The sequence below is a fragment of the Arthrobacter sp. 2762 genome, assembly GCF_040548745.1.
Classification (GTDB): Bacteria; Actinomycetota; Actinomycetes; order Actinomycetales; family Micrococcaceae; genus Arthrobacter.
In genome coordinates this window covers 1-52,529 of sequence record NZ_JBEPSI010000016.1, presented here as the reverse complement: position 1 = coordinate 52,529, position 52,529 = coordinate 1, and the positions used below count along the sequence as shown (strand labels likewise).

At 61.5% G+C, this 52,529-nt stretch carries 43 protein-coding genes and 2 pseudogenes; 29 read left to right on the top strand and 16 right to left on the bottom strand.

The window, feature by feature from the left end; genetic code table 11:
• Positions 1–293: 293 nt before the first annotated feature.
• Positions 294–1,142: an esterase/lipase family protein gene (locus tag ABIE18_RS21200; protein ID WP_499724483.1), complete on the bottom strand. Its 849-nt coding sequence runs from the start codon at positions 1,140–1,142 to the stop codon at positions 294–296.
• Positions 1,143–2,072: 930 nt separating this feature from the next.
• Positions 2,073–2,774, bottom strand: coding sequence for a type 1 glutamine amidotransferase domain-containing protein (locus ABIE18_RS21195; RefSeq protein WP_499724482.1), 702 nt, complete (start codon positions 2,772–2,774; stop codon positions 2,073–2,075).
• A 118-nt stretch (positions 2,775–2,892) separates the two neighbouring features.
• Here ABIE18_RS21195 and ABIE18_RS21190 point away from each other — a divergent pair, with 118 nt between their 5' ends.
• Complete coding sequence (locus ABIE18_RS21190; RefSeq protein WP_499724481.1) at positions 2,893–3,792, top strand: LysR family transcriptional regulator; 900 nt, start codon at positions 2,893–2,895, stop codon at positions 3,790–3,792.
• 104 nt (positions 3,793–3,896) lie between these two features.
• Positions 3,897–4,103 (top strand): DMT family transporter, encoded by a 207-nt coding sequence (locus ABIE18_RS21185; RefSeq protein ID WP_499724487.1) that lies wholly within the window; start codon positions 3,897–3,899, stop codon positions 4,101–4,103.
• 412 nt (positions 4,104–4,515) lie between these two features.
• Here ABIE18_RS21185 and ABIE18_RS21180 read toward each other — a convergent pair whose 3' ends face one another.
• Complete coding sequence (locus ABIE18_RS21180; protein WP_499724480.1) at positions 4,516–5,031, bottom strand: OsmC family protein; 516 nt, start codon at positions 5,029–5,031, stop codon at positions 4,516–4,518.
• A gap of 1,469 nt (positions 5,032–6,500) precedes the next feature.
• Positions 6,501–7,499 carry a helix-turn-helix transcriptional regulator gene (locus ABIE18_RS21175; RefSeq protein WP_499724479.1) on the bottom strand — a complete coding sequence of 333 codons (999 nt, stop codon included), beginning with the start codon at positions 7,497–7,499 and terminating at the stop codon, positions 6,501–6,503.
• A 355-nt stretch (positions 7,500–7,854) separates the two neighbouring features.
• Here ABIE18_RS21175 and ABIE18_RS21170 point away from each other — a divergent pair, with 355 nt between their 5' ends.
• The 6 genes from ABIE18_RS21170 (at position 7,855) to ABIE18_RS21145 (ending at position 14,490) form a co-directional block, all read left to right on the top strand.
• Positions 7,855–8,997, top strand: coding sequence for a hypothetical protein (locus ABIE18_RS21170; protein WP_499724478.1), 1,143 nt, complete (start codon positions 7,855–7,857; stop codon positions 8,995–8,997).
• A gap of 125 nt (positions 8,998–9,122) precedes the next feature.
• A complete protein-coding gene (locus ABIE18_RS21165) occupies positions 9,123–10,529 on the top strand; it encodes an APC family permease (RefSeq protein ID WP_499724477.1) in 1,407 nt (468 codons plus the stop codon).
• Positions 10,530–10,894: 365 nt separating this feature from the next.
• The gene (locus tag ABIE18_RS21160) at positions 10,895–11,242 is read left to right on the top strand and encodes a N,N-dimethylformamidase alpha subunit family protein (RefSeq protein ID WP_499724476.1); all 348 of its coding nucleotides are present in this window, start codon (positions 10,895–10,897) and stop codon (positions 11,240–11,242) included.
• 4 nt (positions 11,243–11,246) lie between these two features.
• Complete coding sequence (locus ABIE18_RS21155) at positions 11,247–13,607, top strand: N,N-dimethylformamidase beta subunit family domain-containing protein (protein WP_499724475.1); 2,361 nt, start codon at positions 11,247–11,249, stop codon at positions 13,605–13,607.
• Positions 13,608–13,812: 205 nt separating this feature from the next.
• A complete protein-coding gene (locus ABIE18_RS21150; protein WP_499724474.1) occupies positions 13,813–14,067 on the top strand; it encodes a hypothetical protein in 255 nt (84 codons plus the stop codon).
• A gap of 144 nt (positions 14,068–14,211) precedes the next feature.
• Positions 14,212–14,490, top strand: a complete 279-nt coding sequence (locus tag ABIE18_RS21145; RefSeq protein ID WP_499724473.1) for a hypothetical protein — start codon at positions 14,212–14,214, stop codon at positions 14,488–14,490.
• Between the two features lie 1,307 nt (positions 14,491–15,797).
• Here the strand turns inward: ABIE18_RS21145 and ABIE18_RS21140 are convergent.
• On the bottom strand, positions 15,798–16,070 hold the full coding sequence (locus ABIE18_RS21140) for a hypothetical protein (RefSeq protein WP_499724472.1): 273 nt from the start codon (positions 16,068–16,070) through the stop codon (positions 15,798–15,800).
• 427 nt (positions 16,071–16,497) lie between these two features.
• On the opposite strand from ABIE18_RS21140, the gene ABIE18_RS21135 reads away from it, so the two are divergent.
• The 3 genes from ABIE18_RS21135 (at position 16,498) to ABIE18_RS21125 (ending at position 18,032) form a co-directional block, all read left to right on the top strand.
• Positions 16,498–16,995 (top strand): hypothetical protein, encoded by a 498-nt coding sequence (locus tag ABIE18_RS21135; protein WP_499724471.1) that lies wholly within the window; start codon positions 16,498–16,500, stop codon positions 16,993–16,995.
• Between the two features lie 113 nt (positions 16,996–17,108).
• Complete coding sequence (locus tag ABIE18_RS21130; protein ID WP_499724470.1) at positions 17,109–17,582, top strand: recombinase family protein; 474 nt, start codon at positions 17,109–17,111, stop codon at positions 17,580–17,582.
• A gap of 180 nt (positions 17,583–17,762) precedes the next feature.
• Positions 17,763–18,032 (top strand): carboxymuconolactone decarboxylase family protein, encoded by a 270-nt coding sequence (locus ABIE18_RS21125; RefSeq protein WP_499724469.1) that lies wholly within the window; start codon positions 17,763–17,765, stop codon positions 18,030–18,032.
• Positions 18,033–18,106: 74 nt separating this feature from the next.
• On the opposite strand, the gene katG is transcribed toward ABIE18_RS21125, so the two are convergent.
• The gene (katG, locus tag ABIE18_RS21120; protein ID WP_499724468.1) at positions 18,107–20,401 is read right to left on the bottom strand and encodes a catalase/peroxidase HPI; all 2,295 of its coding nucleotides are present in this window, start codon (positions 20,399–20,401) and stop codon (positions 18,107–18,109) included.
• A 2,221-nt stretch (positions 20,402–22,622) separates the two neighbouring features.
• On the opposite strand from katG, the gene ABIE18_RS21115 reads away from it, so the two are divergent.
• The 5 genes from ABIE18_RS21115 (at position 22,623) to ABIE18_RS21095 (ending at position 26,655) form a co-directional block, all read left to right on the top strand.
• A complete protein-coding gene (locus tag ABIE18_RS21115) occupies positions 22,623–23,360 on the top strand; it encodes a GAF and ANTAR domain-containing protein (RefSeq protein WP_499724467.1) in 738 nt (245 codons plus the stop codon).
• A 623-nt stretch (positions 23,361–23,983) separates the two neighbouring features.
• Positions 23,984–24,403 (top strand): hypothetical protein, encoded by a 420-nt coding sequence (locus ABIE18_RS21110; RefSeq protein WP_499724466.1) that lies wholly within the window; start codon positions 23,984–23,986, stop codon positions 24,401–24,403.
• A 586-nt stretch (positions 24,404–24,989) separates the two neighbouring features.
• A complete protein-coding gene (locus ABIE18_RS21105; protein WP_499724465.1) occupies positions 24,990–25,583 on the top strand; it encodes a recombinase family protein in 594 nt (197 codons plus the stop codon).
• Positions 25,584–25,729: 146 nt separating this feature from the next.
• Positions 25,730–26,152, top strand: a complete 423-nt coding sequence (locus ABIE18_RS21100) for a DUF3592 domain-containing protein (RefSeq protein ID WP_499724486.1) — start codon at positions 25,730–25,732, stop codon at positions 26,150–26,152.
• A 44-nt stretch (positions 26,153–26,196) separates the two neighbouring features.
• On the top strand, positions 26,197–26,655 hold the full coding sequence (locus ABIE18_RS21095; RefSeq protein ID WP_499724464.1) for a hypothetical protein: 459 nt from the start codon (positions 26,197–26,199) through the stop codon (positions 26,653–26,655).
• Between the two features lie 165 nt (positions 26,656–26,820).
• On the opposite strand, the gene ABIE18_RS21090 is transcribed toward ABIE18_RS21095, so the two are convergent.
• Together ABIE18_RS21090 and ABIE18_RS21085 are read right to left on the bottom strand one after the other, a co-directional pair.
• Complete coding sequence (locus ABIE18_RS21090) at positions 26,821–28,014, bottom strand: MFS transporter (protein WP_499724463.1); 1,194 nt, start codon at positions 28,012–28,014, stop codon at positions 26,821–26,823.
• A 110-nt stretch (positions 28,015–28,124) separates the two neighbouring features.
• Positions 28,125–29,822 (bottom strand): amidohydrolase, encoded by a 1,698-nt coding sequence (locus tag ABIE18_RS21085; RefSeq protein WP_499724462.1) that lies wholly within the window; start codon positions 29,820–29,822, stop codon positions 28,125–28,127.
• A gap of 471 nt (positions 29,823–30,293) precedes the next feature.
• Here ABIE18_RS21085 and ABIE18_RS21080 point away from each other — a divergent pair, with 471 nt between their 5' ends.
• The gene (locus ABIE18_RS21080; RefSeq protein WP_499724461.1) at positions 30,294–31,478 is read left to right on the top strand and encodes a cation:proton antiporter; all 1,185 of its coding nucleotides are present in this window, start codon (positions 30,294–30,296) and stop codon (positions 31,476–31,478) included.
• Positions 31,479–31,622: 144 nt separating this feature from the next.
• Here ABIE18_RS21080 and ABIE18_RS21075 read toward each other — a convergent pair whose 3' ends face one another.
• The gene (locus ABIE18_RS21075) at positions 31,623–32,219 is read right to left on the bottom strand and encodes a dihydrofolate reductase family protein (RefSeq protein WP_499724460.1); all 597 of its coding nucleotides are present in this window, start codon (positions 32,217–32,219) and stop codon (positions 31,623–31,625) included.
• 501 nt (positions 32,220–32,720) lie between these two features.
• Complete coding sequence (locus ABIE18_RS21070; protein ID WP_499724488.1) at positions 32,721–32,948, bottom strand: hypothetical protein; 228 nt, start codon at positions 32,946–32,948, stop codon at positions 32,721–32,723.
• Between ABIE18_RS21070 and ABIE18_RS21065 the strand changes: the two genes are divergently transcribed.
• Positions 32,884–34,983 carry a beta-glucosidase gene (locus ABIE18_RS21065; RefSeq protein WP_499724485.1) on the top strand — a complete coding sequence of 700 codons (2,100 nt, stop codon included), beginning with the start codon at positions 32,884–32,886 and terminating at the stop codon, positions 34,981–34,983. The genes ABIE18_RS21070 and ABIE18_RS21065 overlap by 65 nt on opposite strands.
• Here the strand turns inward: ABIE18_RS21065 and ABIE18_RS21060 are convergent.
• Both ABIE18_RS21060 and ABIE18_RS21055 read right to left on the bottom strand, forming a co-directional pair.
• Complete coding sequence (locus tag ABIE18_RS21060) at positions 34,971–36,467, bottom strand: MGDG synthase family glycosyltransferase (RefSeq protein ID WP_499724459.1); 1,497 nt, start codon at positions 36,465–36,467, stop codon at positions 34,971–34,973. The genes ABIE18_RS21065 and ABIE18_RS21060 overlap by 13 nt on opposite strands.
• A 339-nt stretch (positions 36,468–36,806) precedes the next feature.
• Entirely contained in the window at positions 36,807–37,211 is a 405-nt protein-coding gene (locus tag ABIE18_RS21055) for a DUF1003 domain-containing protein (protein WP_499724458.1), read from the bottom strand.
• 327 nt (positions 37,212–37,538) lie between these two features.
• On the opposite strand from ABIE18_RS21055, the gene ABIE18_RS21050 reads away from it, so the two are divergent.
• The gene (locus ABIE18_RS21050; protein ID WP_499724457.1) at positions 37,539–37,868 is read left to right on the top strand and encodes a hypothetical protein; all 330 of its coding nucleotides are present in this window, start codon (positions 37,539–37,541) and stop codon (positions 37,866–37,868) included.
• Positions 37,869–37,910: 42 nt separating this feature from the next.
• Entirely contained in the window at positions 37,911–38,768 is an 858-nt protein-coding gene (locus ABIE18_RS21045; protein ID WP_499724456.1) for a diacylglycerol/lipid kinase family protein, read from the top strand.
• A 159-nt stretch (positions 38,769–38,927) separates the two neighbouring features.
• On the opposite strand, the gene ABIE18_RS21040 is transcribed toward ABIE18_RS21045, so the two are convergent.
• A complete protein-coding gene (locus ABIE18_RS21040) occupies positions 38,928–39,293 on the bottom strand; it encodes a LapA family protein (RefSeq protein WP_499724455.1) in 366 nt (121 codons plus the stop codon).
• Between the two features lie 683 nt (positions 39,294–39,976).
• Positions 39,977–41,205: pseudogene (locus tag ABIE18_RS21035) on the bottom strand (beta-ketoacyl-[acyl-carrier-protein] synthase family protein).
• A gap of 155 nt (positions 41,206–41,360) precedes the next feature.
• Here ABIE18_RS21035 and ABIE18_RS21030 point away from each other — a divergent pair.
• Positions 41,361–41,894 carry a TetR/AcrR family transcriptional regulator C-terminal domain-containing protein gene (locus ABIE18_RS21030; protein WP_499724454.1) on the top strand — a complete coding sequence of 178 codons (534 nt, stop codon included), beginning with the start codon at positions 41,361–41,363 and terminating at the stop codon, positions 41,892–41,894.
• Positions 41,895–42,027: 133 nt separating this feature from the next.
• Here the strand turns inward: ABIE18_RS21030 and ABIE18_RS21025 are convergent, their stop codons facing one another.
• Both ABIE18_RS21025 and ABIE18_RS21020 read right to left on the bottom strand, forming a co-directional pair.
• Positions 42,028–43,071: a helix-turn-helix domain-containing protein gene (locus tag ABIE18_RS21025; protein WP_499724453.1), complete on the bottom strand. Its 1,044-nt coding sequence runs from the start codon at positions 43,069–43,071 to the stop codon at positions 42,028–42,030.
• A 93-nt stretch (positions 43,072–43,164) separates the two neighbouring features.
• Positions 43,165–44,364, bottom strand: a complete 1,200-nt coding sequence (locus ABIE18_RS21020; protein WP_499724452.1) for an ROK family protein — start codon at positions 44,362–44,364, stop codon at positions 43,165–43,167.
• A gap of 252 nt (positions 44,365–44,616) precedes the next feature.
• Here ABIE18_RS21020 and ABIE18_RS21015 point away from each other — a divergent pair, with 252 nt between their 5' ends.
• From ABIE18_RS21015 to ABIE18_RS20980, 8 genes and pseudogenes are all read left to right on the top strand, one after another.
• Positions 44,617–45,750, top strand: coding sequence for a Gfo/Idh/MocA family protein (locus tag ABIE18_RS21015; protein WP_499724451.1), 1,134 nt, complete (start codon positions 44,617–44,619; stop codon positions 45,748–45,750).
• Positions 45,751–46,794 carry a Gfo/Idh/MocA family protein gene (locus tag ABIE18_RS21010; protein ID WP_499724450.1) on the top strand — a complete coding sequence of 348 codons (1,044 nt, stop codon included), beginning with the start codon at positions 45,751–45,753 and terminating at the stop codon, positions 46,792–46,794.
• Between the two features lie 44 nt (positions 46,795–46,838).
• Complete coding sequence (locus ABIE18_RS21005) at positions 46,839–47,978, top strand: ABC transporter permease (protein ID WP_499724449.1); 1,140 nt, start codon at positions 46,839–46,841, stop codon at positions 47,976–47,978.
• Between the two features lie 72 nt (positions 47,979–48,050).
• Positions 48,051–49,040, top strand: a complete 990-nt coding sequence (locus ABIE18_RS21000) for a sugar ABC transporter substrate-binding protein (RefSeq protein WP_499724448.1) — start codon at positions 48,051–48,053, stop codon at positions 49,038–49,040.
• Positions 49,041–49,118: 78 nt separating this feature from the next.
• Positions 49,119–49,970 (top strand): TIM barrel protein, encoded by an 852-nt coding sequence (locus ABIE18_RS20995; protein WP_477513437.1) that lies wholly within the window; start codon positions 49,119–49,121, stop codon positions 49,968–49,970.
• Complete coding sequence (locus tag ABIE18_RS20990; protein ID WP_499724447.1) at positions 49,963–50,817, top strand: sugar phosphate isomerase/epimerase family protein; 855 nt, start codon at positions 49,963–49,965, stop codon at positions 50,815–50,817. The genes ABIE18_RS20995 and ABIE18_RS20990 overlap by 8 nt, the downstream gene beginning before the upstream one ends.
• 5 nt (positions 50,818–50,822) lie before the next feature.
• The gene (locus ABIE18_RS20985) at positions 50,823–52,310 is read left to right on the top strand and encodes a sugar ABC transporter ATP-binding protein (RefSeq protein ID WP_499724484.1); all 1,488 of its coding nucleotides are present in this window, start codon (positions 50,823–50,825) and stop codon (positions 52,308–52,310) included.
• 25 nt (positions 52,311–52,335) lie between these two features.
• Positions 52,336–52,529, top strand: a pseudogene (locus tag ABIE18_RS20980) (sugar phosphate isomerase/epimerase); the annotation flags it as partial.

The following is a 52,529-nucleotide window of genomic DNA, read 5'->3' as shown; positions in this document are numbered from 1 at the left end:
AACCTGCAAGAGATCAGGCCTCAAATGAATCGAATATCCCGCCATGACAACACCCATCCGATAAGTGTTGCAATCACCGCAAGAACCCAAGGATCGCCTTGCGGAACGCCCGGTGCGATACCGAGCGTTCACGAAACTCAATAGGTGGGATCAAGTCAATACCTTGGGGAAGTGTCCCCAAGGTTGGACTGTCCTGGTTCGGGGGAATGGGACACCACCAACATCGGTTGTGGGTGCGGCAATCTGCGGACCGATCGCTGGGGACCGATACTGCGAAGGCGGGATACTGCCCGCTACACGCACTGCGGGCGATACGTTGGATCTGCGGGGCCGCTCTGGAGGAGCGCGTTGGAGACGAGGGACCACACGTTCGGATCGTTAGGAGATTGATCGTGTTCGAAAGTGTCGAGAGGGCAGTAGTCCTGGAGCACAAGGTTGGAGACTTGCTTCCCCGGCCCAAGGAGAGCTTGGCTCGTGTAAGGGGTGACGACCTCGTCGTAACGGGTCGAGATGACGGTGTAGGACGGGCCGGGTACGGTGTCGCCGATCGAGTTGAGCTCGGCCATGAACGCCGACCCGGCATGCTGGTCCGCGCAGGCCTGGCACAGGGTGCTCGTTGCGGTCGTGTCGAGGATCATCCCCGCGGGCGACGGCGCGATGAGGCCTTGAGTGCCATGGCTCGACGGCGCAATGCCGACGAGGTGGTGCACATACTTGGCGCCGCCGAGGAACCCGATGTAGTACCGCGGCATCATCCCGCCTTGGCTGTGCCCGACCAGATCGACCTTCTTCGCACCCGTCGCGCCGAGAACTGATTTCACGAACGTCGCAAGCTCAGCTGCGGAGTTCCGAATTGCCCCGCTGGCGGGGACATCGTTGATCACCCCGTAGTTGAGCGCGAAGACGCAGTATCCCTGGTCCTTGAGCACTGGTGAAAGCAGCGCCCAGTTCTTGTACATTGTCTCGAACGTCCCCGGGACGAGGACCACCGGATATGGATGAACGCTCGACGGCTTGCACGTCCAGTCATTGGCTCCGGGCGGGTCTGGCGAGATCGAGTCGGCCTGAGCCGCGGGTGCGGCGAAGAGTCCAATCGTGAGCGCCGCAGCGGCGAGGACGGGGGTGAGTCGGAATCGGCGCATGGCCTGCCTTTCTCCTGGCCGCGAACCCCTATGTCCGCGGCATCCTCAAGTTACTTTGCAGTAACTTACCGGAGGGTTGCAATAGCGTGCCAAGATTTTGAGAAAACGTGCACTTGTGCGGCGCGGACCGGGTCTGCCGCGCCAGCGCAGGGTGAATGTACGCAGCTTGGGGTTGGCGCTGCGTGGCTTGGCTTGGACCTGCCAGTGCTTAACACTGATCAGGTCACCGGTGCCGACGGCTGCCCCGTTTCCGGTTTCCCAACATGCATCCCCGGTGAACCAGTGCGCGGTGGGGATGTCAGGGTCGACCATCCAAATCCGGCCATCGTGACGGATCGCCAACGGCGTCCCGTCGGAGGTGAACCGGATATCGAGTTCGTGGCCGGTTGTGGGTGTTTCGGGTGCAAGGGTCGTTGCGGTTTCCTTTCTGCTTGGCGCCGGTCAGGCGGCTTTGACGAGGGGGAGTTCGTCCCAGTGGGCGGTGTACCCGGGGAAGAGTCCGGCCCGACCTTGATCCCTGGATGGCCCGGGCGACGGAGCCGCGGGCGTACCGTTCGGCCACGTCCTCCAACAGGATCCCGATGCTGCGTTCTTTGGGGGTTTTCGAACAGTTCCAGGGGTTGGCCTTGAGCAGCGGCTGGAGGGCAAACACTAGTGGTGACGCGGCTGGCCGGCTGACTACATGGATCGGGGCAAGCCAACCAGACGAACGTTGACCCTTCTCGGCTGATCGAAACGCCGGTAATGGGCCATGCGTCGTCTGAAATGTTGGTGCAAGAGTCACGCGGCACTGATGAGGGCGCGTTGTTGGACCAAAACGCACACATGCCTGCAGCCGAAATGAAGGCGGCGGCCCCTGGACCACAGTCGTAGATACATGGATGAAAACGGGCAGACTTTTCGCCCAACTGCCAATTGGGCAGATCCGCCCTACTCGGCGAGGGCCGCGACAACGGCCGCCGCTACAGCCTCGCTTGACTGCGGGTTCTGGCCGCTGATGAGGTTGCGGTCTCGGACAACGTAGCTGCTCCAGGCCGGGCCTGCCTTCACTTTGGCGCCGCGCTCGGCGAGGGTGGTGGCCACCAGCCATGGGGTGTTCTCGCCGGTGCCGCCAGTGAGCTCTTCTTCATCCGTGAACGCTGTCAGCTGGCGGCCGGCGAAGGCGAAGCTGCCGTCAGGGGTGTTGGCGCTGAGCAGTCCTGCCGGGCCGTGGCAGAAGGGAGCGATGATTTTTCCGCCCTGGTTAGCCGCAATAAGGAGGGCGCCCAGGTTCGCGTCCGTGGCTAGATCCGCCATGGGTCCGTGACCGCCGGGGAGAACCACAGCATCGAAGTCGGCAACATTCACGGAATCCAAGGCCTCCGGTTCGTCCAACTCTGCGACGATGTCCGCCAGGTATTGCTCGAAACCACGGACCTTCTCCTCGTCGCCCACGACGTCCGGGTTCAATGAGCCGGGGTCCACGGTGGGCTTCTTTCCGCCGGGGCTGGCGATGGTGATGTCTGCACCAGCGGCTTTGAGTGTTTGGTGGGCCACCACGAGTTCCTCGGCCCAGACGCCCGTGGGGTGCTGGGTGCCGTCGGCAAGTTCAAGTGAGTCAGCTGCGGATACGACCATGAGAATGCGGGACATAGGGTTTCCTTTCGTCGGGTTGTTAGTCGATGGTGCCCCGGCGACGCGCTTGGCCTACATAGAAAAAGCTGTGGCCCCCATCGGAAATCCTTGGACCACCCATGCGAGGATTGCACCGATGGCCACTCATAACCTGGAGCATTTGCGGACCTTCCTCACCGTTTACCGCGTGGGCTCCCTAACCGAGGCTGCAAGAATGCTCGGCATTTCCCAGCCCACAGCGTCCACCCACGTTCATTCCCTCGAGCAGAGCCTGGGCCTGCGTCTCTTTGAGCGAGATCCCAGGGGCGTCAGCCCGACTCCCAAGGCCGATGGCTTGGCCCGGGACGTCGCCCCGCACATCGACGCTTTGGATGATCTCGCCTTCATGTCCTTGCGGTCCGGCGGCAATGAGTCAATACACTTGGGTGGTCCCGCGGAGTTCATTACCAACATGCTCCTGCCCCACACACCGGAACTCACCGAGGCTATTGGGGCCAGACTTCGAATCCGGTTCGGCTTGGTGGACGGCCTGCTTGAGGAATTGCGGGCCGGCGACCTGGACGTCGTGGTCAGTGCTGTCCGGCCGCGGGTTCAGGGGGTTACCGGGCTCCCACTCTTCGATGAGGAATTTGTCCTAGTGGCCGCTCCCGTTTGGAAAGCAAGCATCACAGGAGTCGCCCCCGCTGATGGGGAGTTGTCCGCCATCCCGGTTGTGGCCTACGCCGAAAACCTGCCCATCGTTCGTCGATACTGGCGGACTGTGTTCGAGCGACGCCCCGACGACCTCCAGACTAGCTGCATCGTGCCCGATCTCCGCGGTGTGCGTGCAGCCATCCTTGCTGGCGCGGGAATGTCCGTACTGCCCCGCTATCTCGTGGAAGACGACCTCACCGCGGGAGCCCTCACCTCCCTGCACACACCCGAGTTCGCCCCTCTAAACACCGTGTACCTAGCAACCCGCACTGGCGATCTCGACCGCAACCACCAGCTGCGGTCCCTTGCGTCCGCCATCCAGCGGCTAGCCAGTACCTATTGATGGGGGACCTCTTGCGCCGCTGTGTCTCTGCGCCGGCCCCGGTGTGACATAGGCGTGTCTGTAGAGTGGCGTTGCGAGTTCACTGCTCGTCGTAACCGGGTTACCTGCTGGCTTTCACACTCCTCACGCTTACCTTGGCCCAGGGCATTGCCTTAGGAGTTGCCTACGGTATTTGGTCGGCCGCTGGTGTTGCACTGACAACCCTCGCCAGCAAAGCCACCATTAAAGAACACCTCACTCGTAGGATGATGCTCGGCATGGCCCTCATTATCGTCGGCGTGCTGTTAATCGAGTTTGGAGCGTCTCACTGACATCGCGGCGCGCCAGGTCTCGGTACACGTAGAGCGGGTCATTGCGCGATGACCCAGCTTCTGCCAGGTTGAGGTTCGCCTCGAAACTCGGCCTTTGCGGAAACAGTGGGCAACTGTCCGAGAATTGTCGGAGCTCAACTGCACTTCGCCCGGCAGGCCGGGCACGCCGCCCGCAGGACTTTCGCTGCGCATCTGCTTGGAGCCTCCCATAACCGACCGACGCCTGGTTCGCTAGATCGCACGGGAAGAAGCGCCGCACTTATGAGCAATGCGAAAGGCCCTTGCCAGTCATGGCCTCTAAAGACCGCGCTCTGGATAGCCAAAGGGTAGGCAGCGGTCGCTACGAGGATGCTGCAAGCCTCTTTACGGTTGAATGCGTCTGGATGCTGCTTCCTAATCAGTCGGTCCCGGTTTAGCCGATCACAACGGTCAGCTCCACTGGGACAGCACGGCGGATCGCATCGTCAACGGGGGAGTGCTCGTCTGCCCATTGAACGATGTCGCGGAGAGCGGCCTCTTCGGTGTCATTGGCTGCTATGCGGACCACTGTGCGAAGACCAAGGGGTCCTGCAGGAGTGTCCTCACCGATTCCCAGCAGACCGCGGTCATCAGATTCACTGTCAACATCAACTTCGAGCAGGTTTAGGGTCACTCCCTTTTCGGCGGCACGCATGGCGATGAGCGAGACCAAGCAGGCGGCGCTTGCCGAGCGCAGCATCCATCCAGGAGTAGGCGCCGAACCCTTCCCGCCAACTCCTGGCCCCATGTCCGTCACCAAGGACCAGCTGTGGGGGCCGTCAACCCGGACCCGGAGCCCATTTTCCAGCACGGCAGTGGCCGTTGAGTCGCGGGAGCGGGCCTTCTCCGGGCTTTCGTTCAAGTACTGCCGGGCCCTGCTGATGGCTTGGGCTACTTCCGATTGCGACATCTCTGGCACTCCCTTTCCGCTGCGGACCGAATCGGGCAAGAATACACCTCTACGAGTCAGCCGTGGGTGTCTCATGGCATCGAATTGCGAATCTCATGCGGCCATACTTTAGTAACACGTCGTGCAGATCCTGGCTCGGGCGGCTCACACAATAAAGGTGTGGTCCGGGTTCAGTACGGTGAGATTCAGCGGGGTGCCGAGAAGGCCCCATGGCTGGGCAGTTCTGACTTCCGGAGAGAAAACGCCGCGACTTGGAGGCAGAAACAGCCCCTATTGCGGGCACTCCCCGGCCGTTTTGGAACGCCGATAACCGACGTTTTCTCGTCGATCCGGCCGGACGGTCTTGGCATGATACTCGGTGTCGTGTTCGCCATGTAAGTGATGAAGGAGGTGCAGCCACTGTGTTGGATATTCATAGTTCTGGTGGGCAGAGGGTGATCGGATTTGCGTTGTTTGACCGGCCGTTGGGAAGTCGTTCCTTGGAGGTTGCGGCCTCATCTTGGCCGGGGGTTTCACAAGGACCGGGAAGGGCCATCGAGCAGGCACGCTGCAGCCGCCGGACTGGCCCGGATTCCGCATTTTTCCGCCACTTCCCAGTGCTACCAGGACTCGGAATCCCGATCGACCCTCACCTCGGGCACGGCATACCCCCTCGTCAGAGGGGATTTTGCTATTAAGCGTGTGTACAAAGCTTGGCCCGTTGACTCTGACGGTTGGTTCGCGGTCTTTGGCCTGGGCGCCGCGTGGGCCTATTCGGGTGTGTGGTAACGGGGTCAGCGTCCTGGCTGGATGGCCCTCCGCTTGCTGTGCACTGGGTATAAGCGTTCCTCTCTTGGTTCGTCCGGAAGGTCGTAGTTGTCCTACACCTCTTCATGGGTATGTGGACTGAGCGCAAAATGACTTCGAAATCCTTCGTCAAAGAGCTTCGTTTCGACTCGTCCTTGGAGTGGGGAGACTTGACTGGTTGAAGCTTTGTCAGGCCAAAGAGGGTGTGGACATTGTCCACACTTAAATCTTCTTTATTGCGACTGATTGCAGCCTTCGCGTTGTCCCTCCTTCGGCAACATCTACTCATGCATATGAGAGGCCATAGCGACATGACGCGAATCCGGAAGCGCTGTACATGTGCAGAGTCATTTCGAGGTGAGAGTTCAGTGCCAACGGTCGGCCGAGTGCTTTCAAAGTGGTCTTGACCGTGTCATCGGCGCACATCGCATAATCAAGTGGGACGCGGGTCCGATGCAGATGACCGCTGCCCGGCGGTGCTTCCGGAACATTGCAGCTCACGCGATCGCCGGCCGAGCACGTCATCGCGGCCAGTCTGCCGATTAGTGCCTTCCGTCAGCTACGGTCGCGGGGCAGCAGCACAATGACGGCGCCGGCAGGGGAGCGGTTCCGGTGCACTCCATCTTGGCGTGGCGGAAGTACTGGTAGACGGGGCTAAGTGACCTACAGCGAGCAGACGATCCTCAGAGGTGGGTTCTGTGCGTGTCGAGTCTCCGAAGACCTGCGCTGATGGCTACTGCGGCAACGCCGGATCGGGATTCCTGGGCCATCTTCACGAGGATGTTCTCGACGTGGGTTGTGACAGTACGAATGGAGATGCCGAGTTCGGAGGCGATCTGTTGGTTAGAGCGGCCCAATGCAATGCGGTCGGTAACCTCGGCTTCACGTGCCGTCAGTCCGAAGGGAAGCTCCATTGGAGTCTCAACGATCAAAGCGACGTCACCCTTGCCTGATGCCACCCCGGCGGTGCGGGTGATCTCCAGTGCTACCGTCCCGCTCTCGGAAGTCCAAAGCCCGGACACGGTGGCAGCTGGCCCGGCCAGGAAGCGCGAAATGAAGTCCTTGAAATGGGGGTCAAATACGACGGCGCTCATTTCCCTGGAAATTACGGGTCTGGGGGAATCCTGACCGTCAAAGAGCGCTGCTCTGCAGTCTTCGCGAAGTCGCAGAATCGGGTAGCCGGACGATTGCCTTCGGCACAGCTCAGCGACGATCGGGGACAGCGCACCAATAAGGTCGCGGGCATCATCATCAAAGTTGTGGAAGTGAGAGGCGGAAAGGTGGAGCATTCCGGCGTACTGGCCGTCGTCGGAGATAAGGCAGGCACTCATGCCATCCGCGAAACCCGCGGGCGCCAGCGCGTTTTGGTAGAACTGCGTCCCACGGTAGTCGTACTTCAGGTCATCGATGCGCAGCGGTTGGTGCAGCTTAAGCAGCTTCCGATGGGCTTTGGTTGACGCATAGGGGTCACCCAGCGCGGTGAGCGTTTCTGGCTGGTAGCCGTCATTGGCCAGTACGTCGTGTTTGGACAGTGCACGGTTCCAGAAAATCAGGGCTGCGGCGTCATGCCTGGTTCCGTCTGCCAGAACGTGCAGTATCTCGTCAGCGCCGTCGCGCTGGTATTGGGCTGCGCCGGCGGCGAACGCTGCCTTAAGCAGAATGTGGGACTTTCCGCTGACCATGAAGGCCTCCAAGACGGGAGGATCCTGTCCTCCGGGTACGCGCTAATTATACGGCCGTCTCTGCTCGCAACGGACCCGACCGGCATCTGCGGGGCCCAAGCCCCTGATTTTGTCACCGCGTACGTACAAATACCGATGTCGCAAGAACTCCCGTCTTCCTAGGCTTGATTACACGGAGTGATGAGCGTCACCTGAGTCGTGAAAGAGCACAAAGTGACAAGCAACGAGCCAAAACTTCTTCTTGAAACCCACACCAAGTGTGGCCAGAAGTGCCCCTTTGACAAGGCAACGCGGCCAGCCCGCTGCAATGGAACACGCGATGTCGGCGACAGACCCGGCACGAAGGAGCCAACCAATGTCCACCCTTGAGATCCACGGGCAGGCGGACCGTTTCAACGTCAGACCGCTCGAAGACATCTGCTTCACAGTTGTATGCCGCGGAACATCCAGCTTTCAGACTCAGTTGTTACGGATCGAAGAGTATCGCAGCGAAGCGCCCACTCCATTCCTGGAAGCCCTGCCAGTGACCAGCACTATTGACATGACCACTGAGCGCGGGGTGCACGCAACGTGTCTGCGCCCGTTTCTGGAGGTTCCAGACAGCGGAGCCGCGCTCACCGGAGCGCCCGGAGTGACCTTGGGAGCACTAATACGACCAGACGAGCCCGAGGCTTCCTTGGAAGGTGTTGTGACCGCCTGGGATACAAGCAGTAGAAGCGGCATTGGGCTCTTCCTTCAGAACCAAAGGTTGACGCTTCTGGCAGGGGACGGTCGCGCCATATTGGAACTCAGCCTTCCTGAGGCACTGCACCCTGGCCGCTGGTACGAAGTCGCCGCATCGTATGACCTCACATCCGGTCTCGGCGCTGTCTTCCTGAGGCCCTGCACCTCGTCAGCCCATCAGGAGCGTCGCGGCAGCCAAACAACAACCGGGCATCGCAGACTCGAGCAACTGCCAGCCGTCCCGATAATGCTCGGGACCAGCGCCAAAAACATCTCAGGGTGGACGGCCGCAGAAGAGTCCTTCAACGGAACGATTGAGTCACCTTACGTCATTGCGAAGTCCACGCCGGCAACTGACCTGTGGGGACTACACGCCCGGCGACTAAGCGCCCCGGACCTCGTGGCAGCTTGGGATTTCCCCCAAGGGCTCTCCGCAGACGGACTCCACACCGACCAGGTTCTGGATGTCGTCGGTTCCTTCCACGCCCACTGCGTCAATGCCCCCATGAGGGTGGTTCCTGGCCACTGCGGCAGCCAAGCCGGCGACACCGGAACACCACCCCAGGGCTACGGTGCCATCCATCTGATCGAAAGACGGCCCGATCCAGAGAGATGGAAATCGCGGGTCGTTCTCCCTGTCCCGCAAACACTGCAGGCAGGGTTCTACGCCGTGCGGCTAAGGGCCTCAACCGTCGAGGAATTCGTTCCCTTTGTCGTCTCACCCGCAACGGAACCAGGTGACCCACTGCAGCAAACACAGCCCGTGTCCTACTAATCTCCGCCCACGAGGCCGCATCACACCACAGAGCGCCCATCGATCGCTCGTTTCACCGATCCATTTACAGAATCCGCTGAGCCGAATTGACGGCTAGGATTTCTTTCGAGAGGCACAGATAGCCCATGAAAACTGATAGTCACGCGACCCCGGCCAGTGACGCCGGCACCGACGTCGTCGAGCAGCAAAAACTAGGGGCTCTTGGCTACAAGCAAGAGCTCAATCGCACCATGACCCTGACGGACGTTGTTGTCTATGGGCTCATCTTCATGGTGCCGCTGGCCCCCGTGGCCGTTTTCGGTACCATCTTCAACTTCTCCCACGGCATGGCCGCATTGGTCTACCTGGTCGCCGGCATCGCAATGTTCTTCAGCGCCGTCAGTTACAAGGAGATGGCCAAGGAGTACCCCGTCGCAGGGTCCGTATACTCCTATGTCCGGTTGGGCACCAGCAAATTCGTCGGCTTCCTTTCTGGATGGGCCATCCTCCTGGACTACCTCCTCCTGCCGGCGCTGCTGTGCATCCTCGCGGCATCCGCTATGGGAGCACTCATGCCTGAAGTTCCAGGCTGGATCTGGGTCATCGGCTTCATCGCCGCAGTGGCCTTCATCAATCTCCGGGGAATCCGCGTCACGGCACGGATGAACATGATCTTTTTGATCATTCAGGGCGCGGCGCTCGTCGTCTTCGTTGGCGGAGCCCTGGTAGCTATCACCCAGGGGCGGGCCCAGTTCAGCCTTGCACCCTTCTATCAGCCCGAATTCTTCTCGTGGGAGCTCGTGTTCACGGCCATCCCGGTCGCGGCCCTTAGCTACATCGGCTTTGATGCGATCTCGACGCTCAACGAAGAAGCCAAGGGTGGCGGAAAAGCGGTCTCGAAAGCGACCATGATCGTGCTCTGGCTAGTCATCGCAATGTTTGTCGCGCAGGTCTACTTCGCTGCTCTCTTCGTTCCGAACAACGAACCGTTCGCCGACGGCGATGCTGTGAACAACGCCTTTTACTACATCAGCGAAATCGTGGTGGCTCCCTGGTTCAAAATCGTTTTCACGCTGATTACGGCGCTGATAGCGCTTTTTGCCAACGTGCTGGTTTCCCATGCAACGACGTCGAAGATGATCTTCGCCATGGCCCGGGATGGGCAGTTGCCCCGACGTCTGGCCGTCGTGAGCCAGAAACACCAAGTTCCTGCCACGGCCATGATCGTCGTGACGATCCTCACCGCCGTCATCGGCGTGCTGGCTGTAGGACAGATCGAACTCATCGTCACGATGGTCACCTTCGGCGCCCTCACCGCCTACATCCTGCTTCACATCAGCGTGATCATCCACTTTGGAATCCGCCAGTCCAGCAAGAAGTACTTCATCCACTGGATCTCACCCATCCTTGGCATTGCAGTACTCGGATATGCCCTCTACAGCACCAACATCCTTGCCAAAATCATTGGCATCTCCTGGTTGGTTATTGGATCGATCGTTGCGCTCGTTCTGAAGCGCACCGGCCGGACCCTCGTAACCGAGGACGGCCTCTAGACCGCCACACGACACTTGCCGTTCACCGACGGGGCGAAAGCACCGGGCCTGCCGCTTTGGCAAGGTCCGGTGCCTTCGTGGTGTGTCAGGAAGTTTCTTGCCCCAGGGTCCCCGACGGGAACAGGCTCCACCCGTCAATAGGAGGCTTTGGACTACGCAAAACTACCTATATTTTTCCCGTCACGCCGGTCCTACCGTTGAAGTTACCTAGAACACACAACGCTTCGGCGCTGGTGACGGGGAGTTCCCTGAACAAGCCCGCTCCACAGCAATCCCATCTCAGAATGAAAGCGAGAACCTCTCTTGAATCCGCAGACCAGTCCACCAAGTGGCCAAGCAAATTGTTGCCGGAGGGGAGCGAACTGATGCGTACCAGCGCGGACCGCTCATCCGAACTTATGAGCATTTTTGAACAGCGGTTCTCCTCCCGGCTCCGCCGCGACTTCACCGATGAAGTATCAGCTGCGTACGACCGTTCCCCGCTGGGACCCCATGACGACAAGACCGCACGTGTTGTGCGGGCCTTGGGCAACGCCTCAGTCAATGGCAAAGAGATCATCCTGAACCTCGGGCCCAACGGTCCGTGGGGGATCGGCCGGATCACTGTAGGAGCACCCGGAAATCTGGTTCTCCTGCCCTCAACCTTCCACACCTACGAAAACGCGTTGCGCGGAGTGTTCGCGTTGCGTCGCAAGAACTTTTTGGAGAGCTGAAACCATGACTGCCGAAGCCGCACCCGCAACCGAGATCCGCGTCGAACCTAAAATCTTCGGATACACCGACCGTTTTGCCGCCCGCCCGGGTGAAAGCATCTCCTTCCACGTCAGCTGCGAGGGACCCTCCGCATACCAGGCCTCACTTGTCCGGCTACGGCACGGGTTCACCGGAGAAGCCGGGCCGGGCTTCCTGGAAACTCCGGTTGCATCAGAGTTCGATGGTGAAAAGCAGGGCAGGCAGTACGCCTGCCAGCCCGGATCCTTTGTCGAGGTGTCAGACCCTTCCTCGCTGCTGACAGACCTCAACGGATTGGTCATCAAAGCCAAGGTGTACCCCACGTTGCCCCTGAGCTCGCGCTCCGGTAACTACGGCGCCTACCACGTCACTCAGAACTCATTCGGAGGAGGAAGCGACCGGCAGGTCATCCTGGGCAACTGGGACGAAGAATCTTCCAGTGGCTACGCCCTGGTTTTGGACGCCGGCCGGCCCACCTTCCTCTGGAGCGAACAGGGCGCCGTGAAGTCAGTGGCTCTTGAGAGCCCTTTGGAAGGACACCACTGGTACGCCCTCCGGGTCGAGGTGGATGCCGCTGCTGGCCAGATCCATCTGACCCGGGCACCGCTGTCCAACATCATGAACCGGTACACCGACCAGGCACTGCCCCTGGAAGCCGAAGACAAGGTCGCAGACGCCACCCCTGCAGCCACCGCACCCGAAGCCCCGTTCCGCATCGGCGCCGGAGCTAGGCGAGACGGCGAACGATGGCTTGCAGCCAACGGCTTCAACGGCAAGATCGGCGACGTCTCCATTCAACGACGCACGCCCACCCGAACCGAGATTATTGCGGACTGGCACTTTGGACGCAGCAGCCGTGACGACGGACTGCTCCTGTGGGACGTTATCGATGAATCGCCAAACCGGCTGCACGGAAAGTGTTACAACGCACCGACCCGAGCTGTCGCAGGACACTCCTTCACGGGACTGGTGGACGACTTCCGGCTTGTCCCCGATGAATACGATGCAATCCACTTCCACGACGACGACATCACCGACGCCGGCTGGCCCGCAGCATTCACACTCGAGGTGCCCCATAACCTGCCAAGCGGCGTATACGCGGCCAAACTCACCGCCGAGGGCGCTGAACAGTACCTTCCCTTCTTCGTCCGGGCAGGCGAAAAGAAGAACGACGTCGCCGTGCTGTTCTCCACAGCGACGTACCTGGCCTACGCCAACGACCGCATTGCCTTCGAAGCCGACGGCGCAGAGATCATCGTCAGCCGGACGCCCATCCTGGACCGCGAAGACCTCACGCTCCAGGATCATCCCGAATTCGGCCGTTCCTGCTATGAAATCCACAACGATGGCTCCGGGGTTGTCTTCGGCAGTGTCCGCAAACCCATCCTGACCCTCCAGCCCAAACACCGGGCGTGGTTCCAAGCCGAGGGCGTATGGGGGCTGCCTGCGGACCTGTGCATTGTTCACTGGCTCGAAACCGAGAACTGCGACTTCGACGCCATCACTGATGAAGACCTCGACCGCGAAGGCTACAGCCTTCTCAGCGACTACCGGGTAGTCATCACCGGCAGCCATCCCGAGTACGTCACACGCAACGAACTCACCGCCTTGGAGGAATTCACCTCCAACGGCGGAAGGCTGATGTACCTGGGCGGCAACGGGTTCTACGCCACCGTTTCCTTCGACCCTGACCAGCCACACCTGATGGAACTCCGACGCTCCGACGGCGGTACTCGCCCGCACCAGTCTCCGTACGGAGACAAGCGCCACGCCACGTCCGGGGAGCTCGCGGGCATTTGGAGGAACAAAGGGCTACCGCCTCAGAAGCTCGCGGGAGTGGGATTCGCTGCGCAGGGCTTTGACCGCTGCACCTACTATGAGCGGCTGGAAGACAGCCACGCACCGGCAGCAGCATTCATCTTCGAAGGAATCGGTGAGGACGAGCGGATCGGCGAATTCGGCATTATGGGCGGTGGGGCAGCCGGCGCCGAGGTCGACTGCTACCAGCCCGGCCTGGGTTCGCCTCCCGGAACGCTGGTCCTTGCAACCTCAGGCCCACTTTCGGACGCTTACCTGCTGGCCGCAGAAGAAGTCTACGAATCCATCCCGGGCATCGGCGCCACCGAGCAACCAGGCGTCCGGTCAGACATCGTCTACTGCCCCCTTGAAGGAGGCGGCGGCTTCTTCTCAGTCGGTTCCATCGCCTACACAGCGTCCCTCTCCCACAACAACTACGACAACAACATCGCCAAGATGACAGGAAACGTCCTAAGGAGGTTCCGTCAGGCCCAGCCACTCGAACTACCTCTTAATGAAACGGAGACACTTCAGGTAGCAGGGAGCTGACGCGCCAGCCACAGAGAATCTCAGCTGCACCTCCAGAACAGCAGAGCGAAGCATGAGGGCGGCTCCATTCTTCGAGTGGGCCGCCTTCAAGCGCGCATCACCATCCAGCTTTTCCCGACTGCGCTTGCCAGCCCTCGCACAGTGAGGCGGACCTGCGGCATCAAGGTCGAAAGACGACTACCAAATGGCCACCACGGAGTTTCCGATGATCACCACAATAGAAGCCGACCGCTACTTCCACATCACGGGGCTGACCACCACAGAAATCGAAGACGGCATCAGCACCGCAGTCACCTTGGCCCACGCCCACTCAAAAAGGGAGGGATGGGAAGGGGTGCTCGTGACCCGGCACCAACCTGGCGTGTACACCGTGAATCTAAGCAGTGAAATCCCTTATGGCATCACCATGGAACGAGACCTGGACAGCAGAACCAGCCACTCCCACGAAGTACAGAGTTAGGCCGATGGCGGGTGTACCAGTTCCAAGGAAATGGAACACCCCCTGTCCAGTCCATCTGGGAGATCTTGGATCTTGACTGCGCTGGTCAGAGGTCGATCATGGAAAGCCAGGGCTAGAGAGTAGCCACTCATGGAAGGTCCGGTCATGGCACGCTTTCGCATCACGGTTACGCATGTGATTGAGATGGAGCAGGAAGTTTTACAGGAAGCGGCACTTGAGCTCCCGAGCGTTGTGGCTGGCATCCGGCAGGACGGAGAAATGTCTCTGGTCCTTGCGTCGGTACCTGCATATGCAGCTCAAGCGCTGGCCGTGGAGATGCATAACCAGATGCTGCTGCTGCTTCGAAACCGAGAATTCGTTGTGTCTGGGGGCATGCCGGAGATCAAGGTGGAGCCGGTGGAAGAGTTGGACGGGGCGGCGTAACACGCATTTTGTGTGGCACAAGGGTCGGGCAATTTGCCGGCCCTTGTGCCGTATGGCGGAAGGCGGAGTAGGTAGCGTGCTTGGGGTGGTGCCCAAAGATGAGTACTGACTACTCGGGCGCAGGGTCAGGGTGCTGGTCTTTACTGAATGCAGCGGATCCCAGGCATCGCCTAAGACCCCCAGTTTTGGCGGCTGCTGCCCATACGATTCGCCGGGCAGGGCCGGACAATGGCACCCAGAACTTGTTCGGCCCTTCGCCCCAACAAGAAACGGTGATTGGTGTTTGCGAGGGTTGACGGCAGATACCGGTGCAAGGACGGACGTACTGATGGCTTGTCGAGGACGGCTGGTCAACCGGAGGGCTGCGTTTCCTGTCCTGGCCTGTGGCGGCGATAAGGAGGATGGCGCCTTGCGAGCCAGCCGGCATGGAGAGCAGCAGGTCCAGGAGTATGTAGGGGTAGGATCCCAGGCTTTTGTGGCCAGCGCCCAGGTATTGATCAGTGACCAGATGATCATGAAGCCGATAAAGCCTCCGACGAACGGCCAGCTTTCCATGCCGTTACGCAGAATATCGGCGGCGCGTTGGCCCGTGGTCAAGGATGCTTTGTATTGTTCGTGCCAGGTCTTGTGCAGCGGTCATGCCCAAAGTTAGTCCCACGTCAGCGCCGCAACGGCAAAGGGGCCAATGGGAGGTGCGCACTGTGCAGACAGCAGATACTGCCCTGGAACCAGTGAAGATCTCTTGTGCCGTTAAGTTAGGCCTGGAGTCCAGGCTCGGTCACGGCCACCAATGGACCAGTACTGTATCCATGGCTCATCCAGGGAGATGGTGCGTTGTGCCACCAGGGTTTGAGCGCTCTGCATAAGAGATACCCCGCAACCCGCGGCATGGGCTGCTGACGGCGTGGGGTCCCTCTCCTGAAGACAAACCCATCGTTACAGCTTCTCCGCGGCAGACCCCACCAGGGACGGGAACATCGCAGGGCTATCCAGCTATTCGAGGAACGGATCAATGACATATATTCGCGTCTGTTGCTCGCGGGCAGTCTCTATCCAGGCTCCAACATAGGGGTCCGACAGCGCTGTGGAGTCCAGGGCCGGGAGGGGGCGTGGGCAGAGCTGCTGAACGAAAGTCCGCAGTGCGGCCGGCCGGAAGGGCCTTGGAAGCTACGCGGTGGTCTCGCATCGATGAATTTCCCACCCTACCCCCGCCCCTACACGGACGATGAGCAGCAGCCGGTCCGGTGGAGCGCGGGGACCCGCCGGGGCGGAGTCCCCGTCTCAGCACCGACCTTAGGATGGCGCGCTTAGTCCTGTGGACCTACCGCGTCGAAGAACTTGGGGCCACCGTTGGCCTTGGTTGCATGTCCCCTCGCCTTGTCCTGGATGTACTGCTGGTCCTCGGCGGTGAGTACCGTGCCTCCGTGGATGTCCACGACACTGTCCTCGCCGGTTTGTCCCTTGATGATGGCCGTCAGGGTGCGGGGCACGATGATGCTGCCCGGGTTGTCGATGAGCCATTGCTGCGTGTCCGCAGAGAGGTGGTCCCAGAATTCTTTGATGTGCACAGCTACCAGCACTGCCCTTCATTGGTGGGGTGAAAATCATGGAGCGTGCCAATTAGGCCGGAGCGATACCCAAGGGGTAGGGGAGCCGGTCCTTTCAGCCTACGCCCGACGCGCACATCCTGACCCGGATGCACCAAATCTCTTGAGGATGACACGGCGCCCACTATTACTTACGGTTAGTCCACCCAACGGACCAACTCTGATTTGGATGCCCGTCCTTCCAACAAAGGGTGTTCCGCTTCCAAGGAAATGGGACAGGAAACCGTGCTGCGTTTAGGGCCAGCTCTCGGGCATTCTGAGTCCGGTCCACTCCGCATGGGAGTTTCGAAGTAGCTTCCGGGAGCCCGCGGAAGGCCTCGCATGCATCATGAATCAGGATCCGGCGCTTGGACTAACGGGTCGATCTAGACCGAACGCCATATTAAGGTGAAATTACTCCATGACGATGAACCATAACCGTGGAAGAACTACGAACGACAAGCCGGAGTTCGTCCTTCCGCCGGAACGCCCCTACTACTACGCATGGTGCGGCGACAAGAGCATGTACGCCTACACCCGGGATGAGTGGGGCATGGGAGGTTCCTTGCCTAACGGTGGCAGCTCCACGGTACGTTCATGGGTGGTGCAGTTCATCCTTGCGATCATCATGATCCCGGCCGCGATCATCAGCGGCATCGTGCTTATCGCGGCGATAGTCAGCTTGAACTGGATCGTGATGATCTTCGGCCTGGTCTGTACCCCGTTATTCGCTGCCGCTCCTTATGTAGGGTTCACAGCAGCCAGGGATGAACGGAAAGCACGGAAGGCGCGCAAGCTGAAGGACCTACCGAAACCTCGGACTTCAGTGGATGACGAAGCAGCCAGGCGATACTTCATAAAACACCCAGAAGCAGGGGTAGAGATCACCCCAGTGAACTTCCCCGACGCCACGTGGTGAACCAGTATTTGCTGACGCTTTCACCCCGACATCAGCGCCGGCTTTTGCGTCGGGCGAACGTCCGTTTTCGGGAAGTCCGTGTGCTCGCCTGGGGCTAGTTCCTGAGGCGTACTTTGGCAGCGCGCGCCACACAGGAGCGGGCGGGCTGGAATGAATGTCTCGAGTACCTCCAGCCAGGGAACGTGCTGATGGTGGCGGACTTGACCAGGTTGGGGCGCAGCGCCGCAGACCCCGCTGAAATAGTTACGGTGCTGGGAAAGGGAGGGATCGGTTTCCGTTCCTTGGCAGAGCCTTGGCTGGATACCACCAGCGCCCACGGAAAGCTGATCTTCGACATGTTCGCCTCCCTTGCCGAGTACGAACGTTCCCGATTGTCGGAACGGACCAGGGCAGGCCTCGCAGCAGCTAAACCGCGAGGCAGATTGGGCGTCCGACCCCGCGCAATGACCCCTGGGAAACTCGAAACTGTCAAGCAGCTGCGCGGTGAGGGGAAAATCCTAAAGGAAACGGCAGAGCGACTCAGCGTCAGCAATTCGTCATTACACGGGCCCTCAGCGCAGTGTAGGCCCGGCCCCAATCGAGGATGAGGACGCTGGATCTGTGTTCTGACTTGGTGAATGACCGCCGCGGCACCGGTACTGCGTCGTCGGTGGTGTGCCTGGGCATGTTCCACTCGAAGCAGGTCTGACTTGGTATATCGCCGAAAATGCGTTCCCAGAACTCGCCCCGGCGCGTATCAGGCGCTGATGCAGCTGAACAAGACGATAATGGAGAGCGCAACGGATTCCGGCTTGGATGAGCGTCTGATCGAGCCCGTGAAGATCCAAGCGGCCCAGCTCAACGGGTGCGCCTTCTGCCTCAAGCTGCAAATCCGGGACGCGATCGAGCACGGCGAAACTCCCGACCGACTCGCTGTTGTGCCGGTCTGGTGGGAATCGCAGTACTTCTTGGAGCAGGAGCGCGCCGCGCTGCAGATCGCGAGCACGTCACCCTGCTCAGCGACTATGGGAGGGTTCCTGAGGTCAGCTTCCCGCTGAACACTAGGTTTCGAAAAGTGTCAGGGTCGGCTGCAGTTGCAACCGGCCCTGACACCACGGTTCAGTTGAACTTGTTACTTGAGGTCGAAGCGGTCCAGCTCCATGACCTTGGCCCACGCGGCCACGAAGTCGTTGACGAACTTCTCTCTGGCGTCTTCGCTGGCGTAGACCTCGGAAAGGGCGCGCAGCTGCGAGTTGGACCCGAAGACCAGGTCCACCGGGGTGGCCGTCCACTTCAGCTCGCCGGTGGCGGCGTCGGTGATCTCATAGACGTTCTCCTCCGACTCCGACGCCCTCCACTTGGTGCCCGGCAAGAGCAGGTTGACGAAGAAGTCGTTGCTCAGGACCTGTGGCTTGTCTGTCAGCATGCCGTGGCTGGAACCGCCCAGGTTGGCGCCCAGGGCGCGCATGCCGCCTACCAGCGCCGTCATCTCCGGTGCGGTGAGGTCCAGCATGTAGGCCTTGTCCAGCAGGAGGGTCTCGGGCGGGAGCTTCGAGCCGGGCCGCAGGTAGTTGCGGAACCCGTCAGCTTTGGGCTGCAGGTACTGGAAGGATTCGACGTCGGTCTGCTCCTGGGCGGCATCGGTGCGTCCCGGCCGGAATGGCACGGTGATGGGGAATCCGGCATCGGCAGCGGCCTTTTCCACCGCGGCGGCACCGCCGAGGACGATCAGGTCTGCAAGGGAGACCTTCTTGCCGCCAGCCTGCGCAGAGTTGAACTCCTCCTGCACCCGTTCGAGCACCGGAAGAACGGTTGCCAGCTGCTCCGGTTCGGAGGCTTCCCAGCTGCGCTGCGGCTCCAAGCGGATCCTTGCACCGTTGGCGCCGCCGCGCCGGTCCGTTTTGCGGTAGGTGGCTGCCGAGGCCCAGGCCGTACCCGCGAGCTGCGGGATGGTCAGGCCGGAGCCCAACAGCTTGGCCTTCAGCGAAGCGATGTCCTGCTCGTCGATCAGTTCATGGTCGACGGCGGGAACGGGATCCTGCCACAGCTGGGCTTCCGGAACCCACGGGCCCAGCATGTGGGGGCCAACGGGTCCCATGTCGCGGTGCAGCAGCTTGTACCAGGCCTTGGCGAACGCCAGGGCGAACTCGTCCGGGTTCTTGAGGAAGCGGCGACCGATTTCCTCGTAGACGGGGTCGAAGCGCAGTGACAGGTCCGTCGTCAGCATTGTGGGTCGGTTCTTTTTCTCCGGGTCGTGCGCGTCCGGGATGATCTTCGGAGCATCCTTGGCAACCCACTGGTGAGCACCGCCAGGGCTCTTGACCAGTTCCCACTCGTACTCGAACAGGATCTCCAGGAAGCGGTTGCTCCACTGGGTCGGCATGTCCGTCCAGGTCACCTCGAGGCCCGAGGTGATGGTGTCCGCGCCCTTGCCACTGCCGTAGGTGCTGAGCCAGCCCAGGCCCTGCGCCTCCAGGTTGGCGGCCTCCGGTTCGGGGCCCACATGCGCATCGGCGGGGCCGGCGCCATGGGTCTTGCCGAACGTGTGGCCGCCGGCGACCAGCGCGAAGGTCTCCTCGTCGTTCATCGCCATGCGCTTGAACGTCTCCCGGATGAAGGCGGCAGCAGCTACCGGGTCCGGGTTGCCCATGGGGCCTTCGGGGTTGACGTAGATCAGGCCCATTTCAGTGGAACCGACGTCCTCGGACATCTGGCCTTCACCCACGTAACGCTCATCACCGAGCCAGGCGTCTTCGGGGCCCCAGAAGATCTGCTCGGGCTCCCACACGTCCTCGCGGCCAAAGGCAAAGCCGAAGGTCTCGAAGCCCATCGATTCCAAGGCGACGTTGCCGGCCAGGACCAGCAGGTCGGCCCAGGAGAGCTTCTGGCCGTACTTCTGCTTGACCGGCCACAGCAGTCGCCGGGCCTTGTCCAGGTTGGCGTTGTCCGGCCAGCTGTTGAGCGGCGCGAACCGCTGGCTGCCGTCTCCCGCTCCACCGCGGCCGTCATGGACGCGGTAGGTGCCGGCCGCGTGCCAGCTCAGGCGGATCATCAGGCCACCGTAGTGGCCGAAGTCCGCCGGCCACCAATCCTGCGAGGTAGTCAGGACCTCGGTGATGTCACGCTTCAGAGCCTCGGGGTCGAGCTTCTGGAATTCCTCCCGGTAGCTGAACGACGGGTCCAGCGGATTGCTTGACTTGCCGTGCGTGTGCAGCACGGAAAGGTCCAGCTGGTTGGGCCACCAGTCCTGGTTGGTCCGCGGCCGGTGGCCTTTGGGCCGGGGGGAATCGATCGCCGGGTTTTCACTTTCGCTGCCCTGGTCCGTGGCACTGCCATGGGCCACCGGGCATCCGCCCTCCACCTTCTGGTTCAAGCCCTGCGCGCTCCCGGGAGTGGGGACTGGGGGATGCTCTTGGGGATCGGTCATGTTTTTCTTCCTTTCATCTGGCCGAGGCCGCCGTCGGCTCGGGCCGGTTCAAAGTTTCCTATTGCACCATAAACGCGCGTCGGGGGAGAGCCCATCGGGAGGGAGCGTCCGGTGCCTAGCCGCACCGAGAAGTCTTGTGTGACAGTGCCCCCCACCCGCGTGCTGTTCCGCAATGATCATCAAGTCTCGCCTTAGGCAACAGCGTGGGGCTAGGGTTGGTTTATTGTCAAACATATTCCTTGCTCGTTACGGGTCTCTCGTCGGAGCTTCTTCACGTTTCCGTCACATTCATGACACTGTTGCATACCAACGTCGCAGTGTCCTTCTGGGCGCACCCTGGGAACTCAGGGGCCCGCCGACGGGTGGTTCCAGGTGCCTAAGACCGACTACGGCGCGCACCGCCAATCAACCGCCGACTAAGGACCAAGAATTCCCAGGCTTCAGCCAGGATAGAAAATCCCCTCGGTTCTTTTCCGTTTTCCTTCTGACCATGCAGAAAACCCGGAACCTACCTGATGCATGTACTAGGCCGCTTGGTGGTGGGATCATTGGGGCGTTGTCCAGAAACCTGACGACGGCACTGACCCTGGGTACCCACCCCTGGCCGCTGCCCGGGAAGCGCTCACAATTCCTCTTCATAGTCCGGCCACCCAGCAGATGCTGATCATAGGTAAACGTCGGGAGGCAGCTGAAGCCAAGCTTGAACAGCGACTTCGGAACTCCAAACCCACGCTGGGTACTTCTGCTGACTGAACCGCAACCAACTTCCGCCCCGGCTTCCTATACGCCTTAAGAGTCCCCTCCTCGTCGCCATGGCGACACCGACACATGACTGCCTCACAAGGCAGCGCTACATCCTTGCCCTCGCCCTGCCTGTCGCGCTAAGTGGAGACGCCCTCTGGTGGTGCTTATCAACCCAAGAAAGCTTCCGCCCGGGACGAAGTCCGGGGTAGCGGCAGGCCGCTGCAGGGTACGCGGGAAGCCGGGTGATCATCGAACACCGGGGTTCGCCCTGGTGATGGGAACGCAGAGTAGGTAGCGTGCTTGGGGGTGGTGCCCAAGATGAGTACTGGCTACTCGGGCGCAGGATCAGGGTGCCTGTCCTTACTGAATGCAGCGGATCCCAGGCATCGCCAAAGACCCCCGGTTTTGGCGGCTGCTGCCCATACGATCTGCCGGGCAGGGCCGGATAATGGTACCCAGAACTTGTCCGGCCCTTCGCCCCAAGAACAAGCGGCGATTGGTGTTTGCGCGGCCGCAGGCAGTGGCGCGGGGACGGCCGCACGGGGTGGCTTGTTGAGTCCGGTGGACAACTGGAGGGCTGCGCTTCCTGCTTCTTCCTGGGCAGTACATAAGAAAAACCCACCAGTGGGGGGCACCGGTGGGTTTCGGGTTCGACGGTATGGCCTGGGCGGTTCCAACATCAAATGGAGGATCAATACGGGCCATGGGCATGCCGTCCGTGACGCCGGCCCCTGGTGCGGGTCTGATCTGGGGTGAATGCTTGAGCGGAGGTGCCGGCTGTTGATGGCTCGGGTCCAAGCGCACGAGCATTGACATGATCACTCCCACCCAGAGCACTGGCATCACGAGGACGGTAGGCATCAGAACAAGGGCCATGTGGGAAGTGTAACGGCCAGGCCATTGCCGAACGAGACACGTCATCGCGCTGGTTCTGACACGCAAAGCTACTTCGCCGGGCACTTCCTTTGCCCTGAATAGAGCGCATACTGAGGCTGAGCGCGTAGCACTGCGCAGAAAGCCGTAATGGAGATGAGCATTACCGCATTCACTCTCGCTGCTCTCCTCGAGGTCCATGACGTACCAGTCCGGTTCCGCAGGGACCCCGGTTGCTTGCCATCGCCTACGCCTTCGCGGCACTCGACGAACCCTCAATGATGTGGAGCGGTCCTTCTACGATTCCGAGACCACACGCCCGGAAGACACCGTGGGTGGACTGTGCCCTCCGGTATCCAACGGTGACCTGCTCAGGCACCTTCACATGGCTCAACTGACCAACCGGCTACACGAGCTGACCACCCCTGGCATCAAAGTAAGACAGGCTAGCAGCCGGACAGGGCCGGCGGGAGGTTCTCCCTCCAAGGGTGTTCCCATGCCAACAAGAGCATCCGGGCTGCGTCGCTGCGCAGACCCGCGCGGATGCTTCCTGTCTGTGGCGCACGTGATGACGCGAACGATGAACGTCCCTAGCATTGGGCTCATGGACTCTACAGGAAACCCCGAGCACATCCGCGGGCTGCACGATTTGGTTGCCGGCACTGCTGATATCAAGGGGATCCTTGATGGAGTGACCCTCTTTGCCGCGAACGCGATGAGCCTTGTGGCCGGTGAGCCCATCGATTGTGCCCTGACGCTTCGGCGCCGCAAACGGACCGCTACGGTTGCGGGCAGCAGCGAGAAGGCAGTACTCCTGGACCGAATAGAGCAGAACCTGCGCCAAGGGCCGTGCCTTGAAGCACTTGATGTGGGCCATGCGGTGCTGCTGGCCGATGTGGAAACAGACACCAAGTGGCCCAAGTACAGCGAAGCGCTGGCCCTTGCGGATTGCCACAGTGCCTTGGGCGTCCCCATGGACTTGGGAGAAACTTCCGAGGCGGTGCTGAACTTCTTCGCACCCACCGCCGGGCTCTTCACGCAGGAGGTCATCAACGAAGCCACCGCGTTCGCGGATGTGGCTGGCAGCACGCTGCGCCTGGCCATCCGGATCGAAAGCACCGAACACCTTAACGCTGACCTGAAGGCCGCAATGGCCAACAGGACCGTCATCGATCTGGCTTGCGGAGTGATCATGGCCCAGAACCGCTGCACCCAAGACGAAGCCTTCAAAATGCTGACCCAGGCGTCCAGCCACCGGAATCAGAAACTCCACGCGGTTGCCGCCGACATCATCGCCAACGTCGCCGGAAGCATTGACGCCCCGCTGCACTTCGAAGACTGAGAATTCAGTCGATACTGGATCTTCAAGTAGCAGAGTTACCTGAGCTTGAGGTCTACGTAAAAAGAGACAGCGAGATTCCCGAAGTTGTCCGGACTGCCGCTGCAGCTTTAACGGGTCTGCCAGCAACTGACTTCGAGGTCGAAGTCGGGTACTAGGGCAAATCCCACGACAGGGTCCGCGTAGCGCTCACGGTAAAGCGAACGGACTTGAGTGCCGCGAGAGAACCACCGTAGGCGCCTTTGTCCTTTACGCTGTCACCGGGGACGCGGGAAAGGAAGACATTGCGTGCAAGGAGTCGATAGCGTGGCTCGCTTGTTCGCAAGTGCAAAGATCGTCCGATACGTCGATATCTGAAGACGTGAAGCCTGAAGGGCTTAGAGTCATCGGGGTGCGCAGTAATCGATCAGAGAGGCTCCGGAATGGACCCGTACCAGCAGAATCAACCGCCATCCCCTCCGCACCAGCCTCGGCAGCCGTATCCGCCCCAAAGGCAACACCCACAGGGGCGGCAGCCGCATCAGCCATACTATGGTCCACCTCAGCCCCAGTGGCTGGTGACTCCGCCTCCACAAAAGAAGAATGGGAGCAAGTTCTGGTGGATACTCGGCAGCATTGTGATGGCCGTGACTCTGCTCTCCATCCTCGGCTTCGCTGGATGCTCTGCTCTCGCCCAAGAGATCAACGGAGGCGGAGGTTCCCAGGCGGAGAAGGCCAGTGCGATGGTTACCCGAGTTGACAATGTTCCGGAGAGCGACTGGGTTGTGAGGTTCCGCGATGACCCCAAGGTTGATCCCGGCTGTCTCTCCATCGACACGTCTTGCCTGAAGCTCACTGCAGGGTGGTTAGTCGATCACCAAATCAGCCTCTCAGACGTAGCCAACCGCTTCGGAATGAAGGGAGTCTCAGAGGGATCGCCTTCAGGTAGCTTTACTGGCTGCATCAAGAGGGAGGAGGAAGGCATCAGCAAGGAATCCCTTTGCATCGATGAGTCGCCTGACGATTCGGGTACCTACCTCGTTACCATCCGGATGGAGCGTGACTAGCGTCCAAGGTTGACCACTAAGAGTCCGTATCACCGGTCCACGGGCCTCTGGCTGCCGCGTTCACTGCAACTGCGTCGCGGCAGACAGATCAATGTCACGACAAACCCCTGACCGGGGCGTCAGCCACACTCAGAGCCACACCGCAATACAGCAATTCCATCATTACTGTCCACACTTAAATTTTCTTTATAGTGCCCGATTGCAGCCATTGGCTTGTCCGTTCTGCGGGCTATATCTACTCATGCATGTGAGTTGCCCTAGCGTCATTACGCCGATCAGGACGCACCCCATCGGCGCTAGCGGGGCCTGTGGAGCGTTGGGTCCACGCGATTGTCGGCTGAGTATGCCGAAGCCGACCCGCCAGGCGACAAAGGCCCACCTGCAGACCTGTAGTCTGCGTAACTCATCGACTGCATCGTTCCGATGTATGGGCAACAAAGGATTGTTTTTCAAGACATCCGAACGGGCCGGGAAGAGGACGATCGCTCTCCCGCGATTCCGCCATGTGGCCGTGTCTCGGTAAGTCGTCTCATAGACGAGGGTGTCTCGGGAACATTTATAGGGGTTTATGAGGCAGACTGCCGTTATGGCATATCTCGGATATACGCGGATCAGCACCGCCGGGCAGGACGACCAGCTCCAACGTGACGCCCTCACCGCCGCGGGGGTCCAGGCCCGGGACATCTACTCCGATGTGACTTCCGGAAGCAAGGAAGCCAAAAGCCGGCCCGGCATGCAAAAACTCGTGAGCTACGCCCAAAATGGGGACACGATCGTGGTGTGGCGCATCGACCGGCTCGGCCGGTCCCTGCTCGATGTCCTGACCACCGTCAACGGGCTCCGGGACAAAGGGATCATGGTCCGCTCGATCGCCGACGGCATTGACCCGGACACAACCACCGGCCGGCTGATGCTAAATATGCTCTCCACGCTGGCCGAGTACGAGCGGGAGCTCATCGTGGAGCGAGTGAATGCCGGGATCGCCGCAGCGAGGGGCGCCGGTACTGTTTTTGGCCGCCCACCGAACAATCCAGCGGTGACGGCCGAAAAGCTGAAGATCGCGGCCAATGCCCGCACCGAAGGCAAAACAGCACGGCAAGCCGCCGAACTCGTCGGATGGAGCCGAGCCACACTGTACCGGGCAATGCAGGCAACCAGCCAAGCCCGCCCTCAGGCCTAAAGCAGCGTAGAAACCGCGAGACACGCATCGGGCTGGACGTGTCTCATGCCCGGAACCGTGGGGCTCCAGGCCGAGGCCAGAAGGAACGGACAGCTCAACGCCTATGACATGCTGGGTTAATCAACTTGGGGGACTTCTTGAAGATCGTGCTTTACATCATCTGGGCCCTTTTCGTGGCCTCAGTCATCTGGGCCTTCATCCGTACCCTGAGGAAAACCAGGCGCCAGGAGCGGCTGATTGCCATCTGGCCGAAAGTCCAGGCCACGGTGACAGGCAGCCGGCAAGGTTGGACCAGCGGCGGCGGCAACGCCACCCGGAGCGTCCGTTTTTGGCCGGCCTACCAGTTCCTTGACCCCCGCGGCATCCTGTACGTCGGGGAATCCGAGGTGTCGTGCGCCAACCGGCCGGTACCCGGGTCGTCCCTGGAGGTGGCCTACAACCCCGCCGACCCGAACCAGTCCTTCCAGGTCGATGCCCCGTCCAAAATGGTCATCGGCTGCCTGATTCCGACCTTCGCGTTCTTCGCCCTCGCTTCATTCTGGTTCATCGGGATCTTCCCGTTGGGCTGAGCCGAAGGCCTCCACGACCCGTCAGCACCTTAAGGAGCACCATAGTGAAAAGAAACCTCGCCGCCGCAGCCATAGCCGGACTGGCCGGCCTGACGGGCTGCGCCTCAGCACCGGCACCTGTCGGCCCTACTTCCATACCCTCGCCAGAGACCGCCACTACACAGGCGTCGCCGTCGGAGTCTTCGGCCTCCGAAGCGGCTGCACCTGGCAGCGTCAAGGACGTCTGCGAGGCCTTCAATACGCTCTACGCCGAGTACAAGGCAGTCCCGGGCAACGATTCCAACGCTTTCGAGGACATCTACCTGAAGTCCGAGGATGCCAAGAAGACCGTTACCGGGAACCTGAGGGGCCTCTTTGCTTCGTTGAGCCTCCTGGCCATTGACCACTCGGGCGCGGCCGAACGCGGAGGCAAACCCGAACAGGCATCTAAGGACGCCGTCCGCGACGCAGTTTTCGCCAACGCCGGCGCCTGCACTGCCGAGGGCGTGACGCTCCGTCTCTAGGTAGGCCAGGCGGGGCGGCCACAGCTGCTGCTGCCGCTTTGCCGCACGGTCCTGAATTCGCTCGGATCTGAGACACGTCCTCGGGATTCTGGCCAGTGGGATGACTGCTATACGTCCCCTGGGGGGACCGGGAGGGACGTCGGCTGCCCGCCCCTCCGCGAGGCATCACCCTTCAGAGGTGAAGGGTACGTTCATGCGTGTTTGTTTTTGTGCGACCAAGACGAATGCACCTGATGCCAGAACGCCGATCAGGGCGAAGACGAGCATGCCGGTGAATGAACCAGCGCCCGATTGGATCAATGCTCCGCTGACGATCGGGCCGATGGAGAAGCCGCTGCCGATCATCAGGTTGGTGGTGTTCATGAGGTGTCCGCCGTTTGAGAGGTCGGACAGTGTGGACAGCAGGTAGGGCAAGATGAAGGTCCAGGCGAACTTGAAGATCACTGCGGCGATGGCGAAGCGGATGAGGGCCGGTGAGCCGAAGAGTAATCCGATGCTGACCGCCATGCCTGCGTAGCCGGTGATGAGGTAGATCCTTCGTCGGGGGGTGTCCCCGAGGGCTGTCGCGGTGAGGGCTGACAGGATCCCGGCCACGGTGGCTAGGGAAAGGACGAGGCTGCTGGAGGAAAGATCGATTCCGGAGCCAGCCGAGATCTGGGCGATGAATGACCAGACACCGCTTAGAGCGACATAAAACAGCAAGACTGCGACCATTCCCGCTGCTGCCCTGAAGATTGGAACCCGCTTAGCCGCTGACGCTGCGACCGGGGACGCTGTCCGCAGCACTTCCCCGTCGATCCGGTTGACCACGAGGAGGCACAACATGGCCAGGCCGGCGAGGGTCCAGTAAATTGCTGCGACTCCTGCTCCGGCGAAAACTGCCGGGAAGACGGCCAAAATCAGTGCGCCCATGGCCAGCTGGAAGACGACGAATATTCCGAACGCGCGGCTGGGGTTTGAGGTCTTTCCGCTGAGGGTCAGAATGATCACGGTGATGGATCCGGCCGCGAGACTGGTCACCACCCTGGCGACGATCAGGAGACCGAAATCGTCCAAAAATCCTGACACGACGTTTCCTGCGATGACGACGGCCGTGAAAATGTAGCTGGCTGTTCTCAGGTTTATCCGGCGGAGCCACAGATATGCCGGCACTGTCGCCAAGCTGAAGGCGCCAAGTTCCAGGGAAAAGAGCGTTCCGACCTGGACCGGGGTTAAACCGAACTGTTGGATCAGTTTGCCGGCAATTACCGGGGCAATCAACAGGACGGTATAGAGGACGGCGCTGAAAACGGCGATATAGGTGTAGGTTCCTCTGTCGGAGGCGAGTATCCCCGGAGCGGCTTTTACTGGAGTGGTCATGGTCATGTTCTTTCGGGCAGGAGGAAGCGGCGCGGGTGCTGCCGTCAGAGGGGAGAACAGTGATGAAGCCTGCGGATCCGCAAGCCTCAGCGTTGGAACAGGTGAAGCGGTCAGCCCTGTTGCCGGGACAGTGGCCTGGACGCGCCAGTGGCGGGTTCCGAACGCGTTGCGTCGAAGACTTTGCGGCCGGCGAACCAGGTCTGCCGCGTGGTGATGTGCGAAACGTCCTCGATGTCGATTTCGTACGGATTGTCGCTCAGGACGATGAAATCTGCTGACTTTCCAGGGGCCAGGCTTCCCGTGACGTCGTCCACGCCCATAGCTTCGGCACAACCGGTGGTGTAGGCGCTGATGGCCTCTGGCAGGGTGATGGCCTGTTCGGGCCAGAGTGTTCCCGGGAATTGCCCGGTGGGGTCCTTCCGTGTCACGAGCCCGTAAATTCCCTCCCAGGCGTTCGGGGATACGCTGACCGGCCAGTCCGATCCGCCGGCGACCCGGGCGCCGGTGTCGAGCAGGGACCGGTTGGGCTGCATCTTTGAGGCCCTCTCGGCGGGAAGAACTGTGGCGATAGCTTCGGCGATGACCCCGGGAAACCACAGGGAGGGGGAGATGTCGGCTGTGACGTCGAGTTCGGCGAAACGGGGGATGTCCTGTTCATGAATGAACTGGCCGTGGGCGATGTGGTACTTCGGTTCCAGGTGTCCGGCGGCACGGACTTTGGCTACGGTGTCCAGCACGAGTCGGACAGAGGCGTCTCCTGTGCAGTGGATTTTGGCGGAGATGCCTCGTTCAGCTGTGCTCATCAGCCACCGCTCGAGTTCTGCAGGGGCCATGGTGGTGCCGCCGCAGTGGCACTCCGGGAAGCCGACGCCTGAAAGGTACGGTTCAATGAAGGCCGCCGTGCCTGCCGGGGGTACGCCGTCCAGGAAGATTTTGATGAAGTCAGGACGGTGATGTTCGGACCGCAACTCGGCCCGGTGTGCAATGATGCCCTCACCCAGGGGAGTGGTGCCGAAGATGAAGTCGTTGGCCTGCATGGAGGTAACAACCCAAGCGTGCAGGTTCCCGGCGACATCGAGTTCCTTCAGCGCCCGCATCAGTTGCAGTGATGCTGCGGCGTCCTGGAACCCTGTCACGCCGTAGGAGTGGAGGATCTCGATTCCTCGTTCGGCAGCTCTGGCCAAATCGTTTGTGGACATTGGCTGTAGGCGGGCGAGTGTCTGCTCTACCAGGATGCCCCCGGCTTCGATCAGCACACCTGTCGCGCGTCCCGACTGGTCCCGCATAATGCTGCCGCCTTCAGGATCCGGCGTGCCTTCATCAATGCCAGACAGTTCCAGCGCCCGGGAGTTTGCCCACCGGTTGTGCTTGCTGTCGTCTTTGAGCAGGGCAGGCCGTCCACCGGTGGCGGCATCAAAGCGTGCCAGCGCATCCGCGGAATTCAGTTCGTTCAAGAGTCCCGAACCCCAGCTTCCGCCGATAACCCACTCTTCCTGCGCCAACCGGTTCGCCTGATCGGCGACGGCGATCAGGAGCTCTTCGAGTGTCTTGGTGGGGGGCTCGTTGAGTTCAAACAAATCCATCTGGCCGGCAAGCATGTGGTGGTTGTGAACATCCAGCAGGCCAGGCATCACGTAGCCGCCGTCAAGGTCGACGACGGTGGTCTGAGGTCCGACGACGGCCTCGGCAGCCAAACCGAAGGAGTGCACCTTGCCGGCTTTCACTGCCATTGCGCCAGCCCGCGGATGTGCTTGGTCGAGTGTGTCGATAACCCCATTGATCAATAGAAGATCAGCCTGGTTGTTCATGGCATCAGTCCCTAACGCTGAGTCGTTGGCACAACACTAGACGGGGGGCGTTCCTTTGATTTTGACTCTCCGTGCATGGCTCTTGCAGATTCCTGCAAGCCCCTATTGAAAGGCTGCATACCCCTAAAAAGCAACGGCAGTCCTGAACCCTGCCGTGGCTATATCAACTGCACAGACACGGCCATCGACAACCACCATCTCGAACAATCAATCGCAAGCCCCTTGGAACACCTCGTCCACCTCAGACAGGGGGTGTATGTCCGTGGGTCGTCTCATAAGAAATGCCAGCCAGTACCCACTGCAAATGCATTCCCAACCATGACACCAGCGTGCAGGCAGCCAGGCACCGTGACCTACGATCACCAATCCTTCCATTCAACCCGAAAGCTGCGAGACAGTGAACGAGAGAAGCCGGGGCCCCTCTGGCACTCATCGTTGCAAGCCAACCGCATGCCGGTGGAAGGAGGAAAGGTGTCGTTCTTTCAGCTTTCGCTGATCGCCGCGGTCGCGCTACTAGGACCGCTGCTGGCGCTTCCCCGGAAATGGCATTTTCCTGTGGTGCTAGGGCAGTTACTGGCTGGTATCGCCATCGGGCGCACAGGTTTGGGTCTGGTGGACTCCTCGGAGGCCACGTTCACCTTTGTGGCCGACGTCGGGTTTGCCCTCGTCATGTTCGTCGCCGGAACGCATGTCCCAGTGCGGGACGAAGCCATCCGCCCGGCACTGGGCGCGGGTGCGCTGCGTGCCGGCATCGCCGCAGTGTTGGCGGCCGTCGTCGGAAGCGGCATTGCCTTTGCCTTCGGCACCGGACATGCTCCCCTTTACATCGTTCTGCTCGCGTCCTCGTCGGCAGCCTTGGTCCTGCCGATCGTCGATTCGCTGCGGCTGAGGGGACCAAAGGTTTTGACGACGACGGCGCAAGTGGCGGTGGCGGACATCGCCTGCATTGTTGCGCTTCCGCTTGCTGTCGACCCATCCAATGCGACGAGGGCAGCTGCCGGGGCAGCCGTCGTTGCGGCGTGCGCTGCGGTTTTGTTCTTCGTGCTTCGCTGGCTGGAGCGCAACGGCACGCGCGGACGGGTGCATGACGTGTCCGAGGACCGGAAGTTCGCCCTGGAGCTGAGGATCCAACTTGCCGTGCTGTTCGCGCTCTCCGGACTTGCTGTGGCGGGTCATGTGTCCATCATGCTGGCCGGGTTCTCCTTCGGCCTGGTGGTCGCAGCGGTGGGCGAACCCCGGCGATTGGCTCATCAGCTATTCGCCGTCAGCGATGGCTTTCTGGGGCCAGTGTTCTTCGTCTGGCTGGGCGCATCGCTGGATCTGCGCGCCCTTGCCGGAAGCCCCAGAATGCTTCTCCTCGGGATCTGCCTTGGTCTGGGTGCCCTGCTGGTCCATGGAAGCCTGCGGCTACTGGGCCAGCCTCTGCCGCTTGCGGTGCTTGCAGCGTCCCAGTTGGGAGTTCCGGTTGCCGCCGCTACGATCGGCTCCCAATTGCATTTGTTGGCGGCGGGGGAAGCCGCGGCCATGATCTTCGGGGCCCTCATCACCATCGGGGCGAGCACCGCCGCAGGCTCACGGGCCGCCCGCACGTTGACGCAGCCCGGCCAGGCGCCGGCGGGCAACGCATCCGGGGGCGGCCCGAGCTTGGCTGCGTAGTTCGCCTGGGCTGGGCAACTTCCGCTTGTCCTGAGTTCCGCGCTGTGCCGTAGCGTGAGGCGATCGTACGTCTGGTGCGGATTGAGTACCAGGGCATCATCAAGTGGGCCACCCTGTTTCGTCGTCAAATCATGCCACGGCTGTTTAGTTCTGTTCCTTCGGGGGCGTGACGCTGTATTCGGCAATGATCACGCCGGTGGTGGTGGGGATGCTGCGTTCCAACTTTAGGTCGGTACGGGGTCCCTCCGGGAAGAGGCGGGTTCCTGATCCGAGCACGATGGGGTGAATAAGAAGTGTGTATCGATCGATCAGGCCTGCGCCGTGTAGCTGGCGCACTAATTTACCGCTGCCCATGATCATGAGGTCGCGGGGGTAGTGGTTCTTGAACGCGGCTACGGTCGAAACTGCATCTCCGACGAGGAGTTCGCTGTTGGGGTACGTCAGCTTGACGTCAGGGTTGTGTGAGACGACGAACTTTTCTGAGCCCACCAGTACGTCGACGAATGGGTTGGGCCCCATGGAGGTCCAGTATCCGAGGACGTCGTCGTAGGTGCGGTGGCCAAACAGGAGGCCACCCCCAGCGCTCATGCCCTCGCTGGCGTACTTCATTGATACCTCGTCCTGGTATCCATCGGCCCACCCGCCGTGGGTGAACGCGTCTCGGGTGTCTTCATCGGTGCGGCCGGGTCCCTGCATGACGCCGTCGAGGGTGATGCTTTCGAAAACAGTGATTGTGGACATTGCGTTCTTCTCCTTCTGACCGGGATGTGCCGGCTTCAGCAGGGTGACGAGCGAGCCATCGTCAGCTGGACACGTTCCCCAGTATTCGCGAAACCTCGTTTCGAGTGTGGCTTTCGCCGCGCCGGACTTGAGCCGCAAGGCGCTTTGTGTACATCAGATGTCGCCTTCGTTGGCAGGATCTCCGCTCATTTTCAGTGTGGCAGGTCCGGTCGGAGGTGGCGCGTATTTCGCCTGAGTAGTGGCTTGGCTTCTCCCAGGCTCTCTTTTGTGTCCGATGAGCAGCTGAGGCGGGTTATGTCCTTTCCGTTGCTCCCGGCCATGACTTCGTTGAGGGAGGAGGTTCTCTTGCGGTCTCTGTCTTCAATGACCGCGACATTTATTCGCGAAGTCACTTCTGACCTTACGGACCGGATATTGCCGCTCCACGCCCATTTACGCCGCACCGTACGTCACACGGCAATTCCCCGGATTGCGCGGGCGCACGGGCGGAGGGTGCAGACTTTAGTGCATGAAGAGGACTGCGGGACGACGACCAGTGCTGACGCAAGAGCCGGCTTCATCGGAGACGATGACGGCGGAGGGCAGCGCGTACGGCGAGGCAGTCCGGGCAGTCCGGGCGGGTGAGATCAACGCGGATGAAGCTGCGAACCAGCTGATCGACCGGATGACGGATGGGGAGATCCTCGGGCTGCTCGACGGCGACTCGCCCAGGTTGCTGCTCCCGTTCATCCCGGTATTGCTCGGTAGGCGCCCGTTCGTAGCGGGGGCGGTCTCGCGGCTCGGCATACCAGGCATTCGGTTCAGCGATGGTGGCCGTGGCGTCGTGATCGGCGCCTCCACGGCTTTCCCCGTGACGATTGCGCGGGCAGCGACCTGGGATCCATCGTTGGAGGAACGTGTCGGGATCGCTATCGGTTTGGAAACCAGGGCACGGGGAGCGAACTACTCGGCCTCAGTCTGCGTAAATCTGCTTCGCCACCCTGGGTGGGGCCGGGCGCAGGAGTGCTACGGGGAGGATCCGGTGCTAACTGGCCGGATGGGATCAGCCCTCACGCGAGGCGTACGTATGCACGTCATGGCGTGCGTGAAGCACTTCGCGCTCAACTCGATGGAGAACGAGCGCTTCGAAGTCGACGTGGCGGTGGACGAACACGCCTTGCACGAGGTCTACTTGCCGCATTTCAAGGCCGTTGTGGAAGCCGGCGCGGACTCCGTTATGAGTTCCTACAACCGCGTGCGAGGCGAATACATGGACGTCAATCGTGCCCTGCTCACGACCGTGTTGAGGCATGAGTGGAATTTCTCCGGGTTCGTGACGAGCGACTGGGTGTTTGGCACCCACGACGCGGTCGTCAGCCTGGAGGCGGGAATGGACGTGGAGATGCCGCTGCGGCTGCTGCGCGCCCGCGAACTGCCGGCCGCGCTGCGGAACGGTGACCTGGCCCGCGCGACAGTGCTGCAGTCTGCGCGCCGCATCCTGCGCACTTGCGTGCTGCATGCCGCGACCCGGGAGTTACCGGCCCCAACCCGCGCCCTCATCGCCTCTCCGGCACACCGGGCGCTTGCCCACCAAGTAGCCGCAGAGTCGATCGTCCTGCTGAAGAACGAAACCGTCGGCGAGGCGCCGCTACTGCCGTTGAGTCCCACTACCCGACATCTCACGGTGATCGGACGGCTCGCGGCGCGACCGAACCTTGGCGATCATGGCTCCTCACGCGTCCGGCCTCCTTCCACTGTGTCACCGCTGCAGGGGCTGCGCGAGGCGTTTCCCGGGGTGCGGATCACCACCGCCAGCGGTCGGAACGAGCGCGCCGCGGCCGCGATGGCAGCCGCGGCGGAGACGGCGATCGTCGTCGTCGGCCTGGACCAGCACGACGAGGGCGAGTCCGTCGTCACCGGAGGCGTCGACGTGGGCGTGCTCGGCCGGACCTTTGGCTCAGGTCCCCTCCGTCGTGTGCTCGTCGGCCTGGCACACCTGGCCTCGCGCTTCGTCCGGGGTGGCGACCGCAGCTCGCTCAGCCTGCGCCCCTCTGATGAGCGGCTCATCCACGCGGTCGTCGCCGCGAACCCCCGGACCGTCGTCGTGCTGATCAGCGGCAGCGCCATCCTCACGGAGACATGGCGGGGCCGCGTGCCAGCGCTCCTCCTCGCCTGGTATGGCGGCATGGAAGGCGGTCGCGCGCTCGCGGGCGTGCTGACCGGCAGTGAGGAGCCCGGCGGGCGGCTGCCGTTTGTGCTGCCTACGGAGGCCGCGCATCTGCCATTGTTCGACCCCGCGGCAAAGTCCGTTGTCTATGACGATAAATGGGGTCAGCGCCGGTTGGACGGCGAAGGACATATCCCCGCGTTTCCGTTCGGATTCGGCTTGGGCTACACGACGATCGAACACAGGCTTCTCGACCACGGATTCGACGACACAGGCGGCAACGCGGACGTGCTCGTAACGAACAAAGGAGACCGCGAGGGCTCGACCGTTGTTCAGGTCTACGCTGCGGATGTGTCCATCCGCAGACCTGTGGCTCAGTTACTGGGCTTCCGTAAGGTGACGCTGGGGCCGGGCGCGGAGACGATAGTGCGGGTCGCCCTGGATGCGGGCCCCGCCATGCAGCGCGATCCGGCAACACGGCGCTGGTCTCCCCGCGTGGGGGACTGGACCCTGCTCGCCAGCCAACACAGCCCGGTCAGCTGGGCGAACGCGGTCCCGTTGCGACGCCCGATGGGGCCGATCGACGAGGAAGACATCTCGGACGGTCAGCCTGCCTGATGCCGATAGGGGTCTCGCGGATCACCTGGGAGGTCGCGAAAGGGTGCCAACGGCCCTTCGATGCTGACGGGCAGCGCGTCGTCGCCCCGCAGCATGGCGCGGAGCAGCCGACGTTCCTCCCAATGGAGCAACAGGGACGCCTTGCCGGGCCGCAGCACCAAGTCCCCGTTCGGAGTCGCATACCGCTTCTGCAGATCCGCAAGCTCCTCGGCTTGCAGCAGTGCGACCGTGCTGCCCGAAGCCCGGTCGACGAGGCGGACCAACGAGGAGGGTCCCGTGAGATCGGTCGCGACGAAGCGCTGCTCGCTGGCGGCAAGAACTGTCTTTTGCGCCCCGCGGGTCACGACCAGCGGACGGGACGGCCCGCCCAGCAGGCTGTTCATTACATCCGCCGCGGCGTCAGGGCGTCCGGTTCTCCGCGCGGCCGCCTGCATCCGCTGTAAGCGGCCGGGCTCGCGCAGCACCTCATCGATCTTCCAGCCGATCGTCGCGGCTGCGTTGCAGCGGACGGCCGCCCCCTGCTCCATGAGGTAATCGCCATTGCGTACCTCCTGGCCCGGGATGGGGTTCACAAGTACCATGGGCAGCCCGGCAGCCATGCACTCCGACGCCGAAAGCCCGCCCGGCTTGCCGACGAACAGGTCCGCGCGGCGCAGCAGTTGTGGCATTTCCGATGTGAAGCCGAGCACTTGGTAGCGGTCACCAGCTGACGCAACCAGCGCCTCGATGCGCTGCCGCAGCGAATCGTTGTGTCCGCACACGACCGTGGCCGTGAACGCCGAGCGCATATGCAGCGTCTGACGCACCACCGCGACAGCGTAGTCGCCGCCGGTGGCGCCCGCCGAGATCAGCAGCATCGGTGGCTTGCTGGTATCGCGTACGGGGGCAATATCTGACTGTTTGGTGATCGGGATTCCGGTGGCCCCAACGCGGTCGGGAGGAAGACCGAGCGCCATCAGCTCCACCCTTCCCTCCTCCCTGGCCACAAAGATCATGTGGAACGCGCCCGAGAGCGATAAGCCCTGGAAGTCGTAGTCCGTCGTAACGACGGCCGTCTTCGCGTCGATCAAACCGCGAAGGAGCAGTGAGGCCAACAGCTGGGCTGGCAGGAAGTGCGTGCACACGATCGCGGTCGGTCGGAACCGCTTGATAGCACTGATGACCGGACTGGCGTTCACCCGGGTCCACGGGTCGATTGGCCCACGGCGCCGGAACGGCGGGTTGCTGATGTCGTAGCCCCACTCGACCAGCCAGGGCAAGTCCTCCACCAGGACGAAGTAACCCTTCCCCAGCAGCGCGCGGTAGAGCACGCTACTCACCTGCAGCACGTCCAGCACCTGCACCTCGGCGATGTCAGCACGCGCGGCACATGCCTGCTGTACCGCCGCGGCTGCGCTGTTGTGCCCCGATCCCACGCCTGCAGACAGGATCAACACACGCTGTCCGCTGGCGGTGGCTTTGGTTCGTGCCGACGTTGTGCGCATGAGGAGAGGCTAGCAGGCTGCACTGCCCATAAGGCGAAGGGTAGCCGTGCTCTGCTGGCAACCTGATCCTGCATCTCGTCAGCGACGGCTAAACTGTACGCCGGCCCGTGGGACACAGCCGCAGCAGCTGCACGGAAACAGGGCTGGGTAAAAGAGGCTGGCATCCTGATGCACCCGGGACATTGCCTGCCTGCCCCAAGGGAAGGATTTGTTGTACGAGGGCAAACGCCTTTTCAAGCTGGGAATTAGCCCGCGCTTGGGCTGGCCGCCGCCGCAGGTCCGGATCAGGGGGATCGGGTTCTCAAACTCCTGCACTGCGGTCCAGGAAGGTTTCCTCCTTCAGGAACCCCTGATATTCGTGAGTTCCCGCAGGATCGCAAGCTGCTCACGGTTGATGGTGATCAGGAGTTCGATCTCTTCCTTTGCTTTCAGGTTGGTGTCGTAATCGTGCTGGGCCATGGCGGCCGCGATGGCGTCCTGTCGTTTGGCGGCGATCAGAAGGATGGCGCCCTGAAGTCCTGCCAGCATTGAAAGCAGGAGGTTCAGGAGTATGTAGGGGTAGGGGTCCCAGGCTTTCGTCACCAGTGCCCAGGTGTTGATGCCTGCCCAGATCATCATGAAGACGATGAAGCTTCCCACGAACGGCCAGCTTCCCATCCCGTTCCGCATGATGTCCGCAGCGCGCTGCCCCTTGGTAAGGGAAGCCTTGTGTCTGTCGTGCCAAGTCTTTTGTTCGTCGGTCATGTCCCACCCTAAGCCCCGGCCCAGGCAAATGGATGCTCGACGAAAGCGATGGCTATCAGGCTGCCCGCCAGCAGGTAGGCACCTGACAGCCCAAGAGTGGTTCCTTCTCATCGACGAACGCGCCGGCGCCAGGGTGCACAAGATGCCGGCCGCCCATGCGCCGGCATTTTGATGGGCAGCGAAGACTCGCATCCTCCTCAACGTGACTTGGGGTCGCATCGGGCCAGCCTTCTTCCGTGGTCGGCTGGACGGGGAGAGAATGAATTGGATCGCATCGTTCAAGCGGGCAGGTCATGGGCCATGACTGTGGGGGAGAACGGAGACGTGGTGGCTGCTGACGAGGAGATGCCGGTCCTCCTACAGGACGCGGCCGAGTCGTGGGATCTGTTCGGCGCATCCAAGCTTGGCCGTTTGGCGGCTAACGTCGGAGTCCAGCCGGAGATCTTCCCTATCAATTATCCGGAGCATACTGATGCGGCTTGGAGTGTCATCGTCAAAGGCACCGTGCATTCACGGCAACGGGAAATCGACATCGAAGGCGCGAAGATGCTGCCGCTGCACTCCTGGATCCCGACAATCAAGTACATCTTTGTTGAGATCACCCCCGGGGCAGGCCACCGGCCGCAGGTTTGTCACGTGCCAGAAACTAGGCGGTGAAGAGCAGTGTCTGGGTCTCCTCCGGCGCGGTTTGACCGGGTCGTGATCATATTCAATCCGGCCAGCAGCCGTGATTCTGGCGTCTTGGCCGGCCAGTTGTGCGAGGCGTTGGCTCGCAGGCTGCCGGCGATGCCGGTCAGCCTGAGGCCGACCGGCTTCGCCGGGCACGGCAGGGAAATGGCACGCGAAATGGCCTCTGCTGGTCGGCCGTTGATTGTCTCGGTCAGTGGCGACGGCGGGTACAACGAGGTGATCAACGGTGTGATGGATGCCGGGGGCAATGCCGTTTGTGCGGTTATGGCCGGGGGCAACGCCAATGATCACCGGCGCAGCACCCGCCAGATGCCGCTGATCGAGGCCATCGTCGCCGGCGAAGTCCGCCGAATCGATCTCCTGCGGCTGCAGGTAGGGGAAGGGGCCGATGCTTGGACGCGGTACGCCCACTCGTACATCGGATTCGGGCTGACGCCGGCCATGGCCATCGGCATAGCAGCAGGTACGAAGGGAGCACTGTCTGAACTCGTGTCCGTCGCCCGCACCCTGTCAAGCCTCACACCCTTGGAGATTGCGCGTGCGGACGGTGCCCGCGCCAAGTTCGACAGTCTGGTGCTGGCCAACATCCCCTACATGGCCAAATACGGCAAGGTCAGTGAAACAGGGGAACCCAACGACGGATTGTTCGAGGTCATCATGCTTCCTCATGCCAGCAAATGGCGCATGGCGTTGATGACTCTTCGGGCGGTTACCATCGGGCTTGGCGTGCAACAAAGCCTCAACCGCTATGAATTCATCACGCTCGATCCAATTCCACTTCAGATCGACGGTGAAGTCATGCAGATCAGCGCCTACACGTCCGTCCTGGTCGAAGCCCAACACCAGGCCTTGGCCATGCTCGGGTAGACCACGGGCCGCACCGTCGCGGCAACGCTGCAAGCAGCGGCCCGGGGCAGGAGCAACATGCACGAGAGGAAACACTAATGCTGGTAAGTCATTTCCCACCGGCCCGCACAACCGTCCCGAAACCATCCGCATCAGCTTCATCGTCCTGTGGAGCAGCGGCTAGCCACGTTTGTGGAGCATCCGTACCTTGCGGGCGTTGGAGCGGAGTTGGATGATTCTTGCTGCGCCGGCAACCGCTACGACTATTCCCCCTGCGACGCTCGCGATGAACAAGGCCATTCCCAGGGAGAGCGTGCCCTCGAGGCCGAGGAACATTACCCTGGCAGGTTCCTGGTTCTGCAGGATGAAAATGATCAGCAGCACCAGCAGGATAAGGGCCGTGACCACAGCCACCCAGACCACCCCGGACCGTGTTGGCTTCGGCCTTGTCTCAGCCGGAAGGGAACGGGCGGGCCCTGGGGTTGATCCGTTCGGGGGCCTCTGCTCAGGCGGCAGCCCTCCGGGCGTGACTGGTTCCGATGTCATGATTGATCAATTCCTCTCCGTGCACTTCAATTCTCCGCTTTTGCGGCCCGCTGCGCGTAATGGAGGTCCGGCTCAGCGGGGATGCTTCGCATGGGCAACAGTCCAGGCGGTCTCCGACTCCGATGAAGACAGATACGACTACCTTGGAAGCTTCCTCCTCGCTGCCTGGCGTAGCTAAATGCTCTTGCTGTAATTGGGTGGCGCTGATTGCGGCGCGTCGTCTCGCCGAAGGGGAACGAACCAAACCGATATTGCCGCGCGCCACTATATACAGCCGGGCTCCGCCAAGGGATTACAAGTGCTGCGCAGGAGTTTGGGGGAAAATGCACGCGTCCTCTATTGACACGAGTCTGCTGGAAACCGAGAAAAAGAAGTTTGGACAATGTCCGCACTTTGCACCTTCAGACTGGCTCGTACAGCTACGGGACTGGCCCGGGTTTCGCATGTTTTCAGGACTTCCCAGCGTTTGCAGGCCCTGGAATCCCGTTCGAGTCCCACCTCGGGCACGGTAAACCCCCTCGTCAGAGGGTGCCGTTTGTCGCCCGGGAGGCACCCGGCACAACCGAGCCAACGGTGTCCTTAAATCTTGAACCGCTGACGTGTGCGCAGGGTATCCGTCCAGTGACTGCATCGAGCACCAAGACCTCCTGCGGGACCCCGAAAAGCAGGAACCGGGTACAGCTTTAGCCCTTGCTGAAGATCAGGCTGACATTCTGACCGCCAAATCCGAACGAGTTGGAGAGCGCTGCGGGAGATGTTCCGCGGCGTTGTTCGGTGACAATGTCCAGCCCGAGCTCCGGGTCCACGTTTCCCTGGTGAAGATTGCGGGTGGGAGGGATGACTTCCTGTGCGACGCTCCGGACTGCGATGATGGTTCGACTGCGCCGGCGGCTCCGAAGAGATGTCCCAGGGAGGCCTTGGGTGCCGTCACCGGAATGGTGTCGCCGAAGATGGCCTTGATGGCTTTTGCTTCCGCCAGGTCCCCCACGGAGGTGCCGGTCGCGTGGGCGTTGACGTGGCCCACCTCCGCTGGGCTCATGCCGGCGTCGTTGAGTGCTTTGGTGATGGCGGTGATCTGGCCTTCGCCGTCGTCCGCCGGCGCCGTCATGTGGAAGGCATCGGAGGCGATGCCCACGCCGCGCAGGACCGCGTGGACAGTGGCGCCGCGGGCCATGGCGTGCTCGGCACTTTCCAGCACCAGAATGCCTGCGCCTTCGCCCAGGACGAAGCCGTCGCGATCTGAGGCAAAGGGGCGCGATGCGGAAGCTGGGTCCGCTGCAAGTGTTGAGAGAGCCCTCGTTTGCAGGAAGGCAGCGACGGTGAAGGGGGTTATCGCGGCTTCAGCACCGCCGGCAATGGCTACATCAGCTTCACCGGAACGGATCAACCTGGCGGCCAGGACAATTGCTTCGGCGCCCGAGGAACACGCCGAGACCGGAGTGTATGAACCTGCCTTGGCGCCGTAGCGGATGCTGACAGCCGCGGCGGGTCCGTTGGCCATGAGCATCGGTACTGCCCGTGGGGAGACGCGGCGCTGGCCGCGGTTCTCCAAGGTGTCGTCCTCCCGGAGGAGCGTGCCGATTCCGCCCACGCCTGTTCCTACCGCAACAGCCAGTCGGGTGCCGTCAATCTGGGGCGAACCGGCATCTGCCCAAGCTTCTGCCGCGGCAATCAGGGCGGCTTGCTGGACCCGGTCCAGTCTTTTGGCTTCGACGGCGTCAAGTCCGGTGGCTGGGTCGGTGGCCATGGGTGCGGCGATGGTTACGGGGAGCCCGCTGCCCTGCAACATATCCGGCCCGACATCCCGCACGCCTGAAGAGCCCTCAAGCAGCGCGGCCCAGGTCGTGTCGACGGTGCCTCCCAAAGGCGTTGTGGCGCCTATTCCTGTCACAGCGATATCTCGTGCCTTCATGGCAACTCCTTTTCTTGTATGAGATACAAGATATACAGATAGTTGTATGGAGTACAATTTCTTGCATGGTCACAGAACGCAAGGGGAAACGTCTTCCGGGGGGTCCATCGCAAGCTCGTGGCCACTCGACCAGGGGCCGGATCCTGGATAGCGCGGTGAAGCTTTACCTGGCCAACACTTCGGGTGACGTGAGCGTGGCAGCGATCGCTGCCGATGCCGAAGTATTTCCCAACCAGGTGACTTACTACTTCGGTTCCAAAGACTCGCTCTTCATCCACGCAGCTTTCCTGGCATTGCTCCACGATGCGGAACGCGTTGAGGCGATCGGCCACAGTGCAGGGAGCCCCGAGTCATTTCGAAGGAACATGGCCCGCACGGTACTGATGCTCCCGTCCATGCCGTTGGTGGTGCGCGCCTTGGCAGTGGGAACATCCCGGCCTGCTCTGGCGGCTGTAGTGGATCAGCATCTGAATCTGCTGTTCCGCCAGTCTGAGCGCTATCTTGCCCGTCTTATGAAGCACCGGCACTGGGAAGTGCAACGTCCCATGCCTGTGGAAACCAGGACGTTTTGGAGCGCAGCCTTCGGAGCCACCCTCCTGTCACAGGCCGGCGCCACGGGATCGGGGAGCGACGTGGACCTGTCCGGCACACTGACTGTTCGTAGCGGGAGTCCGGGGGAGAATCCCTAGCCAGCGGGCACGACTCCGGGACTTCATGCGGGGTCGTTCATTTGAACGCTGCCGGGCCCATTTTTTGGGCGTGCCAAACGGCGCAGAACGGGCCCCGAAACGGGGGATTCTTGACGCAATTCCGCCGATCCGATCAAGCTCCCCGGTTAAGCTTCTGCCGCAGTTGTTGCAGCGCGAGCTGCACCACGGGCTCGGATCGATGGATCTCCCTGACATTCATCCCGGTAAACTCTTTGACTGCGCGGCGCATACTTTGGACGTCGGTGAATCCGCACTGTGCCGCAATTTCGGAGTAGGTAATGCTGCGGGCATCGGTTTGAAGGAGGAGCTCCAGCGCCTTCCGCGTTCTCAAGGCGCGTATTCGCTCGCCCAAGCGTAGTTCTTCATTCTCAAAAAAGTAGAACAGCGAGCGACGGGAGAGGCTGAACCTTGCGGCGATCATTGACACGTCCAGATTTGGGTTGTCATAGCTGGCCTCAACGTATTTCTTTACCGCCCGACTTAGTGCTGGTTTCTGCGTTTCATCGTCGAGCGGCGTTTCGAGCAGGGAACCCACGAGGGTTGCCATTACGGATCGGAGGATGTCTCCGGTTCCCGATGCTTTGGCGTCGATACCCGGCCGCTTCCAACTCATCAGCGCAGGAATTACGAACGTACCCACAATTGGGTGTTTTGCGAGGTCGGGCGCGCGAAGGAGTGACCGCATTTCGGCCTCCCTCAGATTGAGGCTGCCGCGGTCGATGTTGAGCTGCAGGGCGTGAAAACCTTCGGGCGCATCGAAGCTGCCGCCCAGCGAGGTATCGATGAACCTGACGGCGCCCGGTGAAACCGGCTCTGGCACGCTATCGAGAGCGAGGGTTAGTCCTGTCGCCTTGCGGAAGTAGGCCAGGCGCAGATCGGCGGCGTCGGGATTCGGCGCCCAAAAGCCCAATGCCGGGGAGTTGTGCATTTCTATGAGGCTGAAGCCGGGCCCGGCAAGAGTGAGGGCTGAAGGATTGAAAGATGCAGGAGTCTTAGGTATGGACTTTTCCAGCCGCATTGGTGTTTCGACGGCACTGCCGTACCACTCCCGCCAATGTTCGAACCTTTGTTCGGGATTCAGCCCCTCCGGCACTGCATAGCGTCGCAGACGGCCACTGTTCCCTGTATCGGATTGAGGCATGTCGTCCTCCTTCACCAGCTGACCATCACGGCGGCCTTGGGAGTTGCCACGACGTCTTGAGGAAGCGGGCGGGGTGGCACCAAGACCGGCCAGAAAAGACCTCAACTGTTAGCGATATTTTACCTCTGTATGTACCTTTGACTGGGGCAGCCCGGTTGCCAAGTCATTGAACCGGTAAGGGGCGAGGACATATTCGACGGCCAAGATGCTGGCCCCAACCACTCCAGCTTTCGGCCCGGTTTCGGATTGGGTGATATTCAGGCGCTGGGTCGCCAAGGGCGTTGAGCGTGCATAGACCGTTTCGCGAATCCCTGCGATCAGATGTTCCCCGGATTGCGCAAGCGATCCACCGACGACAATCAGCGAGGGGTTGATAAAGCTCACACACATGTTGAGCATTTCCCCGATGTCGCGACCAGCCTGGCGGACCGCTTGGATGGCAGCCAAATCACCGGAACGAACGAGCGCGACGACGTCACTTCCGGTGGTTGCCTCGAGTCCGTTCTCGCGGAGCTGGGCGGCTATGGCCGGGGCGCCTGCGATGGCTTCCAGGCAGGCGCTCTTGCCACAGCGACATAGAATACCTGCCCCGCGGGAAACAGCGATATGGCCGACGTCTCCAGCCACGCCTGCAGCCCCACGCTGTAATTCTCCTCCACTGACCACCCCGGAGCCGATACCGGTCGCGACCTTGAGGAAGATCATGTTGTCCTCGTTGGGCCAGCGTGTCGCCCGCTCGCCGAGGGCCATGAGGTTGACGTCGTTGTCAACCAGTACGGGAACGTCAAAGGTTTGCTGAACGTAACCGGGAACATCGAATCCGTCCCATCCCGGCATGATCGGCGGGCTGGTTGGCTTTCCGGTGGAGTATTCAACGGGACCGGGTAGCCCGATACCGACGGCGATGACATCCGCCGTCGGACGCTCCAGCACTTTCAAGAGTCTCTTCAGCGCCATCAACAGCCAGTCCAGAACAGCTTCTGGTCCACTTGAGATTTCAATCCGTTCAGTGGTTTCCACGAGCACCGTCCCTGACAGGTCCGTGACAGCCACGGTGGCGTGTGTGGCGCCGACGTCAGCTGCAGCGGCCAACCTTGCACCCGGGTTGAAGGCTAGTCGCGCTGAGGGGCGGCCCCCAGTGGAGGGTGCACCAGATGCGGGTACAACCAATCCAAGTTTTAGCAGTGGCTCAAGGCGAGCACTGATGGCAGCCCGCCCCAGGCCGGTTATCCCAGCCAGGTCTGCTCTGGTTCGAGGGCGTCCGTCACGCAGGATCTGCAGAAGTCCGCCGGGTCCGCCGTTGTCCATGTCTCTCCAATTCGGGGGGGCTCGAAGGAGGTGAATGGTGAGACTGAGGTCTCGACGCATCACGCTCACAGGACCCTGGGGCCCTTATCTCCACCCAGTGTCGAGCTGCTCACTCGTCCCCGTCCACCCGGCGATGTCCTAAGCATCAAAAAGTGCAACTTGTGCAGGTGTTCCAGCGCCGTCAGCGTCAAAAGGTGCAGACTTTTGCTGATCCACTGACCAAAGCCCGTTGCTGCGTGTCACTGTTTCGGCATGGAAAAAGACAGAACCACGACAGCCCCCTCCCGGTTACGGGCCGGGTTCGTCGGCGCCGGGTTCATGGCCGAGGTGCACAGCAGAGCCGCCCGTGCAGCAGGGGCGGAAATCGCCGGCATCGCGTCCTCCAGCCCGGCCAGCGCCCACCGCGCCAAAGACCGCCTGGGTGTGCAGCAGGCGTACGCGTCCGTCCAGGACCTCATCGAGGACGGGACGATTGACGTCATCCACATCTGCACCCCGAACGCCACCCACCACGCACTGGCCGAGGCAGCGCTGCAAGCAGGCAAGCATGTTGTCTGTGAGAAGCCTCTGGCTACCAACGTGCAGGATGCCAGCCGTCTTGTGGAGCTAGCCGCCGCGGCAGGAACGGTTGCGACCGTTCCCTTCGTGTACCGGTTCCATCCGATGATCCGGGAAGCCCGGGAACGCATTGCATCGGGCCAAACAGGCCGGATCTCCACGGTTCAGGGTTCCTATCTCCAGGATTGGCTTCTGTCCCGGGACGACGACAACTGGCGGGTGGACGCCGGTCTCGGTGGCCCTTCGCGGGCGTTCGCCGACATCGGCTCCCATCTGTGCGATCTGCTGGAATTCGTGAGCGGGGACCGGATTACACGGGTCGGGGCCCTGAGCCGCACTTTCTTCTCCGGCCGGGCAAATCACAAGGACATCCAGACCGAGGACCTCGTTGCGGCCGTGTTCGCCACTGAAGGCGGGACCGTGGGAAACCTCCTGGTCAGCCAGGTTGCGCCTGGACGGAAGAACCGCCTGATGATCGAGATTTCGGGTGCGGAGAGCACCCTTCAGTTCGACCAGGAAGCCCCGGAGACATTGTGGCTTGGTAAACGGACGGGTTCACAGTTGCTTGTCCGCGACCCGGACGCGCTTAGCCCTGAAGCGGCACGGCTCAGTGTCCTGCCGGCAGGACATCCGCAGGGTTATCAGGACGCTTTCAATGCATTCGTCGCCGATACCTATGCCGCAATCAACGGAGACATCCGCGATGGCCTGCCCACATTTAGGGACGGCCTCAGGTCAGCCCTCCTGACCGAAAGCATCATCGAATCGAGCAAGGGCGGCGAGTGGGTCGCCGTCCCGGACGTCAAAGAACCAGAAGGAGTTAGGTAAATGAAAATTATCCAGGTAGGCCTGGGCGCATGGGGCGCTTCATGGCTGAACGTGATTCACCAAAGCAAGACCTGGGAACTGGCCGGCGTTGTCGATGTCAACCCGGAGGCGGCGCGGGCCGCGGCTGAACAGTACGGAATCCCCGCCTACGCCACGATCGAGGAAGCGTTGAACCACAAGGAAACGTTCGACGCTGTCCTGGTCATCGTTCCGCCCGAGTATCATGCAGCCGTGGCGATCCCGGCCCTGGAAGCCGGCGTACACACCCTGATTGAGAAGCCGCTTGCCCACAACCTTGAAGACGGCATCCGGATTATCGAGGCGGCAGAGAAATACGGCAAGCACGCCATGGTGTCGCAGAACTACCGTTTCAAGCGCGCCGCACGGACCGTTCAGCGCCTCATCCGCGACGGGGTCATCGGAGACCTCGAGCACGTGTTCATCGACTACAAGAAAAACCCGCCGTTTGAAGGATTCCGTCTCGAAATGGACGAGCCCCTGATCGTGGACGCCATGATCCATCACCTCGACCAACTCCGCGGGATCGTCGGTGTCGAACCCACCGCGGTCCGTGCACGGTCCTGGAACACGGGCACCTCACGATTCAAAGGCAACGCGTCCGCGGTGGTGCAGTTCGACTGCGACAACGGTGCCCGCGTTGTCTATACCGGTTCATGGAGCTCTTACGGCCCGCAGACCAGCTGGGACGGCGACTGGGAAATCCAAGGCAGCAAGGGCGCCATCACGTGGAAGAACAACGAAGTCACCATCAACTTCGCCTCACTGTTCGACACCGTGTTCCTCGCCGGCGCAGTGGAACGCTCCGGCGTCATGCACGTGGACCTGGACCCCTTGCCGGTCGAGGAACGGCTGGGCACTCTCGCAGCGTTCCGGGACGCCATCGAAACGGGGCACAAAGCTGAGACGGACGTCACCGACAACATCCAGAGCCTGCAGCTCGTCATGGCCACCGCGGACTCCGCCCGCCAAGACGGCGCACCCATTCCCCTGAAGACCAACGCCGAACTCATCGGCAGCCACTAGCACTTCCGACCCGAGGAAGTGTCGAATTGACTGGAGATACAACCATGCAGCCACAAACAGCCACCGGTTCCGCCGGTCCGGTTTCCGGGAAGGCTGGCCCCGGAAAATCCCAAGAGGAGTCACGTTCACGGCTTTCCGGTGTCGGCGATTTCATCGGTGCCCAGGGCCTGCTCGTCGTCGTACTGCTCTTCGGTGTACTGCTGACGTTCCTCAGCCCGGTATTCCTGACCACGGTCAACCTCGTAAATCTGCTGTACCAGTGCACCATCCTCGGTGTGTTCGCCATCGGCATGACCTTCGTGATCCTGACCGGCGGCATCGACGTCTCGGTTGGATCGACCGCAGCCCTGTCGTCCGTGCTGTCCATGGGCGTGATCGTCAACATGAACATGCCGCCGGCAGTTGGGCTACTGACCGGTCTGGTGGTCGGCGCCGGAGTCGGTGCAGTGAACGGACTGATGGTCACGAAGCTGGGAATATCCCCGCTGATCGCGACCCTGGCAACACTCTCCGCCGGGTCGGGAATAGCCTTTGCCTACTCCGACGGCGGCAACATCACACCCGTTCCGAAGGTGCTCACCGATATGGTCAGCGCCAAAATCGCAGGAATTCCCCTGCTGATACCAGCCGTTCTGGTGCTGGCCTTCCTGGCTCATCTGGTCCTGACCCGTACCACCTATGGACGCTCCATCTACGCCGTTGGCGGCAACAAAGAGGCAGCCCTGCTGGCGGGCATCCGCGTTGACCGCGTCACGATGAACGCCTACATCGTCGCCGGTCTGTCTGCGGGCATGGCCGGGCTCCTGCTCACGGGCCGGCTGGCTTCCGGAAGCCCACGTGCCGGCGACGGCATTGAACTGACCGTCATCGCAGCGGTGGTCATAGGCGGAACCAGCCTCTTCGGCGGCCAGGGAAACATCAAGGGCACCCTGCTCGGTGTGCTGTTGATCGCGATGGTTTCCAACGCCGTGAACCTGCTCGGCATCCCCTCGTCCTATGACCGGATTGTCCAAGGCGTCGTCATCTTCGCCGCCGCCGCCCTGGACGTTTACCGCTACAAGTACGTCCAAAAGAACCTGTCAAGGAAACGCAAGATCGGGCCGCCGCCGTCGAAGGACTCCAACGGGACCCGCACACAGCACACCGGGTCCGGCACGCCGCAGACCACCGGAACGCCAGCCTGACACCTCACCCGTTACCCCGCTCAGCTGGCATATCTGAGCACCAGCGGAATCATCAAAAGAAAGAGTAAGTCAATGAAGACCTCACCCAAACTGGCGGTCCTCGCGGTAATCTCCGCCGCCGCCATCGCCCTGAGCGGCTGCGGTGCATCCAGCGCCGCGCAGGGAACAAGCGACGGAACGAAGACAAAGAAAATCGCCGTCCTGCTGTACAGCCAGAGTTTTGAATTCATGGTTGCCCTCGGCCAGGGCGTGAAGGATAAGGCGAAGGAACTCGGCGTGGAAGTCACAGTCCTTGACGCCAAGGGTGACTCCAGCACCCAGATAAGCCAGATCCAGGACCAGCTCGCCCAAGGCGTGGACGGCATCGTTCTTAGCCCGAATAACTCTGCTGAGCTGGTTCCTGGAGTCCAGATGATCCACGACGCCGGAAAAACCGTCACCACTGTTGACTCGGTGATCCCGGGCGACATCGCCGACGCTGCCGTTGCCTTCGATAACGAAAAGGCCGGCAAACTCGGTGCTGAAGCTTTGGCCAAACTGATGGGAAACAAGGGGACCGTCCTTGAATACCAAGGAGCCAAGGGTGCCTACCACGCGATTCTGCGCGGCAAAGGCTTCACCGGGGGCATCAAGCAGTACCCCGACATCAAGGTAATCGGCCGTGACGCACAGTGGACCGCAGATAACGCATTGTCCCTGACCGTTGACAACTTCACCGCCGACTCGAGCATCAACGGCCTCTTCAGCCACAACGACGAAATGGTGCGTGGCATCGTTTCCGGCCTCTCACAGATCAACAAGGACGCTCCGGTCGGAGCAGCGAACCACATCCCGCTGGTTGGAGTCGACGGTACTCCGCTCGCCCTGGACCGCATCCGCAGCGGTATTCAGGACGCCACGATGGACCAGAACCCGTTCGAGATGGGAGCACTGGCCCTTCAGGCCGAGGTTGATCTGCTGGACGGCAAGCAGGTCCCCAAGATGCAGCTGACAGACACCAAGCTCATCACCAAAGAGAACGTCGATGACCCCACGCTCTGGGGCAACATCTTCAAAGACTAGAGCCCCAAACCATAGGCGGCCGGGCCGAGCCCCCCGCTCGGTCCGGCCCAACCAAGCAATTCCACTTCAAGGAGAAACATGTCCCGCTTCAAGTATTCCTACAACGCCATCGTCTACTACCAGGAAGACATCGCCAAAGGCATCGACCGCGTCGCGCGCTACGGCTACGACGCCATCGAACTGGTAGGAGAGCCGGCAACGCACGACGTCGAGGAAATCAACAAGCTGACCAACGACGCCGGTATTGACGTCAGCTCCATCTGCAGCATCTGGTTCGGGGAGGAACGCGACCTGATCAACCCCAGCGCTGCAAACCGGCAGAAGGCCCTGGACTACGGCAAGTCGGTGGCCGACTTCGCCGCCGCTGTCGGAGCCCCAACCATCATCGTCGGCCCGTCCCCAGTGGGTAAGACCGAAGCGTTGGCAAGCGACGAACAGGAATGGGACTGGGCCGTGGAGAACGTCCGCACGCTCGGCGAATATGCGGCCAGCGTTGGCATCAACATCACCCTGGAGCCGTGGAACCGCTACGAGACACATTTCCTGAACCGGCTGGACCGCGCCGTTGAGCTTCTCGACGCTACCGGTCTGAAAAACGCCGGCGTGCACGGTGACCTCTTCCACATGAACATCGAAGAAGACACCATCCACGGCGCCTTCGCCCGTGCCGGCAGCAAGGTCAACCACGTCCACCTGGCCGATTCAAACCGTGCCGCCCCGGGCGTAGGACACATCGACTTCCGTCCCACCCTGCAGACGCTGAAGGACATCAACTTCGACGGCTACCTGACCTTCGAGCTCCTTCCCGCCGCGTCGAACCCCTTCGCCATGATGGCACGAGGCGGGCACCTGGAGTTCCTGGACCCTTACACCGAAAAGGCCATCAACGAAATGAAGAAGCTGGAACAGGAGCTGTGGCCCAATGAGTAAATATGAGTTCGGCGTTAGCACCTTCATCCTGGTCTCCCCGTTCACCGATCAGGACGTCGATCAATTCGACGTCGCAAAGGAGATGGGCTACGACCTGATCGAGGTCTGCATTGAAGACCCTGCCGTGGTCAGCGCAGAAGCACTCAAGGAAGCCTCGGAACGAACCGGACTGCCCGTGTCCATATGCGGCGCGTTCGGACCGGACCGCGACGTCTCGCATGAGGACCCGCAGAAGCGGCGGCAGGGCATCGACTACCTGAAACTCTGCGTTGACATCGCCCAAGCCGTGGGATCACCCCACGTGGCGGGACCGATGTACTCCGCTACCGGCAAAGCACGGCTGCTTCCCCCCGGGGAACGCCAGCAGCAGCGCCAGTGGGCGGCCGACAGCCTGCGTGAAGTAGCCGACTACGCCTCCGAACGCAGCATCACCTTGGCCATAGAACCGCTCAACCGGTTCGAAACCGACCTGGTCAACACCGTCGAACAGGGTCTGGAATTGTGTGAGCTCATCGGCCGGGACAACGTCGGGCTGATGCTGGACACCTTCCACATGAACATTGAAGAGAAGAACATCGGTGCGGCCATCACCTCTGCCGGTGACAAGGTCTTCCACTTCCAGGTGTCAGAAAACGACCGCGGAACGCCCGGCAGCGGACATGTGCCGTGGTCCGAGACTTTCGACGCACTGAAAACGATCGACTACCAGGGTTCCATTGTTGTCGAGTCGTTCCTTCCCACGGTCGAGGAAATCGCCAAAGCCGTTTCGCTCTGGCGGCCAGTGGCACCCTCCATGGACGCGTTGGCCAGGGACGGACTCACCTTCCTCAGGAGGGAATTGCCGTGATCGAAATGCCCGGACGCGCTCCAGCAATTGTTGAAGCACGCAACCTAGTAAAACTGTTTCCGGGCGTCGTCGCCCTCTCCGGCATGAACTTTGAGCTTCATGCCGGAGAGGTGCACTGCGTCTGCGGCGAAAACGGAGCCGGAAAGTCAACGCTGATCAAGACCCTCAGCGGGTTTTACACGCCCGATGAAGGCGGCGTGTACGTGGATGGCGAACTCATGCCCTCCAGCACGGTGGCCTCCAAGGCCGCCGGCATTGCCACTATCTACCAGGAGCACAACCTGGTCCCGGACCTGTCGGTGGCCGAAAATGTCCTTTTGGGAAACTGGGGCGGACGCAACGGCATCCTCTCCCGCCGCGAGATCCGCCGCCGCGCACGCAAGGCCCTTGACCAGGTCGCACCCCACCTGAACCTTGACACCCCTGCCATGGCCCTCTCAACGGTGGACGGTCAAATGGTGGAGATCGCGCGCGCAATAGCCCAGGACGCGAGAGTCATCATCATGGACGAGCCCACCACTGCTCTGACCGAGCAGGACGTTGAGAAGCTGTACAAGTTGGTCAACGAACTGCGGGCCAAAGGCCTGGCGATCATGTACGTTTCTCACAAATTGGAGGAAGTCTTCACCCTGGCCGACCGGATCACCGTCATCCGCGAAGGCAAAACGGTGGCCTCATCCGTTCCAGCAGATCAACTCGATGCCCGTTCCGTTGTGCAGTTGATGGTGGGCAAGGACGTTGACCTCTATGAGCACATTCCCCGCGAACGTGGTGAACTTATTCTTGAAGCGCGGGGTCTAAGCCTCGCCGGCGCGTTTGAAGACGTGAACCTCCAGCTGCACGCAGGGGAGATTGTTGGACTTGCAGGGCTCGTCGGAGCTGGCCGGACCGAGGTCGCCCGGTGTATATACGGGGCCGACAAGGCCGACGCCGGGACAGTTGAGGTAAACGGCCGGAAACTGAATCTTCGTAGTGCCTCTGCCGGCATCGACGCCGGCATCGCCCTCGTCCCGGAGGAGCGAAAATTGCAGGCCATCATTCCCATGTTGTCCATTCGCGAAAACACCACACTGACCCTCCTGAAGCAGGTCAGTAAATGGGGCGTACTGCAGCGGGGCTACGAAAAGAAGATGGTCAGCGGCTACATCAAGGAACTCGATGTCAGGACCCCATCTGCGGAAACGCCGATACAGTCACTCTCCGGCGGCAACCAGCAAAAGGTCATCATCGCACGCTGCCTGGCAAGCAACCCCAAGGTCCTCATTCTGGACGAGCCAACTAAGGGCATCGACATCGGGGCGAAGGCCGAAATCCACCGCCTGATCGAACAGTTGGCCCGCAGAGGCGTGGCTGTACTCGTCATCTCAAGCGAGCTCCCCGAACTCCTCGAGCTCTCCGACAGAGTGATGGTCATGAGGGCCGGCCGGGTAGTGGCTGAGCTGGACAAGGCACAAGCAACCAAAGAAAACGTCATCGCTTACGCCGCGGCCTAAGCGATCCCTCCAGAATGGAACAACCATGACCGACCAACAGACCCGGCCGTTCACCCTGTTCACTGGCCAGTGGGCCGACCTCCCCTTCGAGGAAGTCGCCCGCCTTGCCTCGGGCTGGGGCTACGACGGCCTGGAAATCGCCGTCTCCGGAGACCACCTGGACGCCTGGCGCTGGGACGAACCCGGCTACGTCGAGTCCAAACTCGCCGTCCTGGAAAA

What these genes read in the sequence shown, in the direction of transcription:
- ABIE18_RS21135 (WP_499724471.1), top strand. Translation starts at nt 16,498, where the DNA reads ATGACGATGAACCATAACCGTGGAAGAACTACGAACGACAAGCCGGAG.
- ABIE18_RS21190 (WP_499724481.1), top strand. Translation starts at nt 2,893, where the DNA reads ATGGCCACTCATAACCTGGAGCATTTGCGGACCTTCCTCACCGTTTAC.
- ABIE18_RS21060 (WP_499724459.1), bottom strand. Translation starts at nt 36,467, where the DNA reads ATGCGCACAACGTCGGCACGAACCAAAGCCACCGCCAGCGGACAGCGT.
- ABIE18_RS21175 (WP_499724479.1), bottom strand. Translation starts at nt 7,499, where the DNA reads ATGGTCAGCGGAAAGTCCCACATTCTGCTTAAGGCAGCGTTCGCCGCC.
- ABIE18_RS21115 (WP_499724467.1), top strand. Translation starts at nt 22,623, where the DNA reads ATGGACTCTACAGGAAACCCCGAGCACATCCGCGGGCTGCACGATTTG.
- ABIE18_RS21010 (WP_499724450.1), top strand. Translation starts at nt 45,751, where the DNA reads ATGAAAATTATCCAGGTAGGCCTGGGCGCATGGGGCGCTTCATGGCTG.
- ABIE18_RS21065 (WP_499724485.1), top strand. Translation starts at nt 32,884, where the DNA reads ATGACGGATGGGGAGATCCTCGGGCTGCTCGACGGCGACTCGCCCAGG.
- ABIE18_RS21090 (WP_499724463.1), bottom strand. Translation starts at nt 28,014, where the DNA reads ATGACCACTCCAGTAAAAGCCGCTCCGGGGATACTCGCCTCCGACAGA.
- ABIE18_RS21145 (WP_499724473.1), top strand. Translation starts at nt 14,212, where the DNA reads ATGGCACGCTTTCGCATCACGGTTACGCATGTGATTGAGATGGAGCAG.
- katG (WP_499724468.1), bottom strand. Translation starts at nt 20,401, where the DNA reads ATGACCGATCCCCAAGAGCATCCCCCAGTCCCCACTCCCGGGAGCGCG.
- ABIE18_RS21150 (WP_499724474.1), top strand. Translation starts at nt 13,813, where the DNA reads ATGATCACCACAATAGAAGCCGACCGCTACTTCCACATCACGGGGCTG.
- ABIE18_RS21105 (WP_499724465.1), top strand. Translation starts at nt 24,990, where the DNA reads ATGGCATATCTCGGATATACGCGGATCAGCACCGCCGGGCAGGACGAC.
- ABIE18_RS21125 (WP_499724469.1), top strand. Translation starts at nt 17,763, where the DNA reads ATGGAGAGCGCAACGGATTCCGGCTTGGATGAGCGTCTGATCGAGCCC.
- ABIE18_RS21040 (WP_499724455.1), bottom strand. Translation starts at nt 39,293, where the DNA reads ATGACATCGGAACCAGTCACGCCCGGAGGGCTGCCGCCTGAGCAGAGG.
- ABIE18_RS21070 (WP_499724488.1), bottom strand. Translation starts at nt 32,948, where the DNA reads ATGAACGGGAGCAGCAACCTGGGCGAGTCGCCGTCGAGCAGCCCGAGG.
- ABIE18_RS21015 (WP_499724451.1), top strand. Translation starts at nt 44,617, where the DNA reads ATGGAAAAAGACAGAACCACGACAGCCCCCTCCCGGTTACGGGCCGGG.
- ABIE18_RS20995 (WP_477513437.1), top strand. Translation starts at nt 49,119, where the DNA reads ATGTCCCGCTTCAAGTATTCCTACAACGCCATCGTCTACTACCAGGAA.
- ABIE18_RS21200 (WP_499724483.1), bottom strand. Translation starts at nt 1,142, where the DNA reads ATGCGCCGATTCCGACTCACCCCCGTCCTCGCCGCTGCGGCGCTCACG.
- ABIE18_RS21155 (WP_499724475.1), top strand. Translation starts at nt 11,247, where the DNA reads ATGACTGCCGAAGCCGCACCCGCAACCGAGATCCGCGTCGAACCTAAA.
- ABIE18_RS21170 (WP_499724478.1), top strand. Translation starts at nt 7,855, where the DNA reads ATGTCCACCCTTGAGATCCACGGGCAGGCGGACCGTTTCAACGTCAGA.
- ABIE18_RS21180 (WP_499724480.1), bottom strand. Translation starts at nt 5,031, where the DNA reads ATGTCGCAATCGGAAGTAGCCCAAGCCATCAGCAGGGCCCGGCAGTAC.
- ABIE18_RS21085 (WP_499724462.1), bottom strand. Translation starts at nt 29,822, where the DNA reads ATGAACAACCAGGCTGATCTTCTATTGATCAATGGGGTTATCGACACA.
- ABIE18_RS21195 (WP_499724482.1), bottom strand. Translation starts at nt 2,774, where the DNA reads ATGTCCCGCATTCTCATGGTCGTATCCGCAGCTGACTCACTTGAACTT.
- ABIE18_RS21020 (WP_499724452.1), bottom strand. Translation starts at nt 44,364, where the DNA reads ATGGACAACGGCGGACCCGGCGGACTTCTGCAGATCCTGCGTGACGGA.
- ABIE18_RS21160 (WP_499724476.1), top strand. Translation starts at nt 10,895, where the DNA reads ATGCGTACCAGCGCGGACCGCTCATCCGAACTTATGAGCATTTTTGAA.
- ABIE18_RS21165 (WP_499724477.1), top strand. Translation starts at nt 9,123, where the DNA reads ATGAAAACTGATAGTCACGCGACCCCGGCCAGTGACGCCGGCACCGAC.
- ABIE18_RS20990 (WP_499724447.1), top strand. Translation starts at nt 49,963, where the DNA reads ATGAGTAAATATGAGTTCGGCGTTAGCACCTTCATCCTGGTCTCCCCG.
- ABIE18_RS21005 (WP_499724449.1), top strand. Translation starts at nt 46,839, where the DNA reads ATGCAGCCACAAACAGCCACCGGTTCCGCCGGTCCGGTTTCCGGGAAG.
- ABIE18_RS20985 (WP_499724484.1), top strand. Translation starts at nt 50,823, where the DNA reads ATGCCCGGACGCGCTCCAGCAATTGTTGAAGCACGCAACCTAGTAAAA.
- ABIE18_RS21000 (WP_499724448.1), top strand. Translation starts at nt 48,051, where the DNA reads ATGAAGACCTCACCCAAACTGGCGGTCCTCGCGGTAATCTCCGCCGCC.
- ABIE18_RS21055 (WP_499724458.1), bottom strand. Translation starts at nt 37,211, where the DNA reads ATGACCGACGAACAAAAGACTTGGCACGACAGACACAAGGCTTCCCTT.
- ABIE18_RS21075 (WP_499724460.1), bottom strand. Translation starts at nt 32,219, where the DNA reads ATGTCCACAATCACTGTTTTCGAAAGCATCACCCTCGACGGCGTCATG.